Here is a 57,671-nt window from a genome sequence, read left to right as displayed (position 1 = left end):
CCATATGTACCAGGCTGGGATACACATGGTTTACCAATTGAGACAGCACTGACTAAAAATAAAAAAGTTAAGCGTAAAGAAATGAGTGTTGCTGATTTCCGTAAGCTTTGTGAAGAATATGCTTATCAACAAATTGATAATCAAAGAGAACAATTTAAACGCATAGGTGTACGAGGAGATTGGGATAACCCGTATATAACACTAAAACCTGAATATGAAGCACAGCAAATTAAAGTATTCGGTGAAATGGCTAAAAAAGGATATATATATAAAGGTCTAAAACCAGTATACTGGTCACCATCAAGTGAGTCTGCACTTGCTGAAGCAGAAATTGAATACCAAGATAAGCGTTCTGCATCAATCTATGTAGCATTTATAGTAAAGGATGGAAAAGATGTACTTGATGGTGATGAAAGAATCATTATCTGGACTACAACTCCATGGACGATTCCAGCAAATCTTGGAATTAGTGTTCATCCTGATCTTGAATATAGTGTTCTTGACGCTGATGGTGATAAATTTGTTGTTGCATCAGCATTAGTAGAAGCAGTTACCAAGGAAATTGGTTGGGAAAATGTTACGACGCTTAGAACAGTAAAAGGTCGTCAACTTGAAAATATTATTGCAACACATCCTTTATACGAAAGAGATTCCGTAGTTGTGCTTGGAGAACATGTAACAACAGATGCTGGAACCGGATGTGTTCACACTGCACCTGGTCACGGAGAAGATGACTTTATCGTCGGTCAAAAATATGGTCTTGGAGTACTTTGTCCTGTCGACGAGAAAGGCTATATGACTAGTGATGCCGAAGGATTTGAAGGATTATTTTATGATGAGGCCAACAAGCCAATTACAGAAAAATTATCTGAGGCAGGAGCTTTATTAAAGCTTTCATTTATTACACATTCATACCCACATGATTGGCGTACTAAGAAACCGACAATTTTTAGAGCAACAGCCCAATGGTTTGCTTCAATTAAGGATTTTAGAGGAGAATTAATGGAAGCTGTTAAAGAAACAAAATGGGTACCTGCATGGGGTGAAACGAGACTATTTAATATGGTTCGTGATCGTGGTGATTGGTGTATTTCACGTCAACGAGCATGGGGAGTGCCAATTCCTGTATTTTATGGTGAGAATGGTGAACCAATCATTACAGATGAAACGATTCAACATGTTTCAGACCTATTTAGAGAACATGGTTCAAACGTTTGGTTTGAACGTGATGCAAAGGATTTATTGCCTGAAGGTTTCACTCATGACTCGAGCCCGAATGGGGTCTTCACAAAAGAAACCGATATTATGGATGTATGGTTCGATTCGGGTTCTTCCCATCAAGCTGTTCTAGTTGAAAGGGATGACTTACAAAGACCTGCAGATCTTTATCTTGAAGGCTCTGATCAGTATCGAGGATGGTTTAATTCATCTCTATCTACAGCAGTAGCTGTTACCGGAAAAGCTCCATATAAAGGTGTACTAAGTCATGGATTTGCTCTTGATGGGGAAGGTAGAAAAATGAGTAAATCAATTGGTAATGTTGTTTTACCTTCGAAGGTAATGAATCAACTTGGTGCTGACATTTTACGTTTATGGGTAGCTTCAGTAGACTATCAAGCAGACGTAAGAGTGTCTGATAACATTTTAAAACAAGTTGCAGAGGTATATCGTAAAATTAGAAATACATTCAGATTCTTATTAGGAAACCTATCTGATTTCAACCCTGAAACTGATACAGTTGCATTAAATGAATTACGTGAAGTAGATCGTTATATGCTCGTAAAATTGAATAAATTAATTGATAAAGTGAAAACATCATATGATAATTATGAATTTGCTGTTGTTTATCATTCAGTTCATAACTTCTGCACAATTGAATTAAGTTCATTTTATCTTGATTTTGCAAAAGATATTCTATACATTGAAGCACCAAATCATAAGGACAGACGAGCAATCCAAACGGTCTTATATGAGACCTTATTAGCATTAACTAAGCTTGTTACACCAATTCTTCCACATACTGCTGATGAAGTATGGTCCCATATTGAATCAGTAAAAGAGGAAAGTGTTCAATTAGTAGATATGCCAGATTCTAAGGTAATTAATAATGCAGCAGCTATTGAAGAAAAATGGGATGCTTTTATGACTTTACGAGATGATGTTTTAAAAGCATTGGAAGTAGCTAGAAATGAAAAGGTAATTGGAAAATCATTATCAGCAAAAATTTTATTATATCCGAACAATAAAACAAAAGAGTTATTAAACTCAGTAGAAGAAAATATCCAACAATTATTTATTGTTTCAGGATTTTCGGTTGAAGGAACATTTGAAGATGCACCGGATACGGCACAGTCCTTTGAAAATGTAAAAATTGTAGTTAACCCTGCTGATGGTGAAACTTGTGAACGCTGTTGGGTTGTATCAACAACAATTGGAGAAAATCCAGACCACCCATCATTATGTGGCCGTTGTGCTTCAGTGGTTGATTCACATTATTCAGCTTAAAATAGTAAAAATGCCATGAGTTATTTCATGGCATTTTTTTTATGCTGTCATAAAACATTTATAAAAAACGAATTCTTTAATAAGTTGAATAGGAAAATCTTGTTGGCTTTAATGCATTCTTATTTTGGTAACACTATCTTTACTACCTTATAGGGGATGTTTGTTATGTATTTAATCAGGCATGACAAGGAGGCGTTCAAATGAACGATCAATATGCAGAGATTAAATCGGAGTTAGAGTTGACAAAACGCGAGCTTTTAACTAGGTTGGCACATTCAACACATTATGAGGTAAGTAGTGAACCACTTTATGAAAGCAATAAAATCCAAAAAGAAAAAATTGTAATTCATCATATTAGAGAAGATTTACGGGATGTAGAACTTGCCTTACAAAAAATGGACTATGGTGCTTATGGAATTTGTGAGGAAACAGGCGATCAAATTCCATTTGATAAATTAAGGATTCTACCAACGGCACGTTCAATTTTTGAGTTTTCCTTTAGTGAACTTTTTGAAACAACTTTTCCTCAAAAACCCAAAACGAATCTATATCTTCTCGAACAGAAGTGAATGATAAATTCGCTTCTGTTTTGTCTTACTAGGATAATTTCAGTGTACATTGCCTTCTAACATATGCTAAAATTCAAAAGAACATGATGTTAAAGGGTGGGAGCGGCTTAATGATTTATTATTTATATGCATTAGTTATAATTTTATTGGATCAAGCAACAAAATGGATGATTGTTACATACATGAATCAAGGAGAAAGTATTAAAGTAATTGAAAATTTTCTATACATAACCTCACATCGTAATCGTGGAGCAGCTTGGGGAATCCTACAAGGGAAAATGTGGTTCTTTTATATTATTACTGTTATCGTAATTGGAATCCTTGTAGTCTATATCCAAAAGTTGGAACATAATCAAAAAATGTTCGGTATCGCTCTTTCCTTAATGTTGGGCGGAGCAATTGGAAATTTTATTGACCGACTATTTCGTAAAGAAGTTGTTGATTTTATTGATACAATTATATTTACATATGATTTCCCAATTTTTAATGTTGCCGACTCGGCACTCGTAATTGGCGTCGGTCTTGTCATTATACTTACGCTATTTGAAGGTAAGGCAAATAAGGAGAAGAATGAATGAGTACGTTCGAACTAACAATTGAAGCACAACAAGAAAATGATCGTATAGATAAAGTAGTTTCTTCATTTAATCAAGAATGGTCTAGAACACAGGTTCAAATATGGATAAAAGATGGAGATGTAACTGTAAATGGACAAAAGGTAAAGCCGAACTATAAATGTGGTATTGGAGATTATATCCAAATTTCTATGCCAGAGCCTGTAGAATTAGATGTTATCGCAGAGGAAATGAGTTTAGATATATTTTACGAAGATCAAGATGTTCTTGTCGTTAATAAGCCAAAAGGGATGGTTGTCCATCCAGCCCCAGGTCATGTGAACGGAACTCTTGTAAATGGTTTGATGGCACATTGTAAAGACCTGTCAGGGATTAATGGAGTGATGCGGCCTGGTATTGTCCATCGGATTGATAAGGATACTTCAGGTCTATTAATGGTCGCAAAAAATGACTTCGCACATGAATCACTTGTTAATCAACTTGTAGCAAAAACAGTGACAAGGAAATATAAAGCTATTGTTCATGGCAATATTCCACATGATCACGGAACAGTTGATGCCCCAATTGGTCGTGATAAAAGAGATCGGCAAAGTATGACTGTTACAGATGAAAATAGTAAGGTTGCAGTTACTCACTTTAATGTTATTGACCGTTTTAAGGACTTTACCTTCATTGAATGTGAGCTAGAAACTGGAAGAACTCATCAAATCCGTGTCCATATGAAATATATTGGATATCCATTAGCAGGTGATCCAAAATATGGTCCCAAAAAAACACTTGAAATAAATGGACAAGCATTACATGCTGGATTACTTGGCTTTGTACATCCAAGAACGAAAGAATATATTGAATTTGAAGCACCATTACCAGAGGAATTCGAACAGCTTTTAGCCCATTTAAAAAATCGTTGACAAATTTCGCGAAACCAATTAAGATATAATTAATTTAATTAAGTCCCTTTAATACAGTCCCGTGAGGCTGAGAAGGTATCGGATTAGCAATCGGATTTATAACATCCATTGTGTAAAAAATCTATGTCTTCTCACACGGCTGAGAGGACTTTTTTTATGCCATGGGAAAGTTGAGGTGATCGAATGGGTGAGAAAGCTATCGTTTTAGATGATAAAGCAATCCAAAGAGCGCTTACAAGGGTTGCGCATGAAATAATAGAAAAAAATAAAGGAATTGAAGAATGTGTCATTGTAGGCATAAAAACGAGAGGAATTCATTTAGCAAAAAGAATTGCAAAAAGAATTGAGAAGATTGAAGGAAGTCAAGTTGAGGTTGGAGAACTAGATATCACCTTATATCGCGATGACTTAACAACTAAATCGGCTGATCGTGAGCCAATCGTAAAAGGCTCAGACATCCCAGTTGATATTACGAATAAAAAAGTAGTATTGGTTGATGATGTTTTGTTTACAGGCCGGACTGTACGAGCAGCATTAGATGCACTTATCGATATAGGTAGACCATCTCAAATTCAACTAGCTGTCCTTGTCGATAGAGGCCATCGAGAATTTCCAATTCGTGCAGATTTTGTAGGGAAAAATGTTCCTACAGCCAATTCAGAAATAATCGTCGTTGAATTAGAAGAAATAGATAAGATTGACCAAGTTAGTATACATGAAAAATAAATATAGTCCCTTTTAAATGTGGTCCAGAGAGGCCAACAAAGGGGTAACATTCCTTCTCATCTGTAGGAATTCGTCTACCTCTTTGTGTGAAAACACAAAGATTTTTTTGTATAGGGCATACTAGTCACGAGGAGGAAATAACATGAGTAACGAAAATTCAAAACCAATTTTGGGAATAAATGAAGCACCAACACCAGGGAAATTTTTTATCCTAAGCTTGCAGCACTTATTCGCAATGTTTGGAGCTACAATATTAGTACCGATTTTAGTTGGGATTAGTCCAGGAGTAGCACTTATTTCTAGCGGTTTAGGAACATTGGCATTTTTACTTATTACGAAGGGTCAAGTACCTGCATACTTAGGTTCATCATTTGCCTTTATCATTCCATTACAAACAGCTTTTGCTTCAGATGGCCCTGGTGGGGCAATGATGGGTGCTCTTATGGCGGGTATAGTTTATGGAATTGTGGCATTAATCATTAAGGCAACAGGGCATAAATGGTTAGTAAAGATATTACCACCGGTAGTAGTTGGTCCAGTAATAATCGTTATTGGGTTAAGCTTAGCAAGTACAGCGGTTAGTATGGCAATGAATAATCCAGTAACTGAAAAATATAGCTTATTACATTTTTCAGTAGCATTAGTAACGCTAGCAATCGTAATTATTAGTACAATCTTTTTTAAAGGGTTTCTTAATCTAATTCCGGTTCTCATTGGTATTATTGGCGGCTATATATATGCAGCAATTGTAGGAATTGTTGATTTTACAAAAGTTATCGATGCAAAAGTTTTCGTAATGCCCGATTTTATCATACCATTTGTGGATTATACACCAACATTTTCATGGGGAATGTTTATGCTAATGGTGCCAATCGCAGTCGTAACCTTGTCAGAGCATATCGGACATCAAATGGTATTAAGTAAGGTCGTCCATAAGGATTTAATTAAGCAACCAGGGTTACACCGCTCTATCATGGGGGACGGAGTTGCTACAATTATAGCTTCATTACTAGGCGGACCTCCAAATACAACCTATGGAGAAAATATTGGGGTATTAGCGATCACACGTATTTATAGCATCTATGTTATAGGTGGTGCGGCAGTATTCGCGATTATTTTCGGATTTGTTGGGAAAATTACTGCATTGATTGGTTCAATTCCAACTCCAGTAATGGGAGGAATTTCTATCCTGCTATTTGGGATTATTGCTTCTTCTGGTCTGCGCATGCTTGTAGATAGTAAAGTAGATTTAGGGATAAATCGAAACTTAATCATATCTTCAGTCATTCTTGTAATTGGAATTGGTGGAGCATTTATCCAAGTAACTAAAACAGTTCAAATTCCTGCAATGGCATTAGCAGCAATCGTTGGAGTATTGTTAAATATTATCCTTCCTGGGGGAGAAGTTCCAGAAGATGTAGATATTTATGAAGCACATATTGAAAATGATGATTCAGTTGCATAGATTCACCTTTTAATATAGTCCAGCGAGACTAAAAAGGGTGTGTACAATTATAGATAAGTGGGAGTAGGGTTATTTACGTGCACCCTTTATCTTTAATTGTACTGTTAAAAACACCCTTATCTATTTAGATAAGGGTGTTTTTATATCAAATTCTTGGGGGAGACCAAATGAATCACTTACTTACTTTGACAGAACTATCGAATGAAGAGATTAATCTTCTTCTTATGGATGCACAAGAATTCGTGGATGGAAAAGAGTGGAAGGTAGAAAAGCAAAGCTTTGTTGCGAACTTATTTTTCGAACCTAGTACGAGAACAAGATTTAGTTTTGAGGTTGCAGAAAAAAAGCTAGGAATTGATGTGTTGAATTTTGAGGCAATCACTTCCAGTGTTCAAAAAGGTGAAACATTATATGACACAGTACGAACGCTTCAAGCAATAGGTGCAAATGCAGTCGTTATTCGACATACTGATGATGAATATTTTAAGCAATTATCGTCGGGGATAAATATTCCAATCATTAATGCGGGTGACGGTTGTGGGCACCACCCAAGTCAATCTCTTTTAGATTTATTAACAATGAAACAAGAGTTCGGTAGTTTTAAAGATTTGAAGGTTTTAATTGTCGGGGATATTCGTCATAGTAGAGTAGCTCGTTCCAACGCTGAGATTTTAACAAGATTGGGAGCAAATGTTAAGTTTTCAGGTCCTTCTGAATGGCATGATGAAACAAATCCATTTGGTTCTTATATAAGCCTTGATGAAGGTATTGAGGAATCAGATGTAGTCATGTTATTGAGAATTCAACATGAACGACATGATCAATCAATAGGTTTAACGAAAGAAGAATATCATGAACAATATGGCCTTACGATAGAAAGAGGCAAGAAAATGAAACAAAATTCCATCATTATGCATCCTGCACCATTTAATCGAGATGTAGAAATAGCTAGCGAGTTGGTTGAAAGTATGAATTCTAGAATATTTAAGCAAATGGAGAACGGTGTTTTCGTGAGAATGGCCATTTTGAAAAGAGCTTTTCAACACGTAGAAGGGAGAGTTTTACTATGTCGATCGCTTTAATAAATGGGAAGATACTTAATCAACAAGGTGAATTGGTTGCAGCTGAGGTTAGAATCATAGATTCGAAGATAGAAGAAATAGGTGCGACTGTTAATAAAGATAATTGTGAAATTATCGACCTACAAGGTAATTTTGTTTCAGCTGGATTCATCGATTTACACGTGCACTTAAGAGAACCTGGTGGAGAACATAAGGAAACAATTGAAACGGGAACACTTGCGGCTGCTAAGGGTGGTTTTACGACAATTGCACCAATGCCTAATACAAGACCTGTCCCTGATACTGTAGAACAAATGAATTGGCTACAAAAAAGAATTGCTGAAACTGGCCATGTGAATGTTCTTCCGTATGCTTCAATAACAACTCGCCAAATTGGTGCAGAGCTCGTAGATATGGAAGGCTTAAAAAAAGCAGGTGCATTTGCTTTTACCGATGACGGAGTTGGAGTACAGTCTGCAGGAATGATGCTTCAAGCAATGAAAAATGCGGCAGCTATTAATATGCCGATTGTTGCGCATTGTGAAGAAAATACACTTATTAATAAAGGTTCAGTACATGAAGGTGAATTCTCCCAAAAAAACGGATTAAATGGAATTCCATCTGTATGTGAGTCTGTACATATTGCTAGAGATGTTCTCTTAGCGGAGGCAGCAGGCTGTCATTACCACGTATGTCATGTAAGCACGAAGGAATCAGTTCGAGTCATAAGGGATGCTAAGAGAGCGGGAATAAAAGTTACTGCTGAAGTAACGCCACACCATTTGCTTCTTTCTGAAGAAGATATACCAGAAGTCGATTCAAATTATAAAATGAACCCCCCATTACGTGGAAGTGATGATCGTGCAGCATTGATAGAGGGTTTACTTGATGGAACACTTGATTTCATCGCGACAGACCATGCGCCACATTCCAAGGAAGAAAAAGCGGAAGGAATGCAGGTAGCACCCTTTGGAATAGTTGGACTTGAGACAGCTTTCCCTCTTTTATATACACATTTTGTAGAAACAGAAAAAATGACATTACAACAACTAGTTGATTATTTAACAAGAAAACCAGCAGAAGCTTTCAAACTAGCATTTGGTAAATTAGCGGTTGGAACACAAGCCGATCTTACAGTAATAGATTTACAATCAGAAAATGAAATTAATCCAGATGAATTCGTTTCAAAAGGTAAAAATACCCCATTTGCAGGCTGGAAATGTAAAGGGTGGCCTGTATTGACTATCGTAAATGGTAAGGTCGTTTGGCAGAAAGGGAGTGTACTTGTATGAAAAGACAATTAATTTTAGAGGATGGAACAGTATTCATTGGTGAAGGTTTTGGATATGAAGAGGACACAATAGGTGAAGTCATCTTTAATACAGGGATGACAGGCTATCAAGAAGTATTATCAGATCCTTCAAATTGTGGGCAAATTGTAACTTTGACTTATCCATTGATTGGGAATTACGGGATCAATCGTGACGATTTTGAATCGATTACACCTGCAATTAATGGGCTTATTGTGAAAGAAGTATGTGACCATCCGTCAAATTTCCGAAGCCAATATAGTGTGGATGAGTACTTAAAAGCAAAAAAAATACCTGGGTTATCTGGAATAGATACGCGAAAGCTTACAAAAATTATCCGCAAATTTGGAACATTAAAAGGAGCATTTTGTCATATCGATGCAAATGTTAATGATGTCATTCAAAAATTACAAGAAACTCCGATATTAACCGACCAAGTAAAACAAGTTTCAACAAAGGGATCATACCCAAGCCCTGGAAGAGGTCATCGTGTTGTACTCGTTGATTTCGGAATGAAACATGGGATATTACGTGAACTTAATAATCGTGACTGTGATGTTGTCGTTGTTCCATACAATGTAACTGCTGAAGAAATACTAAGTCTTAGCCCTGATGGTGTAATGTTCAGTAACGGACCAGGGAATCCAAAGAATGTCCCTTCCGCTCTTGAAATGATCAAAGGTATCCTTGGAAAGGTTCCTATTTTCGGAATCTGCCTGGGGCATCAGTTATTTGCATTAGCCAATGGAGCAGATACAGTGAAGATGAAATTTGGCCATCGTGGTTCCAATCATCCTGTTAAGGATCTTATAACAGGTAAAGTTGCGATTACATCTCAAAATCATGGTTATACAGTTGATGAAGATTCATTAATATCAACAAGACTTGAGGTAACACATAGAGCATTGAATGACGGAACGATAGAAGGATTACGCCATCTTGATTATCCGGCATTTACAGTACAGTACCATCCAGAAGCTTCACCTGGTCCAGAGGATACCAATGGCTTATTCAATGAATTTTTACAGATGATTGAAAACTTCAAGAGAAAAGAGGAAGAATTATGCCAAAACGTCTAGATATAAACCGTATTTTAGTTATTGGGTCAGGACCTATTATTATTGGGCAAGCGGCAGAATTTGATTATGCAGGTACACAAGCATGCCTTTCATTAAAAGAAGAAGGTTATAAGGTAATTTTGGTAAATTCGAATCCAGCAACAATTATGACTGATGTCGAAATTGCAGACAAAGTTTATATAGAACCACTCACAGTAGAATTCGTAAGTAAAATTATCCGTAAAGAAAGACCAGATGCGATTCTACCGACTTTAGGTGGTCAAACAGGTTTGAATTTAGCAGTGGAGCTTTTTAAATCAGGTGTATTAGAGGAATGCGGTGTTGAAATTCTAGGAACGAAATTATCAGCGATTGAACAAGCCGAGGACCGCGATTTATTTAGAAGCTTAATGAACGAATTAAATGAGCCTGTACCACAAAGTGACATAATCCATACTCTTGAGGAAGCGTACTCGTTTGTGGAAGAAGTTGGCTATCCAGTCATCGTTCGACCAGCATATACGCTTGGCGGTACAGGTGGTGGAATATGTAGTAATGAGGAAGAATTGATTGAAATTGTAACAAGTGGATTGAAGAATAGCCCTGTTACACAGTGCTTACTTGAAAAAAGTATTGCTGGTTTCAAAGAAATTGAGTATGAAGTAATGCGTGATTCAGCCGATAATGCAATCGTTGTATGTAATATGGAAAATGTTGACCCAGTTGGGATACATACTGGTGATTCAATTGTTGTGGCACCAAGTCAAACAATGACTGATCGCGAGCATCAACTTTTACGTAATGCATCATTAAAAATAATCAGAGCACTTGGAATTGAAGGGGGCTGTAATGTTCAACTTGCACTCGACCCATTTAGCTTTAATTATTTCGTGATTGAAGTTAATCCAAGGGTTAGTCGTTCATCTGCACTTGCATCAAAGGCGACAGGGTACCCGATAGCAAAACTTGCTGCAAAAATTGCCGTAGGTCTTACACTTGATGAAATGATTAATCCTGTTACCGAAAAGACATATGCATGCTTCGAGCCAACGTTAGATTATGTTGTTACGAAAATTCCGAGATGGCCATTTGATAAATTTGAATCTGCTAATCGTAGACTTGGCACACAAATGAAGGCCACTGGAGAAGTCATGGCGATAGGAAGAAATTTCGAAGAGTCGATTTTAAAAGCTGTACGTTCACTTGAGGCAGGTGTACATCATTTGGATCTAGTAGAAGCGAAGGACGCTGATTTGGAAACAATTGAGAAGCGAATTCGCAGAGCTGGAGATGAACGATTATTTTACCTTGCAGAAGCAATGAGACGTGGAATCACAATCAATCAAATCCATGAGTGGAGTGAAATTGATTTATTTTTCCTACAGAAATTCGAAAATATTATCTCGATTGAAAAATCTTTGAAAAATAATATTGGTGACCTTAATGTATTAACGGTTGCGAAAAAGAATGGCTTTGTCGATTCAATTATTGCTGAGTACTGGAATTGGACTGAGAAAGAAGTATATGAAACTCGTAAAACAAAAGGAATTGTACCAGTATACAAAATGGTGGATACATGTGCAGCTGAATTTGAATCTTCAACACCTTATTATTACGGAACGTATGAAGAGGAGAATGAATCAATTGTTACTGATCGTCAAAGTGTGATTGTACTTGGATCAGGTCCAATTCGTATCGGCCAAGGAGTTGAATTTGACTATGCAACTGTCCATTCAGTCTGGGCAATTAAAGAAGCGGGATATGAGGCAATTATTATCAATAATAATCCCGAGACTGTATCAACTGATTTCAGTATTTCAGATAAGCTATACTTTGAACCATTAACAATTGAAGATGTCATGCATATTGTTGATTTAGAAAAACCACTAGGGGTTGTCGTACAATTCGGTGGTCAAACTGCGATAAATCTTGCAAGTGCATTGGCTGACCGGGGTGTCAAAATACTAGGTACTTCATTAGAAGATCTAGATCGGGCAGAAAATAGGGATAAATTCGAGCAAGCATTAACGGAATTAGCGATTCCTCAACCAAAAGGGAAAACAGCTACTTCAGTCGATGAAGCAATCGTAATAGCTGAAGAAATTGGTTACCCAGTACTAGTTCGACCTTCATATGTATTAGGTGGAAGAGCAATGGAAATTGTCTATCATACGGATGAATTATTATACTATATGGAAAATGCGGTCAAGATTAACCCGCAACACCCAGTATTAATTGACCGATATTTAACTGGAAAAGAAATTGAAGTGGATGCGATCTCAGATGGTGAAACGGTGTATATCCCTGGAATCATGGAGCATATTGAACGTGCTGGAGTCCATTCAGGAGATTCAATTGCTGTGTATCCACCACAAAGCATATCAGATCATATTAAACAACAAATAACTGATCATACAATTGCACTTGCAAAAGGTTTAAATATTATCGGACTGCTCAATATCCAATTTGTTGTGTATCAAGATGAGGTTTTTGTAATCGAGGTTAATCCACGTTCAAGTCGTACTGTACCATTCTTAAGTAAGATTACAGGTGTACCAATGGCAAACTTAGCTACGAAAGTTATTTTGGGTCAATCACTTAACGACTTAGGCTATGCAACTGGAGTACATCCTGAAAGTGATGGAGTGTATGTAAAAGTACCTGTCTTCTCTTTTGCAAAATTACGTAATGTGGATATTACACTAGGTCCTGAAATGAAATCTACCGGTGAAGTAATGGGGAAGGACTTCACACTAGAAAAGGCCTTATATAAAGGTTTAGTTGCCTCTGGTATTAATATTCCAAGATATGGATCTGTGTTATTAACAGTTGCAGATAAGGACAAGGAAGAGGCATTGGATATCGCAAAACGTTTTTATATGATTGGTTATCAAATATTAGCAACGAGTGGTACTGCAAGCTATTTACAGCAAGCAAATATTCCTGTTACGACCGTAAATAAAATCGGTTCTGAAACACCGAATCTAATTGATGTAATTCGTCAGGGTGGTGCTCAATTTGTTATCAACACATTAACAAAAGGGAAACAACCTGCAAGGGATGGATTTAGAATCCGTAGAGAAACCGTAGAGAATGGTGTCGCTTGTTTAACTTCATTAGATACAGCGAAAGCGATTTTAAGAGTGTTAGAGTCGATGAATTTTTCAAGTGAGGCGATGAAATCCCATACATTACCTCGTGAGGTGGTTAATGTATGATGAAAAAGGAATTAATGAAGGTTGTTAGTCATGAATGTATTGGAGAGAATATATTTGAACTGACGCTTGAAGGAATGTTAGTTAATGAAATGAAGGAACCTGGTCAATTTGTCCATTTGAAGGTAAGCGAAGGGTCAGAGCCTTTATTAAGACGCCCTATTAGTATAGCGAATATTAATAAGGCAGACGAGCAATTCACGGTGATATATAGAAGGGAAGGACTCGGAACACGAGTCCTTTCTGAAAAAATACTAGATCAATATGTAGATGTTCTCGGACCACTTGGAAATGGATTTCCTGTACAAGGGGTTAAACCTGGCGAAACAGCTTTATTAGTAGGAGGAGGAATTGGTGTACCACCTTTATATGAATTATCGAAGCAATTAGTCAAAAAAGGTGTACGAGTCATTCACGTTCTTGGTTTTCAGTCTAGCTCAGTTGTCTTTTATGAAGAGAAATTTGCTGAATTGGGGAACACATATATCGCTACCGTTGACGGTTCATATGGGCAAAAAGGCTTTGTAACGGATATTATTAAAAAGGAAGAAATTCACTTTGATACTTTGTATTCATGTGGTCCAACACCGATGTTAAAAGCACTTGAGAGTAGTTATCATCATAAAAATGCATATATCTCACTCGAGGAAAGAATGGGTTGTGGAATTGGAGCTTGTTTTGCTTGTGTTTGTCGTCTACAAGATGATCCAAATGGTTATTCTTATAAAAAAATTTGCAGCGACGGACCAGTATTTAAAGTTGGCGAGGTGATTCTATGAACAGATTACATGTTAAATTACCTGGCTTAGACTTAAAAAATCCAATTATGCCTGCTTCAGGTTGTTTTGGTTTTGGTAAGGAATATTCACAAGTATTTAATTTAAGTGAACTTGGAGCCATAATGATTAAGGCAACAACATTGGAGCCGAGGTTTGGTAATCCAACTCCTCGAGTTGCTGAAACTACATCTGGGATGTTGAATGCAATTGGCTTGCAAAACCCTGGATTACAGAAGGTTCTTTCAGAAGAATTACCATGGTTAGAGCAATTTATAGTGCCAATTATTGCAAATGTTGCAGGTTCTCAGGTTGATGATTATGTCGAGGTGGCAAAAGAAATTTCTAAAGCACGAAATGTTCATGCTCTTGAATTAAATATTTCTTGTCCAAATGTTAAAACAGGTGGAATTGCTTTTGGAACAATTCCGGAAATCGCAGCCGATCTAACGAAGCGAGTAAAGGAAGTATCAGAGGTACCTGTGTATGTAAAACTATCTCCGAATGTTTCGAATATCGTTGAAATGGCAAAGGCGATCGAACATGCTGGTGCAGATGGTTTAACGATGATTAATACATTAGTGGGAATGAGGCTAGACCTAAGAACTGGAAAACCAATATTAGCAAATAAAACAGGTGGTCTATCAGGTCCAGCAATTAAACCAGTCGCAATCCGAATGATTTATGAGGTGAGCCAAGCTGTTTCAATTCCAATCATTGGTATGGGTGGAGTACAATCAGCGGAGGATGTACTTGAGTATTTTTATGCTGGAGCTAGTGCAGTTGCTGTAGGAACAGCTAATTTTGTAGATCCATATATTTGCCCGACGATAATTAATAAATTACCAGCTTTACTAGATAAATACGGATTTGATCATATTTCAGAATGCCAAGGAAGGAGCTGGAAATAAGATGAAGAAAGAATTAATCGTTGCATTGGATTTCCCAAATCTTTTAGACACTAAAAAATTTCTGGAACAATTTGGTGATGAGCCAATCTTCGTAAAAGTTGGAATGGAACTATTTTATCAAGAAGGACCAGCTGTGATTTCATATTTAAAAGAACAAGGTCATTCGATCTTCCTAGATTTAAAGCTCCATGACATTCCTAACACAGTCAAATCAGCAATGAGAAGACTTGCCTCACTAGGTGTTGATATTGTCAACGTACATGCCGCAGGCGGGACAAAGATGATGGAATCAGCACTTGAAGGACTTGAAGCAGGAGCACCATCAGGGAAAAAAAGACCTGTTTGTATCGGCGTCACTCAGTTAACAAGTACTTCAGAGGAAGTAATGAGAAACGAAATTTGGATTAACCAATCACTTGATGAGGTAGTAGTTTATTATGCAAAACTTGCTAGTGCTAGCGGTTTAGATGGAGTGGTTTGCTCGTCCTTAGAGGTGCCTTTTATCCATAAAGCATGTGGAGAAGATTTCGTCACTGTAACTCCCGGAATCAGACTTCCTAATGATGAAAGCAGCGACCAAACTCGAATTGTCACGCCAGAAAAAGCGAGAGAACTAGGTTCAACAGCAATTGTAGTTGGAAGATCAATTACGAGAGCAAATGAGCCGCTTCAAATATATCAACAAATCAAGGCATTATGGGAAGGGGTAATTGCATGAAACATAAGATAGCAGAACATTTATTAGAGATTGGTGCTGTTTTTCTTCAACCGAATGATCCGTTTACATGGTCTTCAGGAATAAAATCGCCGATTTATTGTGATAATCGCCTAACTCTTTCCTATCCGAAAGTTCGAAAAGACATTGCTCAAGGACTTGCTAAAATAGTAAAAGAAAACTTTCCTGAAGCTGAAGTAATTGCAGGTACAGCGACAGCAGGAATCCCTCATGCAGCTTGGGTAAGTGATATAAGCGATTTACCAATGTGTTACGTACGGAGTAAAGCGAAGGCACATGGCAAAGGAAAGCAAATTGAAGGTAAAGTTGAAAAGGGACAAAAGGTTGTTGTTATTGAAGATTTAATTTCTACCGGAGGCAGTGCAATTACAGCTGTTGAAGCTTTAAAGGAAGCTGGATGTGATGTACTTGGAATCGTTGCAATCTTCTCTTATGGACTTTCTGCTGCAGACGAGAAAATAAATGCAACAAATGTAAAGGCGATTTCATTAACTGACTATCCAACACTTGTTGACGTTGCACTTGAAAAAGGTACAATAACAGAAGATGATATTCAAAAATTATCAAGTTGGAGAGAAAATCCATCAGAATGGTTAGTAACAAAATAGTTATAAAAAAGCGATATCAACTTTTACTTGATATCGCTTTTTCATTATTTATCAGGAAATTATAAAATTTAAACATGTGGATATCTTTTAATAAAGTATATCTACGTTCAGCTCCAGCGCCTAGGCCCTCGAGGTCAAATAACCTGATGCAAGAAAAGTCAAAGTGCGACTTTTTTGCATCAGAACATTTGCTTGTCGGGCCTGGACAAGGCGCTTGCGCTTTTGTTCTTATTTTCTTAACTTTAAGATCAAATCTTCATCAGGTGTAACATAAACAGTTTGTTGATTGTCATAAGTTACATAACCTGGTTTTGAGCCATTTGGTTTCTTTACATAACGAATTAATGTAAAGTCAACTGGAACTGAAGATGAATTTTTTGCTTTACTAAAATATGCTGCAATTGTTGCTGCCTCAATAATTGTTTCTTCTGTAGGTGTTTTACTTCGAATGACTACATGGGAACCAGGTATGTCTTTAGTATGTAGCCAAATATCATCTTTACCAGCAAATTTATTTGTTAAATACTCATTTTGTTTATTATTTTTACCGACAAGGATCTCTGTACCATCACTTGATTCATATTTCTCGATAATTGGCTTTGTAGGCTTGTTTTTCTTGTTTCCTTTTTGAAATTTACTACGTAAATAGCCTTCCTCCATTAGTTCTTCTCTTATTTCTTGGAGATCCTTTGGTGCTGCAGAATCAATTTGCTGCAACAATGCATCGAAATAAGAAATTTCTTCTACTGCTTTTCTAATTTCATTCTCTACAAAAGCGACAGACTTTTTCGCCTTTTGATATTTTAGAAAATAGCTTTGTGCATTTTCTGATGGTGTTTTTTGAGGATGGAGTTCAATCTTCATTACTTCATTATCAGGTGAGTAATAATTTTGAACTTCAACTACTTTATCTCCTCTTTTTATTACGTACATGTTCGCAGTTAATAATTCCCCAAATAACTTGAACCGTTCTGCTTTTTCGGACTCTTGTAGTGTTGTCTTAAGCTTCTTAATTTTCTTTTCATTTTTTGCCTTCTCATTTGAAATAAAACGCTCCAAATCATTTCCTTGTTGTTTGACGCGGTCTCGTTCTGCTTTGCCAAAATAAAAACGGTCAAGCATTTCACTTATAGTTGAAAATGTTTTTGTATTCCCTTCTAGATGGGATAGGGGCAAAATATAAAAATACTCTTTTCCGTTTTTAGTTATAATTTGCGCAGAAATCTCATTCGCTTTAACGATATCCATCATTGATAGGAATGAGATGGGTAATGATTTTCGATTTGCAATTCCGGTACGATAGACGACCTCCTTTGCAAATAATGGAGAGATTCCTGAGAACTTTGCAACAATTTGCTGATCAAGTTTGCCTGCATTAAAATCAATTTTTGAAAGGAATGTTTCTAAATCAATAAGAAATGGATTACTTTTCAGTTGTGCTGGTGGAGCAACGTAAGTATGTCCAGGTAAAATTGTTCGATGACGATTAACAGCAGGTGAGATGTGTTTAATACTGTCTAATATTGTTTGCTTATCCTTATCTAGAAGAATGATATTACTATGACGACCCATAATCTCTATTATTAATTGTTTATATGAGACATCACCAATTTCATTTCTACCTTTTATATCAAATACGATAATTCGATCAACATCAATCTGGCTGATCTTTTCAATAATACTTCCTTCAAGATGTTTACGTAACAGCATGCAAAACATCGGAGGTTCACTAGGATTATCGTAGCTTTCATTTGTAATATGAGCCCGTGCATAACTAGGGTGTGCTGAAAGTAATAGCTTATGGTTTTTACCATTTGCACGAATTTGAATTAATAATTCATTTTTAAATGGTTGATATATCTTAGAAATTCTCCCGTTTTCAAGTTCATTTGTAAATTCATTTGTTATTGCTCGAGTAAAAATTCCATCAAAGGTCATTCCATTATGCCTCATTTCTATATTTCATCTAAAAGGATATTCCCTCTATAAAAAAGTATAGCATTTTTTTGGACGAGTCTGAATAAGCTTTCATTGAGATGCAAAGATTTCATTCACGAGGGGTTGTGGTATGTACATGAAATGGTATGAACTTAGGTCCGAGGAGGTAGAAAAAAAGGTTAATACAAACCTTTCTCTAGGACTTTCAGAAAAAGAAATTACAATGAGACAAAAGCAATTTGGATACAATGAATTGAAGGAAGCTGACCGACCTTCAGCATTACTCCTGTTTTTAGAACAATTTAAGGATTTTATGGTGGTTGTATTACTTGCAGCGACACTAATATCTGGATTATTGGGAGAGTATATAGATGCGATTGCAATTATAGCAATTGTTTTACTTAATGGATTTTTAGGATTCTTTCAGGAACGGAAGGCTGAGAAATCTCTACATGCGTTAAAGGAGTTATCAGCCCCCCAAGTGACAGTACTTCGAAATAAGCAATGGTTAAGAATTCAATCAAAAGAACTTGTTGTCGGAGATATTATTAAATTTTCAAGTGGAGATAGAATTGGAGCCGATATTCGTTTAACAAAGGTGAAGAGTCTTGAAATTGAGGAATCAGCACTTACTGGTGAATCAGTTCCTGTACCAAAACATATTGAACCGATAAGGGATGATCATATTTCACTTGGGGATCAAGAGAATATGGCATTTATGGGTACGATGGTCACTAGAGGAAGTGGTGAAGGAATTGTTGTAGCAACAGGGATGAATACTGCTATGGGTCAAATTGCAGAGTTACTACAATCTGCAGAAACAATGATTACACCACTTCAGAGGAGATTGGAACAATTAGGTAAAATACTGATTTCAGTTGCATTAGTATTAACTTTTTTAGTTGTTGTAGTTGGAATATTGCGTGGGCACGAATTGTATGAAATGTTCTTAGCAGGTGTATCCTTAGCAGTTGCGGCGATTCCAGAAGGGCTGCCAGCAATTGTTACAGTTGCGCTTTCATTAGGTGTTCAAAGGATGATTAGAAAAAATGCAATTGTAAGAAGACTTCCTGCTGTTGAAACGTTAGGATGTGCTTCCGTTATTTGTTCAGATAAAACAGGGACACTTACACAAAATAAAATGACCGTAACCCATCTATGGTCAGGTGGAAAAACATGGAGTGTATCAGGGACAGGTTATGATTTGAAGGGAAGTTTTTTCGCTGGTGAAAAAGAAGTAGAAGTTCCTAATATAAAGACACTGCAACAATTATTGACATTTGGAGTTTTATGTAATAATGCTAGTTTAAAGGAAAAAAAAGATGAATATATCATTGATGGTGATCCTACAGAAGGAGCATTGATAGTTGCAGGAATGAAGGCTGGGCTACAAAGGGATTTATTATTGAACCAATTTGAGATTATCGAAGAATTTCCCTTTGACTCTGCTCGGAAAATGATGAGTGTTATTGTAAAAGATCATTCAGGAAATCAATTCGTAATTACGAAGGGTGCTCCTGATGTTTTATTAAATGTTAGTGAATCAATTTTATGGGAGAATAAGCAGCAGCATTTAACCGAGGAATATGGAAATTATGTTAAGAATGCAATTGAGGAGCTTGCGTCAGATGCCCTTAGGACAATTGCAGTGGCATTTAAACCAATCCGTCCAAATCAAAAAATAATGAATGAGCTAGAAGCTGAAAGGGATTTAGTTTTTATCGGAATTCAAGGGATGATCGATCCACCAAGACCAGAAGTTAAAGCAGCAGTACAAGAATGTAAGGATGCTGGAATTAAAACAATTATGATAACAGGTGATCATCTCATTACAGCGAAGGCAATTGCAGCACAGCTTGGTATTTTACCATCTGGAGGAAAAGTTCTAGATGGAAATGCGTTGTCAAAGATGGAAGTTGAGGATTTAGAGGAAATTGTTGAGGATGTGTATGTTTTTGCTAGAGTATCGCCAGAGCATAAGCTAAAAATTGTTAAAGCTCTTCAAAGAAAAGGACATATTGTCGCAATGACTGGTGATGGTGTTAATGATGCACCAGCAATTAAAGCAGCAGATATCGGAATTGCGATGGGAATAACTGGCACAGATGTTGCCAAGGAAGCATCTTCACTCGTCTTATTAGATGATAATTTTGCAACAATAAAAGCAGCGATAAATGAAGGTAGAAATATCTATGAAAATATTAGAAAATTTATCCGATATTTATTAGCTTCGAATGTTGGAGAAATACTAGTGATGTTATTTGCAATGTTGTTAGCTTTGCCACTGCCACTTGTACCTATTCAAATTCTTTGGGTGAACCTTGTAACTGATGGTCTTCCAGCAATGGCACTTGGTCTCGACCAAGCTGAAGATAATGTCATGAAAAGGGGGCCAAGACACCCTAATGAAGGTGTATTTGCTAGAAAGTTAGGGTGGAAGGTAGTTAGTCGAGGATTTCTAATTGGGATTGTAACATTAGCAGCATTTATGATTGTATATGGTAGAGATCCAAGTAATTTAGGATACGCACAAACAATTGCATTTGCAACACTGGTTTTAGCACAGCTTATTCATGTTTTTGACTGTCGAAGCGAACGATCTATTTTTCATCGCAACCCTTTCCAAAATATGTACCTAGTTTGGGCAGTTATTTCATCAATCGTATTAATGCTTATCGTAATTTATTATCCACCTTTACAACCAATATTCCATACAACAGCTATCGAAGCTAGAGACTGGTTACTAATTATTGGTTTATCTGCAGTTCCAACATTCCTATTGGCTGGTTCATTATTAACGCGATCTCGCTCAAAACCTAGAATGTTGTAAAAAGAAGTTCTTAATTTTAGTAATTATCAACAAAACTATGCTATACTTTTTTAGGTAATGGAGATTCTCTGTTACCTTTTTTATTTGACCAAACAATGATAAAATAATATTAGTTTTTTATATGGTGTTAAAGTGAAATGGACGTGATGAAAATGATTTTAAGTATGACAGGCTTCGGTCAGGCACGGAAGGAAATGGAAAGCTATTCCGTAACTGCAGAGATTAAGTCTATAAATCATCGTTTTTGCGAAATCAATATAAGAATGCCTAGACAATTACTAGTTATAGAGGATAAAATAAAAAAAGCCATCATGGAACACGTGAAAAGAGGGCGTGTGGAGGTTTTTTTGACAATTGAAGGAGAAGGGCTTGTAAAGAAGTCACTCAATATTGATTGGGAGCTAATGGATCATCTTTATCATTCCATTAAGGATATTCAAGAGAAATATAATCTTACTGATATGATAACTACTCAGCAATTATTATCTCTAGATGATATTCTCTCAATAGATGATGTAGAATTAGAAAATAACGAACTTGAACTCATCGTTATTGAAGTAATTCAAGTCGCGGTTGAAGAATTGAAAATGATGCGAGAAGTTGAAGGCAAAAAGCTATTAGAGGAAATAAATAATTATCTGAACCAAATTGAAAATAATGTGAATGCAGTCTATCAGTATGCTCCCCATGTTGTTAACCAATATCAAGAACGGTTAGCAAAAAGAATTAACGAGTACATAAATGGTGAAATTGATGATAATCGTATATTAACTGAGGTTGCCATCTTTGCTGAGAAAGCAGATGTTTCCGAAGAGCTAACACGACTACATAGTCATATCAGTCAATTTAAAGAAGCTACATATACGAATGATTCTATTGGCAGAAAGCTTGATTTTATTATCCAAGAAATGAACCGTGAAATAAATACAATCGGTTCAAAGGCGAATGATAGCAAAATTGCCAAACATGTTGTCGAAATGAAAAGTTTACTCGAAAAAATTAAGGAACAGGTGCAAAATATCGAATAACTTTTGTCGTACGTGATTATGTTATTGTTTTCACGGTAAAAATAGAGTGTGATATAGGGGGAGCTTTGGATGCACATTAAGTTAATAAATATTGGTTTTGGTAATATTGTTTCAGCTAACCGAATAATTTCGATTGTTAGCCCTGAGTCTGCTCCTATTAAAAGAATCGTTCAAGATGCTCGTGACCGAGGAATGTTAATCGATGCTACTTACGGTAGGAGAACACGTGCAGTCATGATCATGGATAGCGATCATATTATTTTATCAGCTGTTCAACCTGAGACCGTTGCACAAAGATTGACAAATAAAGATGAGCTAACTGATGAAGGGTAGGTTTGAATAATTAATGAGTGAAAGAGGTCTGTTAATCGTACTATCTGGACCATCGGGTGTTGGAAAAGGAACAGTTAGGAAAGCTATTTTTTCAAAGCCTAATACAAAATTTCAATATTCCATTTCGATGACAACAAGAAAACCGCGTGAAGGAGAAATAGATGGTGTTGATTATTTCTTCAAATCGAGAGAAGAATTTGAAGTATTAATTAAGAATAATAAATTACTTGAATGGGCTGAATATGTCGGGAATTACTATGGAACACCTGTTGATTACGTTGAGCAAACATTGCAGGATGGGAAAGATGTGTTCCTTGAAATAGAAGTTCAAGGTGCTCTTCAAGTGCGAAATGCTTTTCCAGAAGGTTTATTTATCTTTTTAGCACCGCCTAGTCTTAAAGAATTAAAAAACAGAATTGTGACAAGAGGTACTGAATCTGATGACTTAATTCTGAACAGGATGAGGGTTGCGAAAGAAGAAATTGAAATGATGGATGCCTATGATTATGTTGTAGAAAATGATCAAGTAGATCTTGCATGCGAGAGAATTAATGCGATTGTCATTGCAGAGCATTTAAAGCGTGAACGTGTTGCCGCACGTTATAAAAATATGTTGGAGGTTGATTTTTAAGATGTTATATCCGTCTATCGATTCATTGTTGGGAATATTAGATTCAAAATATACTTTAGTAACTGTTGCCGCAAAAAGAGCAAGAGTGATGCAGCAAAAAAATGATGGTAAAGTAGAGAAACCACATTCTTATAAATGTGTTGGAAAGGCATTAGAAGAAATCAATGCCGGTCTTTTGCATTTTACAACTGATAAAAATGTTGAAGTAGATACGAAACCAACTACTACTGCTGCAGAATGATAAAAATAACAACCTCCGAGTAGGTTGTTATTTTTATAAGGGGGATTAATCGAAATGCTTAACGGTAAAAGAATATTGCTTTGTGTTACAGGTGGTATAGCGGTTTATAAGGCTGCTGCTCTAACAAGTAAGTTAACGCAGGCTGGTGCTGAAGTTCGAGTTATAATGAGTGAATCAGCTATGAAGTTCGTTGACCCACTTACCTTTAAGGCACTGTCTCGTAATGAAGTTTATTTTGATACATTTGATGAGAAGGACCCATCAGTTATCGCTCATATTGATTTAGCAGATTGGGCTGATCTCATTATGATCGCCCCGGCAACTGCAAATACGATTGCAAAACTAGCAAATGGTATTGCAGATAATATGATAACGACCACATTACTTGCTTCAACTGCACCAGTTTGGATTGCTCCAGCAATGAATGTACATATGTATGACCACCCTGCAGTGAAGAAAAATATAAAAACCCTAGCAAGCTATGGCTACAAGTTTATTGAGCCTCAAGAAGGTTATTTGGCTTGTGGATACGTTGGCAAAGGAAGACTTGAAGAACCAGAAAAAATAGTTGATTTGCTGAATTCCTTTTTTATAAAACCTAGCCTTTTAGCAAATAAAAAAGTGTTGATAACAGCAGGACCAACGAGGGAGAAAATTGATCCAGTGCGCTTTTTCTCGAATCGTTCTACTGGCAAAATGGGATATGCATTAGCTGAGTCAGCAAGTAACGCTGGAGCAGAGGTAATACTTATTACAGGTCCAACTTCTCAATTAATTCCGTCTAATGTAAAGAAAATTATCCAAGTGGAATCTGCCAAAGAAATGTTCGAGCAAGTAATGGCACATTATCAAGAGAGTGACATTGTAATTAAAACTGCTGCGGTTGCAGATTATCGACCAATAATAACCTTCAATGAAAAAATGAAAAAACAAACCGGTAACTTGGTTTTCGAGCTAGAACGAACAACAGATATTTTAAAAACATTAGGTGAACAGAAAAAACATCAATTATTAGTTGGATTTGCTGCAGAAACAGAACAAATTGAAGAATATGCCAAAAAGAAACTGCAATCCAAAAATTTAGATATGATTATTGCGAATAATGTTTCTGAAGAAGGTGCAGGATTTGGTACTGATACAAATATCTGTACAATTTTTAAAAAAGATAATCAAAGGATTCAATTGCCACTTATGTCGAAAATTGAAGTAGCAAGAGCAATCCTTCTTGAAATTGAAAAACTACTACCATTTGGAGAAAATAAATGAGAGTAGCAAGTGTTATTGTTGATGTTCCAGCAATGCAAACTGATCGAACATTTGACTATTTAATACCAGAAAAGTGGAAGGAAATAATCCAGCCAGGAATGCGTGTTGCTGTTCCATTTGGTCCGAGAAAGGTTCAGGGATTTGTAATTAAACTTAAAAATGAGCCAGAGGTTGAAAGACTCAAGGAAATTCATTCACTATTGGATTTAACTCCTGTTTTAAATGAAGAATTATTACAAATCGGATATTGGTTAACTGAGAAGACTCTTTGTTTTATGATTTCTGCTTTACAAGCGATGCTACCAGCAGCAATGAGAGCAAAGTATGATAAAGAAATAAAATTACTACCAACTTCTCGACTAGATGAACTCGAACCGGCTGTACAAGCCTTAATGGATGAATCAACATCAATTCAATGGAATGAAATTGAGAAAAGGGATTTATTGCATGTCTTTCAAAAGGATATTAAAAAGGGGTTTCTAGAGGTTGTCTATCATGTAAAAAACAAAACGAATAAAAAAACGATGAAACAGGTTGAGCCTGCAATTTCGAGTAGTGAAATTGATGATGTAATAAAGACATTACCAGTACAAGCATCTAAGCAAAAGGAAGCTCTCGAATATTTTAAAACAAACCATGCGCCTATTTTGATAAGGGATTTACTAAATATTTTAGGCTCTACTGAAAGTACGATAAAATCTCTTGTAAAAAAAGGCCTTTTACTAGAAAAAAATATCGAAGTATATCGGGATCCATATAAAGATAAAACCTTTCAACGAACAGTACCATTACCACTTACGAATGAACAAGAAAAGGTAATTTCACCGATACTCGCTTCCATTGATGATGAAGTCCACAACGTGTATTTAATGTATGGTGTAACAGGTAGTGGAAAAACAGAGGTCTATATGCAAGCAATTGATGAAGTTTTAAAACGAGGAAAAGAAGCAATTGTTCTTGTACCTGAAATCTCACTTACACCACAAATGGTTAATCGGTTTAAAGGAAGGTTTGGTTCGCAGGTAGCTGTCCTTCATAGTGGTCTTGGTGCAGGAGAAAAATATGATGAATGGCGAAAGATTCATCGTAAGGAAGTTAGTGTCGTGGTTGGTGCAAGGTCTGCCATTTTTGCTCCATTTGAAAATATTGGAATCATTATCATTGATGAAGAACACGAATCTAGCTACAAACAAGAGGATAACCCACGTTATCATGCGAGGGATGTTGCTATTTTTCGTGGGGAAATACATGATTGTCCTGTGGTTTTAGGGAGTGCAACCCCGACATTAGAATCATTTGCGCGTGCATCTAAGAATGTGTACGAGCTTGTAACACTTAAGGAAAGGGTGAATAATCGACCGTTACCAACAGTAGAAATTATTGATATGAGAGAAGAATTAAGAAACGGTAACAGATCGATGTTTTCTGAAGCGTTATATGCAAAATTATTAGATCGTCTCGAAAAAAATGAACAATCCGTGTTATTTCTTAATCGTCGAGGTCATTCCTCATTTGTAATGTGTCGGGACTGTGGCTATGTCATGAATTGTCCGCATTGTGATATTTCATTAACCTATCATAAGTCAAGCCATCAATTGAAATGTCATTATTGTGCCTATGAAACTCAAATGCCGCATGTTTGTCCAGAATGTAATAGTGAACATATTCGCTTTTTTGGTACGGGTACACAAAAAGTAGAAGAAGAACTAGCAAAAATGATTCCGCAAGCTAGAGTTATTCGGATGGATGTTGACACGACAAGTAGAAAAGGAGCCCATGAAAAATTACTCCGTGAATTTGGGGAAGGACGTGCAGATATACTTCTTGGGACTCAAATGATAGCAAAGGGCCTTGATTTCCCAAATGTTACACTTGTTGGTGTATTAACAGCAGATACGATGCTTCATTTACCTGACTTTCGTTCTTCAGAAAAAACCTTTCAACTACTTACGCAGGTAAGTGGTAGAGCGGGACGACATGAATTATTAGGTGAAGTTGTTATACAGACGTATACTCCAGAACATTATAGTATTACCCTTGCCAGTCATCACGATTATGATGGTTTTTATCAGAATGAAATGATGATACGTAAGTTACATGCTTACCCACCATTTTATTATTTAGCATTAATAACAGTATCGCATCCAGAACTAACGAGAACGATCGATGTTGCTGAAAAAATTACAACATATTTGCGAAAGTCTTTATCGAACAAGACGATTATCCTTGGCCCTGTTGCTTCACCTATCCCTAGGATTAATGATAGATATCGGTATCAGTGCATGATAAAATACAAAAGTGAACAAAACCTGAATAAACTATTAAAGGGAATATTGGACCGATACCAAAAAGAGATTGCCCAACATTCTCTTTCACTATCAATTGATTTAAATCCTTATATAATGATGTGAACAATGGTTTAAACAAAGTTATAATTGTGAAAACTAGTTAAAATGTATAAGTTTTGGAGGAACTAGATTGGCTTTATTACAGATTATTAAACACCCAGACGATATTCTTGAAATGGAATGTGAAAAAGTAACAAATTTTGATCGTAAATTGACAAAATTGATTAATGATATGTATGATACCATGTTGGCAGAAGATGGTGTTGGATTGGCTGCTCCGCAAATTGGAATTGCAAAACAAATTGCAATCGTCGATGTGGAGGATGAGAACGGTTTACTAGAGCTAATAAATCCAGTCATACTTGAAGAGCATGGTGAACAAGTTGGTCCAGAAGGCTGCCTAAGTTTTCCGGGCCTTTTTGGTGAAGTTACAAGATCTGACTATGTGAAGGTACGTGCTCAAAATAGACGTGGTAAAACTTATATAATAGAAGCAAGAGGATTTTTAGCGCGTGCCATACAACATGAAATTGACCATTTGCATGGAGTATTATTTACCACTAAGGTAAATCGCTATTATGAAGAAGGAGAAATAGAAGGGTAGGTACTATCATGATTCGAATACTTTTTATGGGAACACCAGATTTTTCAGTTCCAGTTTTAGAACAATTAATTGAAGAAAACTATGAAGTTGTTGGAGTTGTCACTCAACCTGATCGACCTGTAGGAAGGAAGAGGGTATTAACTCCACCACCAGTGAAAGTTGCAGCATTAAAACATAATATTCCAGTTCTTCAACCTACTAAAATCAAGGAGAAAGAAGAAGTGGAAAAAGTTCTGGCTCTTAATCCAGATTTAATAATTACAGCAGCTTTTGGTCAAATCCTTCCTAAGGAAATATTAGAAACACCAAAGTATGGTTGTGTTAATGTTCACGCATCACTGCTACCGGAGCTGCGGGGTGGTGCACCGATTCATTATTCCATATTACAAGGAAAAGAAAAGACAGGAGTAACCATCATGTATATGGTGGAAAAACTAGATGCTGGGGATATATTAACACAAGTTGAAATTCCGATTTTAGAGCATGATCACGTTGGCAGCTTGCACGATAAATTAAGTGTTGCAGGGTCCAAACTATTATCAGAAACGATTCCATTACTTTTAGCTGGTAAAATTACACCGATTAAACAGGACGACACAAAAGCAACATTTGCTGCTAACATAAAAAGAGAACAAGAAAAAATAAACTGGTCGATGATTGGTGAAGATATCTACAATCATATACGTGGTCTTCATCCTTGGCCAGTTGCTTATACCATTCTAAATGGTGAGATTGTGAAAATTTGGTGGGGTGAGAAGCTTCGTAATACTACGAATTCAAACATGCCAGGGACGGTTATTGCTATCGAAAATGATGGTTTTGTTGTGTCAACGGGTAATGATATTTCAATAAAAATTACGCAAATACAACCAGCTGGTAAGAAAAGAATGAGTGCAGAGCAATTTTTACGGGGAACGAATCTTACAATCGGGACTATGTTAGGGGATACGAATGAAACGAAATAATGTAAGAGATGCAGCACTTGAAATCCTACTAATGATTGAAAAAAATCAAGCATATAGTAATTTACTATTAACTAAAATAATCAACAAGCGTGAAATAAATGGAAAAGATATTGGCTTACTAACAGAAATTGTTTATGGTACACTTCAACGAAGAGATACCATTGACTATTTTCTAACACCTTTCTTGAAAAATAAAAAAATAGATATATGGGTTCAAAATTTACTCAGATTGTCCTTATATCAAATTATTTATTTGGATCGAGTTCCAGAACGAGCGATTTTCTTTGAAGCTGTTGAAATTGCTAAAAAACGTGGTCATAAAGGAATTTCTTCATTTGTTAACGGTGTATTGAGATCGATTCAGCGTGAAGGTGTTCCTTCAATCGAACAAATTTCAGATCCGCTTAAACGACTTTCAATTGAAACAAGTCATCCATTATGGCTTGTAACAAATTGGGTCAATCAGTTTGGATTTGATGAAACAAAGAAAATGTGTGAAGTCAATATTACTCCGCCTGAACAAACAGCCCGAATAAACTCAAATATATCATCAGTAGAGAATGTTCTTCAATTACTCGAAGGAGAAGGTATAGAGGCTGTAAGAGGAGATCTGTCTGATGATTCCATTAAAGCTATAAAAGGTAATCTGGCCCATACAAAAGCATTCGCTGATGGTTATTTTACAATCCAGGATGAAAGTTCTATGCTTGTTGCAAGAGCTCTCGGAATAAAAAAAGGAGACGATGTCCTCGATAGTTGTGCTGCCCCTGGGGGCAAGACAACGCATATTGCTGAATTATTACAGAATACTGGTTCTGTACTATCTCTTGACCTACATGAACATAAAACGAAACTTATCAATGATCAAGTTTCTCGACTTAAATTGAATAATGTTAATACGAGAGCACTTGATAGTAGACAAATTAGAAAGTTTTATCAAGACGCTTCCTTTGATAAAATCCTCGTCGATGCACCATGCTCTGGTTATGGTGTAATTAGAAGGAAACCAGATATTAAGTATTCAAAGCAGGAAATCGATAGTAAAAAATTGGCATCAATCCAGCTTGAAATTCTATCTGAAGTTGCCACCCTCTTAAAAAAAGATGGTATACTAGTGTATAGCACATGTACGATTGGTTATGAGGAAAATCAAGGTGTAATTACCGAATTTTTACGTAATAATAGTGAATTTGAATTAGATAATGAATTAGCTGCATGTTTACCAAAAAAGATGGAATCTTACGTGAAAAATGGACAGGTTCAGTTATTACCACATTATTTTGGTACAGATGGGTTTTATATTGCAAGATTAAGAAAGCAGGTGTGATTTAATTGGAAGATGTACAAACAACAAGAGCGATTAAAACAACAGTAAAAGAGCAAGTGAGACCTTCGATATATTCTTTTCAAATAGAAGAATTAGAAAAATGGCTGGTTGAAAATGGTGAAAAGAAGTTTCGTGGTTTGCAGATTTTTGAATGGTTATATACAAAGCGTGTGACTTCATTTGCTGAAATGACAAATCTATCAAACACATTACGAACAAAACTATCTGAGAATTTCACGATTACAACTCTTAAAACACTTATACAACAAACATCAGCAGATGGTACGATGAAATTTCTATTTGAACTACATGACGGTTATTCGATTGAAACAGTACTAATGAGACATCAATATGGAAATTCAATATGTGTAACAACCCAAGTGGGTTGCCGAATTGGATGTACGTTTTGTGCTTCAACATTAGGTGGTTTGAAAAGGAATCTTGAAGCAGGTGAAATTGTTGCGCAAGTGGTTAAAGTACAAAAAGCTCTCGATGAGGTTGATGAACGAGTTAGTCATGTAGTAATAATGGGAATAGGGGAGCCTTTTGATAATTATGACCAAATGCTTGGGTTCTTAAAAATTATTAATCACGACAAGGCTTTAAACATCGGTGCAAGACATATTACGGTATCGACAAGTGGAATTATTCCAAAAATATACCAATTTGCAGATGAAGAATTACAAATTAATTTTGCAATTTCTTTACATGCTCCTAACACAGAGATCAGAAGTAAATTAATGCCAATCAATCGGGCGTACAAGTTGCCGGAATTAATGAAGGCAGTTCGGTATTATGTTGAAAAGACAGGTAGAAGAATAAGCTTTGAATATGGTCTTTTTGGTGGGGTCAATGACCAAGTTGAACATGCTGAGGAGTTGGCAAAGCTCGTAAAAGGAATTAAGTGCCATATTAATTTAATACCTGTTAACTATGTTCCTGAACGTGACTATGTTCGAACACCACGTGAACAAATTTTTGAATTTGAAAAGACATTAAAGAAACATGGTGTTAACGTAACAATTCGTCGTGAACAAGGTCATGATATTGATGCTGCCTGTGGTCAGTTACGTGCGAAGGAGCGTAAAGAAGAGACGAGGTGAAACGAATGAATTCAATTTATTTAACAAATCGGGGAAAAGTAAGACGGTTGAACGAAGATAGTTGTGGTGTGTTTTATAACAAATCAGGTCAAATGCTAGCTACTGTAGCAGATGGAATGGGAGGTCATGCTGCTGGTGATGTAGCTAGTAGTATGACCACCTCCTTACTACAAAAATTTTGGGAAGAGACAGATCGTATTGATACTTCAGAAGCAGCAGAGCAATGGTTAGAAAATCATATCACACAGGTGAATGAAAACTTGTACAATCATTCACAGGAAAATGTTGAATGCAAAGGGATGGGTACTACGGTTATTGCTGCTATATGTACTCCCCAATTTTCATCGCTAGCACATATTGGCGATAGTCGTTGTTATGTATTAAATATGAGCGGTTTTAAGCAAATAACAGAGGACCACTCACTTGTTAACGAACTTGTTCGTTCAGGTCATATTTCAAGAGAAGATGCTGAACATCATCCAAGAAAAAATGTAGTTATCCGTGCACTTGGTACAGAACCGAGTGTTAACATGGATCTTAAAACACTCATTCTAGAAGAAGGAGATTACCTCCTTATTTGTTCAGATGGTCTTTCTAATAAAGTTTCAGATAACGAGATGATAACTATTCTTGAAAATAATCTAAGTATCGAACAAAAGGGAGAACATCTAATACAATTAGCGAATGATTATGGTGGCGAAGATAATATTACATTAATTATTATTGATTTTTCATCTGAAAGTGAAGGTGAGTAGAGGGTATGCTCATCGGTAGACGATTAAGTGGACGATATAAAATAATTGAAGTAATTGGCGGAGGAGGAATGGCTAATGTATATCTTGCAAGAGATATTATCTTAGAACGAGATGTAGCCATAAAAGTTCTTCGCTTAGACTTCTCAAATGATGAAGAATTCATTAAACGCTTCCGTAGGGAAGCGCATTCTGCAACAAGTCTTGCCCATCCAAATATCGTAAGTATTTATGATGTGGGTGAAGAGGATGATATTTACTATATTGTAATGGAATATGTTGATGGTCAAACGTTAAAGCAGTATATTCAGAGGCATGCACCATTACATCCAAGAGAAGCATTAAATATTATGGAACAACTTGCTTCTGCAATATCACATGCTCATCATAATCAAATTGTTCATCGGGATATAAAACCGCAAAATATTCTAATCGACCGTAATGGAACGGTTAAAGTAACGGATTTCGGAATCGCAGTAGCACTTAGCTCGACAACAATCACGCAAACAAATTCTGTCTTAGGTTCTGTTCATTATTTATCTCCTGAACAAGCAAGAGGTGGAATGTCTACCAGAAAATCAGATATTTATTCGTTGGGTATCGTTATGTTTGAGCTTTTAACGGGGAGAGTTCCCTTTGAGGGTGAGTCCGCAGTATCGATTGCCTTAAAGCATTTACAATCTGAAACACCCTCGCCAAGAAGATGGAATTCTACAATACCGCAAAGCGTAGAAAATATCATTTTAAAATCAACTGCGAAAGATCCATTTTATCGTTATGATTCTGCAGATGAGATGGAAGCAGATTTACATACAGCATTATATCCAGACCGTATAAATGAAAAAAAGTTTGTGATCCCTTCAACGGATGATCAAATTACAAAGGCAATTCCAATTATTAAAGATGATGATCATCTACTAAAAACAAATGACACAATTGTAAGAGATTCACCCAAAAAAGCAAACAATATGGATGCTGATAGCAAAAAGCCGAAAAAAAAGAAAAGTAAAGTATTAATTACTTTAGCAGTCATTTTCTTTTTAATTATTGCAGCAGGGATTTCTGCTGTTACAATCATCCCTTCTTTATTTCTTCCTGAGGATGTAACTGTACCAAATGTAGAAAATAAAGAATATGATGAAGCTGTGAAAATCCTTCGTGAAGAGGGCTTTGAAATAGGTGAAGTAATTAAAAAAGTTGATGATGAGGTACCAGAAGGATATGTCATTCGTACAAATCCGAAGGCAGGCACTGAGACGAAAGAAAAAGCCGTAATTACGATATACGAAAGTACTGGTAAGAAGAAAGAGAAGTTCGAGAATTATGTAGATGAAAATATAGATGATGTAAAAGATAGGTTAGATCAATATTTAAATGTACATGAAGAATGGGTACATGATGAAAGCTCGTACGGTACCATCCTAGAGCAATCAATAAAAGAGGGTGAGGAGGTTGTTCCTGAGGAAACCGAGGTTATCTTCAAAGTAAGTAAAGGACCAGAAACGATAAAATTAAGAGATTTAAAGGGTTATAATGTAAAAGGAATTAATGACTATGCTAAGGAAGTCGGATTAAATATTGATTATACAGAACAAGTGTACGATGATAGCGTTGAAGCTGGATTAGTTATTAGTCAATCACCTGCACAGGGAACGGAAATGCAGAAGGGCGCCAGTGTAAAGGTAATCATGTCAAAAGGCAAAGAACCAAAAGAGCCAAAGAAAGTAGAAAGAAAAATCACCATACCATATAGTGGAGAAGAAGGTACGACTCAGAAAGTACAAATTAAGATACAAGATGCCGGACATCCGACACTAGAGGTAGCGGAAGAATTTGATATTGCAAGCACAACAACCATTACGTTACAGTTTGAAATCAATCCAGATGGGGTTGCGCAATATATGGTATTAATTGATGGGAGACTAGATCAGGAAGAAGTTATTCAATATTCTCAATAAGAGAACATTTAAAGCTGTAGTGGAGATTAAAAATCTCCACTAATTGTTTTCTTTGTATTATTGATAAAACAAACAAGGAGTGAAACTATGCCTGAAGGCAAAATTATTAAGGCGTTAAGCGGTTTTTATTATGTTCTAAGTGATGATGGTACAATTACACAGTGTCGAGGAAGAGGAGTATTTCGAAAAAATAAGATTACTCCTTTGGTTGGTGATAATGTCGTTTATCAAGCTGAAAATGAAACCGAAGGGTATATTTTGGAAGTTATTGAAAGGCATAATGAATTAATTCGCCCCCCGATTGCCAATGTTGATCAGGCAGTTCTCGTTTTTTCTGCTGTTGAACCCGAATTTAGTACATTATTATTAGATCGCTTCCTTGTTTTAGTTGAATCAAGTGAAATTAAACCAATTATTTGTATAAGTAAAACTGATTTAACAACAAGTGAAGAAATGCATGCTATACAAAATTATGCTTCTATTTATAGAAAAATTGGATACGAGGTCATTTTATCCTCTACAAAGGAAAAGGATAGCCTATATAACTTACAACCCCATTTGAATAACCAGATTTCTGTAATTGCAGGTCAATCAGGGGTTGGAAAATCTTCATTGTTAAATGTTTTGCGTCCAGACTTAGATTTGAAGACAGATGATATTTCAACATCTTTAGGAAGGGGAAAACATACGACAAGACATGTAGAGCTAATTCAAATAGGTGAAGGCTATGTTGCCGATACACCAGGATTTAGTTCACTTGAGTTTTTAAATATAGAGGCTGGTGAATTGTCTTATTGCTTCCCGGAGATTTATCGAATAGGGGCAAAATGCAAGTTTAGGGGATGCACTCACACCTCTGAACCAAAATGTGCAGTCATAGAAGCGCTTAGCACTAAAGAAATCGAACAATTTCGTTATAATCATTATCAAAGTTTTTTTGAAGAAATTAAAGATAGAAAGCCGAGGTACTAATGGAATGATTAAAATAGCACCCTCTATTCTTTCAGCAAATTTTTCAAAACTTGCTGAGGAGATCATCGATGTAGAAAATGGTGGAGCAGATTATATTCATATTGATGTTATGGATGGTCATTTTGTTCCAAATATTACAATTGGTCCCCTTATTGTTGAAGCGGTTCGCCCGATAACATCTCTACCATTAGATGTTCATTTGATGATAGAAAATCCAGATCAATATATTCCTGCATTTGCAAAGGCTGGTGCAGACTATATCTCTGTTCATGTTGAGGCGTGTCCTCATCTTCATCGAACAATTCAATTAATTAAGTCATTTGGTGTAAAAGCTGGGGTTGTATTGAATCCAGCTACTTCACTACAATCAATCTTACATATTATTGATGATATCGACCTTGTGTTATTGATGACAGTGAATCCAGGGTTTGGAGGACAAGCATTTATCAAATCTGTTCTTCCAAAAATTCAAGAAATTTCAGGGCTGGTAAAAGAGAGGAATTTATCCATTGAGATTGAGGTCGATGGTGGTGTTAATGAAGAAACGGCTAAATTATGTATATCAGCTGGAGCGAATGTTTTAGTAGCGGGTTCAGCAGTATATAATCAAACAGATCGAAAAAAAGCTATATCACTTATACGAGGATGCAGTAAGTGATTTTATGGAACAGTGCAGGCTGTTCTTTTTTATTTTTTAATTGTCATAATAAACAACCTTCCATACTATGTTTAAGTAAATGAACTTATATAAAAGTACTTTTTTCATGAAAAATGGCATATTAATGATGGTAAATAGAAATTTTCTTTATCCATAATTATTTTATATGCGATGGTACAATTTTTTCTTACCTGAATATTATGATATAGAAATGATTTTATTTACAAGGTACGTGGATATTGCATTTGAGGAGGGAAAGTATGAAATTCTATACGATTAAATTACCAAAGTTCTTGGGCGGTATCGTCCGTGCAATGTTAGGATCATTTAAAAAGGGATAATAAAAAAAGCACCGTCAGATAGGTGCTTTTTTTAATGGAATCCAGTTTCAATTTAATTTATTATACACGCTCAACTTTACCAGATTTAAGAGCTCTTGCTGAAACATAGACGCGTTTTGGTTTACCATCAACTAATATACGTACTTTTTGAAGGTTAGCTCCCCATGTGCGTCTATTTGCATTCATCGCATGAGAACGAGCGTTACCAGTAGTTGTTTTTCTTCCAGTGATTACACATTTACGTGCCATTCTATTTCCCTCCTTACTTACAATAACAACATTCATGAATTTAAATGTTCATAGAAATACTTTTATAATTTACCATACCTAAAGTGATAATGCAATAGCAAAACGTGTTGCTTTCAAGAAAAAATACTTGACATAGAAAATTTATAACGATGTATAATAATACCGAATAATACATATTCGGTCATTATACAGTAATTACTTTTAAAAACTGTTATCTTATAGTAAAATGACTATAGCCAAGAGGTACAATTTTCTAGAGGGGGAACTGATATGTCCATCGAATTAAAAACGAAATTTGGTCAAATTGATATATCTAACGAGGTAATTGCAACAATTGCTGGAGGAGCTGCAATCGACTGTTATGGAATCGTTGGGATGGCATCAAAAAAGCAATTAAAAGATGGAATTTCTGAGCTTTTACGTAAAGAAAACTTTACCCGTGGAATTATTGTCCGTCAAGAAAATGATGAGGTACATATTGATATGTATATTATTGTAAGTTATGGAACGAAAATTTCAGAGATTGCCCATAATGTACAAACAAAGGTGAAATATACATTAGACCAAACGGCAGGACTAGTCGTTGACTCGGTTAATATTTACGTGCAAGGAGTTCGTGTAACGAACCCGTAAAGAGGAGGAAATTTTAGTGTCAATTACTACATTAGATGGAAAACGTTTTGCAGAGATGGTGATATTAGGTGCTAGTCATTTATCTAATAATGCCAAAATGGTTGATGCACTTAACGTTTTCCCTGTTCCAGATGGAGATACAGGAACAAATATGAATTTATCAATGACATCTGGTGCAAAAGAAGTAAAGAACAATGTTTCAGTTCACATAGGAAAGGTAGGATCTTCATTAGCAAGAGGATTACTTATGGGAGCAAGAGGCAATTCTGGAGTAATTTTATCACAGCTTTTCAGAGGTTTCTCCAAAGCAATTGAACAAAAGGAAATAATAAATACTATTGATTTTGCCCAAGCACTACAAAATGGCGTGGAAACTGCATATAAGGCAGTGATGAAGCCTGTAGAAGGAACTATTTTAACTGTTGCTAAGGATGCTGCGAAACACGCTACTGAAGTAGCAACTAAAGAAAAAGATTTCGTTGCTTTAATGACTGAAGTGGTTAAAGAGGCACAAGCATCCCTTAATCGTACGCCTGATTTATTACCAGTTTTAAAAGAGGTAGGGGTTGTTGATAGTGGTGGTCAAGGGCTTCTTCTCGTATATGAAGGCTTCTTAGCAGAATTAAAAGGTGAAAAGATTTCAGAGATGCAAATTTCTTCTCCTTCCATGAATGAATTGGTAAATGCTGAACATCATAAAAGTGTTCAAAGTCATATGAGTACCGAAGATATTGTGTTTGGTTATTGTACGGAATTCATGGTGAAATTTGAGGATGAAAAAACAAATAAAAATCCGTTTGCAGAAGAAAAATTCCGTAATGATTTAAGTCATTTAGGTGATTCTTTATTGGTTATTTCCGATGATGATATTGTAAAAGTACATATTCATTCAGAGCGACCTGGTGATGTATTAACATATGGGCAACGTTATGGAAGTCTAATAAATATGAAGATCGAGAATATGCGTGAGCAACACACTACAATCCTTAATGAAGATAAAGGGCTTCAGGCCCCTACTCAAAATTTTAGCAAGGAAAAAGAGAAATATGGTATAATAACTGTTGCAATGGGTTCAGGAATTACAGAGCTTTTTAAAAGTATTGGTGCACACGCTGTAATCGAAGGTGGACAAACCATGAATCCTAGCACCGAAGATATTGTGAAGGCAATAAAATCTGTAAATGCTGAGAAATATATTGTTCTTCCAAATAATAAAAATATTATTATGGCTGCAGAGCAAGCTGCAACAGTTGTAGATGAACAGGTTATAGTGGTACCTTCAAAAACTGTTCCACAAGGGATGGCTGCATTACTAGCATTCAATCCTGCAGGTGATTTGGAGGTCATTGAATCTGCAATGAAAGATTCCTTATCACATGTGAAAACCGGTCAAATCACATATGCAGTTCGTGATACAAATATTGATGGTATTGATATCGAAAAAGATGATTTTATGGGACTAGCAGATGGTAAAATTGTCATTACCGATAAGGATAAACTCCATGCAGCAAAAGAATTATTAACAAATTTAATTGCTGAAGATGACGAAATTATTACTGTGATATATGGAGAAGATGCTAGTAAGAATGAAGTCGATTCTCTAGTAGCATTTCTGGAAGAAAAATATGAGGATGTAGAGGTTGAGGTTCATGATGGAAAGCAACCACTATATGCATTTATTTTCTCAATTGAATAAAAGTAAAGAAATAGAAGGGTGAACCCCTTCTATTTCGCCGTATACGGTTGAATTAAGGATTTTTTAGGATTTTTAAGAAATATTTGTAACAAAGTCCAAACTTTCACCATAGACCATAATATGTAGGAGGGAGATAATATGAAATATAGAAGTGTGTTTGATATAATAGGTCCGGTTATGATTGGCCCTTCAAGTTCCCATACTGCTGGAGCAGCAAGAATTGGACGGGTTGCAAGGAGTCTATTTAATCGTGAGCCAAAGTGGGCAAAAATTTCTTTTTATGGTTCTTTCGCAGAAACGTATAAGGGTCATGGTACTGACGTAGCGATCGTGGGTGGATTGCTGGATTACGATACATTTGATGAAAGAATTAAAACCTCTTTAGACATCGCAGAAAAAGCAGGTATGGAAATAACGTTTGTTGAAGAAACTGCAGTTACTGAACATCCTAACACTGCTAGGGTTCATATTGGAGACGATAATGGGGAATTAGAACTTGTCGGTATTTCGATTGGCGGAGGTAAAATTGAAATAACTGAATTAAATGGTTTCGAATTAAAACTTTCTGGCAATCATCCAGCAATTCTCGTCGTCCATAATGATCGATATGGTGCAATAGCAGGTGTTGCTAATATATTGGCAAAGTATGCGATTAATATAGGGCATATGGAAGTGGCTAGAAAAGAAAAGGGCATGCAAGCTTTAATGACAATTGAAGTGGATCAAAATATTGATCAAGATGTCATTGATGAATTATCAACCCTTCCAAATATTATTAAGGTAACAAAGATTGTCGATTAGTTGTTTTTGAAACGCTTTCATACGTTTTAATGACAAGGAGGATTACTATGTTTCGTAATGTTGCAGAATTAGTAGAAATGGCTACAAGTAAAAATATGAAAATATCAGAAATAATGATAGCTCAAGAAGTTGAGGTTACTGGTAAATCACGTGAAGAAATTATTCTTCAAATGGAAAAAAATTTGGAGGTAATGGAACAAGCGGTTGAAAGAGGATTATCAGGAGTTAGCTCGCACTCTGGATTAACAGGTGGAGATGCTGTGCTTTTGCAGGAATATATGAAAAAGGGAAATTTTTTGTCAGGAGAAATACTTTTAGATGCTGTGAGCAAGGCTGTTGCAACTAATGAGGTTAATGCTGCAATGGGAACAATTTGTGCAACACCAACCGCTGGATCAGCCGGAGTAGTGCCAGGAACCCTTTTTGCAGTAAAGAAAAAATTAAATCCAACAAAAGAACAAATGGTGCAATTTTTGTTTACAGCAGGTGCCTTTGGTTTTGTTGTGGCGAATAATGCGTCCATTTCTGGAGCGGCAGGTGGATGTCAAGCTGAAGTTGGTTCAGCTGCAGGTATGGCAGCAGGTGCTATCGTTGAAATGGCTGGTGGTACTCCACAACAATCTGCTGAAGCAATGGCGATTACCTTAAAAAATATGCTCGGTCTTGTTTGCGACCCTGTTGCTGGCCTAGTTGAGGTGCCTTGTGTTAAAAGAAATGCGATGGGTGCAGCTAATGCGATGGTTGCTGCAGATATGGCCCTTGCAGGGATAAAAAGTAGAATACCTTGTGATGAAGTAATAGAAGCAATGTATAAAATTGGTCAATCAATGCCAACAGCATTAAAGGAAACTGCTCAAGGAGGTTTAGCGGCAACTCCAACAGCTCGTGCGCTTGAGGCTAAGATCTTTGGAATTTCGCTGAAAAAAGGTGAATAACGAATTACTGCTTCCGATTGATCATATTAAAGGTATTGGTGAAGAAACAGCACTTCAGCTAAATGAAATGAATGTTTTTACGATTGAAGACCTGATTTTATACTTCCCATATAGATTTGAAGATTATAGTATGCGAGACCTCGCGGATGTTAAGCATGAAGAAAAAATTACAATAGAAGGTAAGGTTCATAGTGAACCGGTGCTTACTTATTATGGACGAAAACGTTCCCGATTAACCTTTCGAGTTCTAGTAGGACGATATTTAATAACTGCGACTTGCTTTAATCGACCATACTATAAAAATAAAATTACTTTACATGACACAGTTACAATTACTGGTAAATGGGATCAGCATCGGCAAACGATAACAGTAAATGAGCTAGTTTTTGCTCCTATCACAAAAAAAGATCGAATAGAACCTATATATTCTATAAAAGGCAAGATAACGGTAAAAGGAATGAGACGTTTTATTACAATTGCACTACAGCAATATGGTGATAAAATTGGGGAGAACATCCCAGAGCTTTTTTTAAGGAAATATAAGTTATTACAAAAAAAAGATGCAATTCGTATCATGCACCACCCAATAACCCAAGAAGAACTTAAACAGGCAAGAAGACGTTTTGTTTACGAAGAATTTTTATTATTCCAGTTGAAAATGCAAGCATTTAGAAAATTTGAGCGCGAACAAACGAAAGGTTCATCACTGCAATTTTCTGGAGAAGAATTATCAAATTTCATTAAGAGTCTCCCTTTTCCACTAACAAATGCACAAGATCGTGTTGTTTCAGAAATAATCAAAGATCTTCAATCTCCTTATAGAATGAATCGTCTTCTACAAGGCGATGTTGGTTCTGGAAAAACAGTTGTTGCAGCCATTGCCTTATATGCTTCATTTTTAGCGGGATATCAAGGTGCTCTAATGGTACCAACAGAAATATTAGCTGAACAACATGCTGTCTCTTTGGTAGAGTTATTTTCAAACTTTGGATTGAATATCCAACTCTTATCTAGCTCAGTAAAAGGGAAAAAGCGTAAAGAAATTTTACTGCAGTTAGAAAATGGTGATGTTGATATAATTGTTGGTACACATGCACTCATTCAAAATGAAGTTAATTTCAAAAAGCTTGGACTTGTTATAACTGATGAACAACATCGATTTGGTGTTGATCAACGTAGAGTGTTGAGAGAAAAAGGCGAAAACCCCGACGTTCTATTCATGACGGCTACCCCAATACCTAGAACATTGGCCATTACGGTTTTTGGTGAAATGGATGTTTCGATTATTGATGAGATGCCTGCAGGTCGGAAGGCGATTGAAACATATTGGGCAAAACATGAGATGCTTGATAGAATTCTTGCATTTGTTGAGAAAGAACTTATAAAAGGAAGACAAGCTTATGTGATTTGTCCACTAATAGAGGAATCCGAAAAACTTGATGTTCAGAATGCGATAGATGTTCATACGATGCTTTCTCTCCATTTTCAAAATAAATGGAAGGTTGGGCTAATGCATGGGCGCTTAACATCAGATGAAAAAGAGTTTGTAATGAAAGAATTTAGTGATAATGAAGTTCAATTACTTGTTTCAACAACAGTTGTTGAGGTAGGTGTGAATGTACCGAATGCAACTATGATGGTAATCTATGATGCTGAACGGTTTGGTTTATCACAACTTCATCAGCTAAGGGGTCGAGTAGGCAGAGGAAGTGAGCAATCCTATTGTATTCTTCTCGCAGATCCAAAGTCAGAGATTGGAAAAGAAAGAATGCGAATTATGACCGAAACAAATGATGGATTTGTATTATCAGAGAAAGACTTGGAATTACGTGGACCAGGAGATTTTTTTGGAAGAAAACAAAGTGGCATGCCAGAGTTTAAAGTTGCTGATATGGTTCATGATTATCGGGCGTTAGAGGTAGCTCGTAATGATGCTATAGAACTTATAAATTCAAAACAATTTTGGAAGGATTATAGCTTCAAATCATTAAGAGAGCATCTTACCTCATCTGGTGTGTTAGAGGGAGAAAAGCTTGATTAATTTTTTGGGATATGAATTAATGTATAAAAGCAGACTGTAGGAGGATCAAGTAAATCTTCTTGCAATCTGCTTTTTTAAATTATATACTACTATTAGTACCTAGTCTTAAGAGCGCGGACGGTGTATTTGATGAAGCGAAATAAAAAGGAACGGCAAATATTATTGCAAGAAACAATTAAGCTTAATCCATTTATTACTGATGAAGATTTAGCTGAAAAATTTACTGTAAGTGTACAAACAATTCGTTTAGATCGATTAGAATTATCAATCCCTGAGTTACGTGAAAGAATAAAACATGTAGCTGAAAAAAACTTGGAAAATCAAGTGAAATCCCTCCCGATGGATGAGGTTATTGGTGAAGTGATTGATCTTGAATTAGACCAAAGTGCAATCTCGATCTTCGATGTAATGAATGAACATGTTTTTAAAAGAAATCAAATTGCAAGAGGACATCACCTATTTGCCCAAGCAAATTCTCTAGCGGTAGCTGTTATTAATGATGAACTTGCACTAACTGCGAAGGCGAATATTCTGTTTACAAGACAAGTTAAAGAAGGTGAACGAATTATTGCAAAAGCAAAAGTTAAAAGCTTAGAACAGGAAAAAGGGAGAACACTAGTAGAAGTAATGAGTTATGTGGGGAATGAGTTGGTGTTCTCGGGTGAATTTATGATGTATCGTTCTAAGAAGCTAAAAAAGGATGTTGATTAACAAATGAAAATCGCTATAGATGCAATGGGTGGAGATTATGCACCAAAGGAAATTGTTGAAGGTGCAATAAAAGCAATCACGCATTATCAAAATTTACATATTACCCTTATTGGGGATGAGGCTAAAATACGTCCTTATTTATCAAATGATGAAAGGATAACAATTTTACATACTGATGAAGTTATTGAAGCAACCGACGAGCCTGTAAGAGCTGTTCGAAGGAAGAAGAATGCCTCAATGGTATTAATGGCTAATGAGGTTAAAGAAGGAAGGGCCGATGCTTGTATTTCAGCTGGAAATACAGGAGCTTTAATGACAGCAGGCCTTTTTATTGTGGGAAGAATTGATGGGATTGAACGCCCTGCTTTATCTCCAACACTTCCTACTTTAGATGGAAAAGGATTTTTGATGTTAGATGTGGGAGCAAATGTAGATGCAAAACCAGAGCATCTTCTCCAATATGCGGTGATGGGGTCTATATATGCTGAAAAAGTAAGAGGAATTTCCTCTCCAAGAGTAGGCCTATTAAACGTTGGGACTGAGGATAAAAAAGGAAATGATTTAACAAAGCATGCCTTCCAGTTGATAAAAGACTCGAACCTCCATTTTATTGGAAATGTTGAAGCTAGAGATTTATTAGATGGTGTTGCAGATGTCGTTGTAACGGATGGGTTTACAGGTAATGTAGCTTTAAAAACAATTGAGGGAACAGCTCTATCAATGTTTACAATGCTAAAAACTGCTTTTACAAGTAATTTAAAGAGTAAGGTTGCTGCTGGTTTATTAATGCCGCAATTAAAAGTGATCAAAAAAACAATGGACTACTCTGAGTATGGAGGCGCAGGTCTGTTTGGCTTAAAGGCACCAGTTATAAAGGCGCACGGTTCATCTGATGCAAATGGGGTATTCAGTGCAGTTCGTCAAACCGTTGAAATGGTTGAACAAGATGTTTCGGGGTTGATCCAATCTACAGTTGAGGAAATAAATCATAAGGTTAACTAGGTAGAAAGGAGTCGATAGAAAATGGGGAAAATTGCATTTGTATTTCCTGGTCAAGGATCACAAATCGTAGGTATGGGTAAAGAATTAGCTGATGCTAATAAAAGAGTACAAGAAATTTTTGCCAAAGCTGATGAGAGTTTGCATGAGGACTTGACTGAAATAATTTTTAATGGTCCACAAGAAAAGCTGACCTTAACTGTGAATGCACAACCAGCGTTATTAACGACTAGTATTGCAATCTTAGAGATATTTAAGGAGGCAAATATTACACCTGATTTTGTTGCTGGGCATAGCCTTGGAGAATATACAGCACTAGTAGCTGCAGGGGCGATTAGCTTTGAGGATGCTGTAACAACTGTTCGAAAACGCGGAGAGCTGATGGAAGAAGCTGTACCTGCTGGACTTGGGACAATGGCAGCAATCCTTGGAATGGAAAGTGATGAATTACGGTTGGTAACCGAGCAAGTTTCCATGAATGGGGAGGCTGTTCAGCTAGCAAATATTAATTGTCCCGGCCAAATTGTGATTTCTGGAACCACCGGGGGCGTAGAGGCTGCTTGTGGGCTTGCAAAAGAAAAAGGTGCAAAGCGAGCTATTCCTCTAGAGGTAAGTGGTCCATTTCATTCCGTATTAATGGAACCAGCTTCCGGAAAGCTTCGTGATGCACTTGACAGCATTGAAATCAAGGATGCTCGTATTCCGGTAATTGCTAATGTTAATGCGAAGGAGATGATTTCTTCAGATATTATTAAAGAAAACCTGATAAATCAACTCTTCTCGCCAGTATTATGGCAAACATCTGTTGAATATATGTTGGACCAAGGTGTCGATACATTCATAGAAATTGGACCAGGAAAGGTATTATCCGGCTTAGTTAAAAAAGTCAATAGAAGAGTAAATACGTACGCAATAAGTGATTTGGAAACATTACAAAATACAATAAATGCACTAAAGGAGGTAGATTAAGTTGTTAGATGGAAAAGTTGTACTTGTAACAGGTGCTTCACGTGGAATTGGACGATCAATCGCAATAGAACTTGCAAGAGCAGGTGCGAAAGTCGCAGTTAATTATTCAGGAAGTGAAGCGAGAGCCAATGAGGTTGTTGATGAAATTAAAGCACTAGGGAAAGAGGCATTTGCAATACAAGCCAATGTTGCGAACTCAGAATCAGTTGCAACAATGGTTAAAGAGGTCATCGCTACTTATGGCAGTCTTGATATTTTAGTAAATAATGCTGGCATCACGAGGGATAATTTACTAATGAGAATGAAAGAAGACGAGTGGGATGATGTTATAAATACTAATTTAAAAGGTGTATTCCTTTGCACGAAGGCAGTTACTCGTCAAATGATGAAACAAAGATCAGGTAGAATAATCAATATTGCGTCGATTGTTGGAGTTAGTGGCAATCCTGGGCAGGCAAATTACGTTGCAGCTAAAGCAGGGGTAATTGGCTTAACAAAAACAACTGCAAAAGAACTTTCTAGTCGAAATATTACAGTGAATGCAGTAGCTCCAGGTTTTATTACAACTGAAATGACCGATAAATTACCAGAAGACGTGAAAAACGAAATGCTTAAGCAAATTCCACTTGGTAGATTTGGTGATACTAAGGACATCGCAGGAGTCGTATTATTTCTAGCTTCTGAAAATAGCAGTTATATGACAGGTCAAACTCTACATGTTGATGGTGGTATGGTGATGTAATTAGAAAATCGTATCAAATGAAAACTAGTTTTTCTATTAAAAATCAAATATAATATTGAAGGGAGGTGAGTGAAATGGCAGATGTATTAGAAAGAGTAACAAAGATCGTAGTTGACCGCTTAGGTGTCGAAGAATCAGCGGTAAAACTTGAAGCTTCTTTTAAGGATGATCTTGGAGCAGATTCACTAGATGTTGTAGAACTAGTTATGGAACTTGAAGATGAGTTCGACATGGAAATCTCTGATGATGAAGCAGAGAAAATTTCTACAGTTGGTGATGCTGTAAATTACATAAAGAGCCAGCTATAATATTTGTTTTTAGAAAAAAGTCCCGTATTATACGGGGCTTTCTCCTTGGAGGTACGTTAAGGTGAAAAGAATGACGAATAAAGAAAAAGGAATAAAGATAGGTGCGAAATTTAAGGCATTTCAAGAAAGGGTTGGTATTCATTTTGTAAATGAAAAATTACTAATCCAAGCATTTACCCATTCATCCTATGTGAATGAGCATCGAAAAAAGCCGTATGAAGATAATGAGAGGCTAGAATTTTTAGGAGACGCGGTTTTGGAACTGACAATATCACAGTTTCTTTTCAAAAAATTCCCTATTATGAGTGAGGGTGAATTAACAAAAATGCGTGCAGCGATTGTTTGTGAACCATCCTTAGTAACATTTGCCAATGATTTATCATTTGGGGAGATTGTACTACTTGGAAAAGGAGAGGAACTGACAGGTGGAAGGGAACGTCCTGCATTATTAGCGGATGTTTTTGAGGCTTTTATTGGAGCGTTATATCTAGATCAAGGTCTTGATATCGTATGTCAGTTTTTAAATAATACCGTAATACCTAAAATTAATGCGGGTGCTTTTTCTCATGTGATGGATTATAAAAGTCAACTCCAAGAACTGGTCCAACGTACTGGAAATGGAGTAATTGAATATAAAGTACTTCAAGAAAAAGGTCCTGCACATAGTCGTGAATTCGTTTCAAGAGTTGCCTTAAATGGTGAAGAATTAGGTATTGGATCAGGAAAATCAAAAAAAGAAGCGGAACAGCATGCTGCTGAATTAGCACTTAAAAAACTGAAAAATAAGTAATTATACTCCCCTTTACAAAAGGGGCTTTTTTTACATCAAAAAATAATTCATACCTACTTGTGTGTTTATGTTAAAATATGTAGGGATTATTTAATATTTAATATTATTGTGAGGGGGAAATATATGTTCCTCAAACGTTTAGATATAGTAGGATTTAAATCGTTTGCAGAAAGAATAGCGGTAGATTTTGTTCCTGGAGTGACAGCGGTTGTAGGTCCTAATGGAAGTGGAAAAAGTAATATTACTGATGGTATCCGTTGGGTGCTTGGAGAACAATCGGCTAAATCCTTACGTGGTACAAAGATGGAAGATATAATATTTGTTGGTAGTGATAGTCGCAAGGCATTGAATGTAGCTGAAGTTACATTAACTTTAGATAATGATGATCATTTTTTACCAATTGACTATAATGAAGTAAGTGTAACCCGCCGTGTGTATCGGTCAGGTGAAAGTGAATTTTTAATTAATAAACAATCTTGTCGATTAAAAGATATTGTTGATTTATTTATGGATTCTGGCCTCGGTCGTGAAGCGTTTTCAATTATTAGCCAAGGGAAGGTAGAAGAAATCCTAAGCAGTAAATCTGAAGAACGTAGAAGTATTTTTGAGGAAGCAGCAGGTGTTTTAAAATATAAAAGCCGTAAGAAAAAAGCAGAATACAAGCTAGCTGAGACCCAAGAAAATTTAAATCGTGTTAATGATATCCTACATGAGCTAGAAATTCAAAAGGAACCATTGCAAATTCAGGCATCAATAGCAAAGGATTATTTGGAAAAAAAGGAAGAGTTAGAGCAAATTGAAGTTGGTTTAACCGTATATGAGATAGAAGACCTCCACGAGAAATGGGAGCAACTTTCTAAATTGGTTGAACAACATAAAGAAAAGGAACTTGGTCTAAACACCATTTTACAAAAAAAAGAAGCCCAAATAGAAGAAATACGTGGTCAAATGGATGCTGCAGATGAGGCAGTTAATGAACTTCAACAAGTTTTATTACGCACAAGTGAAGAGCTTGAAAAACTAGAGGGACGAAAAGAAGTATTAAAGGAACGCAAAAAAAATGCAGTTCAAAATAGAAGCCTTCTTGAAAGCTCTATAAAAGAACTAAATGTAAAAATATCTTCACTATCAGAAACAAAAACACAAGAGCTTGAGAAATTGAAATCACTGATTAATGAAGTGCAACAGTTAAAGGATGAATTAACGAATAAACAAACATTGCTTGAGTCATTTGATCAAAATATTGAAGAAAAGATTGAAAATATTAAAAGTGACTATATCGAATTGTTAAACAAACAGGCCACCTATCGAAATGAGATAGTATATCTGAAAGACCAGGAACAACAACAAGAACGTAAAGCAAGTCGTTTAGATGAATCGAATCAAAAATATGTACTTGAAAGAACAGCTATTCAGGATGAAAAATTGAGTCTTCAAACAAAGCTCTCTGTTATTGAAGAAGAAATTAATAAGCAGATTATTAGCTTTAGGGATGTACAAAAGAAGCTTGAGAATAGTAAAACAAACTATCAAAAGAAGGAAAGTACACTGTATCAAGCTTATCAATATTTACAGCAAACGAAGTCTCGAAAAGAAATGCTTGAAGAAATGCAGGATGATTATGCTGGCTTTTTTCAAGGTGTTAAAGAAGTATTAAAAGCACGAAATGAAAGCCTCTCAGGAATTGAAGGGGCAATAGCTGAACTTATACATGTGCCAAAGGAGTATGAAACTGCTATTGAAATAGCTCTAGGTGGAGCCACACAGCATATAGTAGTCGATAATGAGAAAAGTGCAAGAGATGCAATTAAATATCTTAAACAGAATTCTTTTGGTAGAGCAACATTTTTACCATTGAATATTATTAAAGAGCGCATAATCTCCTCTGGATTATTAGATTCTGTTAAGGCACATCCGTCATTTATTGGCGTTGCTGCTGATTTAATCTCGTATAAGACGGAGTATCAGTCCGTGATTAATAATTTATTAGGTACTGTTATCATTACTTCAGATTTAAAGGGAGCGAATGAGTTAGCGAAAATCATCCAGCATCGATATCGACTTGTTACATTAGATGGTGATGTTGTAAACCCCGGTGGTTCAATGACCGGAGGGGCTGTAAAGCAGAAGTCAAATTCCTTGTTAAGTAGAGGGCGTGAGTTGGAAACCGTCACTGAAAAGTTAGCTGAAATGGAGGAAAAAACGAACGATCTAGAACAACATATTAAAAAGTTAAAAAGTTCTATATCAGAAAATGAAGATATTCTTGAGAGATTGCGTGAAGTTGGAGAGCAATTGCGACTAAAGGAGCAATCGGTCAAGAGTGAGTATCGTGAAGTCGTACTAAAAGAACAAAATGTAAATGAACATTTAGCATTATATGATCAAGAAAAGCAATTGTTTGGTTCAGATCAAGAAAAGATAATAGTACGATTAACTGAGTTAGAGAAAGAGTTGGCAAATATTGAGGAACAACTGAATCGTATGGATGATACTCTTAATCAATTGCAATTACAAAAAAATGATCAACAATCTTCTCGTGAATCTATACTAACTGAAATTACTGATCGTAAGGTTATTTTAGCGGGTAAGAAACAATCGGTTGAAAATCAGCAAGAGAAGGTTCATCGATTAGAAGAAGAATACTTACAATTGACATCAAAATATACTGAAGCGAATGATGATTTATCATTATTAAATAATGAAATGACTTCAAATCATTCTGGTGAACAAGAGTTAGAAGAAGCAGCAAGGAAAAAGGCCGATGACAAAGATGAAACCATTCAATTAATAAGTAGTCGTAGAGAAAAGCGCCTTCAATTACAAATAACGCTTGAAGATATTGAACGGGAATTAAAAGAGGATAAAAGGCAATACAAGCAGCTTGTTGATATTTTGAAGGATGAAGAGGTTCAGGTAAACCGTCTAGATGTAGAGCTAGAAAACCGCTTGAATCATCTACGTGAAGAGTATTTATTAACATACGAAGCGGCAAAGCAAAAATATCCACTGCAAATGGAGATTACTGATGCTAGGAAAAAAGTGAAATTGATTAAGCTTGCGATCGAGGAATTGGGTACTGTTAATATAGGGGCAATTGATGAATTTGATCGGATTTTTGATCGGTTTACTTTTTTAACTGAGCAAAAGGATGATCTCCAGGTCGCAAAAGATACTTTATACAAAGTAATTGGTGAAATGGATGTAGAAATGAAAAAAAGGTTTGAAACTACCTTTACTAGTATCAGATCTCATTTTGAATCTGTATTCCAAGCGTTATTTGGTGGAGGTCGTGCTGATTTACTCCTTACTGATCCTAACGATTTATTAAATACGGGTGTTGATATTGTAGCTCAACCACCAGGTAAGAAACTTCAAAATTTAAGTCTTTTATCAGGTGGGGAAAGAGCACTTACTGCAATAGCACTTTTATTCTCAATTTTAAAAGTAAGACCAGTCCCATTTTGTGTTCTTGATGAAGTAGAAGCTGCACTTGATGAAGCGAATGTATATCGTTTTGCGAAATATTTGAAACAATTTAGCAAGGAGACTCAATTCATCGTTATCACACATCGTAAAGGTACGATGGAAGAAGCGGATGTTTTATATGGGGTAACCATGCAAGAATCAGGTGTTTCGAAACTTGTTTCAGTCAGGTTAGAAGAGTCCAAGGATTTTGTTACAAGTAATTAATATTTTTGAAAGGGGATTTCAATGAGTTTTTTTAAAAAATTAAAAGAGAAAATTTCAAACCAAGCTGATACAGTATCAGAAAAGTTTAAAGAAGGTTTAATGAAGACGAGGAGTTCTTTTTCAGAACGGGTAAACGACCTTGTTGCACGTTATCGTAAGGTTGATGAGGACTTTTTTGAAGAACTTGAAGAAATTCTTATTGCTGCAGATGTTGGTGTGTCAACTGTCATGGAATTAATTGATGAATTAAAAACAGAAGTAAAGAAAAGAAATATTCAAGATACAAAAGAAGTACAAGCAGTCATATCTGAGAAGCTTGTTGAAATATATAATGGTGGAGAAGAGCAAAAGAATACCCTAAATATTCAAGAGAGCGGGTTAACGATTATCCTTGTCGTTGGTGTAAATGGTGTCGGTAAGACAACATCAATTGGTAAAATAGCGAATAAACTTAATAATGAAGGCAAATCTGTTCTTTTAGCTGCGGGTGATACCTTCCGTGCGGGTGCGATTCAACAACTAGAAGTTTGGGGAGAGCGTGTCGGTGTTGAAGTAATAAAACAATCTGAAGGCTCTGATCCAGCGGCTGTAATGTATGATGCGGTGCAAGCTGCAAAATCCCGAAATGTTGATGTTTTACTATGTGATACTGCAGGTAGACTCCAAAATAAAGTGAATTTAATGAAAGAACTTGAAAAGGTAAAAAGGGTTATTGAACGTGAGCTCCCAGGCGCCCCACATGAAGTACTGTTAGTTCTTGATGCAACAACAGGACAAAATGCACTAACCCAAGCGAAAACCTTTTCTGATGCAACGAATGTCACAGGCATCGTGTTAACAAAGCTTGATGGTACTGCAAAGGGCGGTATCGTTCTAGCGATTCGGAATGAACTAAATATTCCTGTGAAATTTGTAGGTCTTGGTGAAAAAGTAGATGATCTACAGGAATTTAATGCTGAGCAATATGTGTATGGCTTATTTGCGGATCTTGTAGACAATAACGAGGAATGACAAAGCCGAGGCTGTAAAGAAAAAAACTTGACAACATTTCTATGAATCGGTAAACTAGTGAATTGTAAAGGTATTTCACTTAACAAGGGGGAGATACTATGCTTGAAAAGACAACGAGGATGAACTATTTGTTTGATTTTTATCAGTCGTTGCTAACTCCTAAGCAAAAAAGCTATATGTCTTATTATTACTTAGATGATTTTTCCCTTGGTGAAATAGCAGAAGAATATCATATTAGTCGTCAAGCTGTTTATGACAATATTAAACGTACAGAAACGATGCTTGAAGAATATGAAGAAAAACTGTTACTATTTCATAAATTTCTAGAGCGACAAAAACTTATTGCAAAGCTTAAGGAACTTTCTCTGGTTAGTAATGAGAAAGAGGAGCTTCAAGAAGTCATCCAGTTGCTTGAGAAATTAGAATAGGGGGCGGAAACAATGGCATTTGAGGGATTGTCCGACCGACTGCAGAGTACCATACAGAAAATTCGCGGTAAAGGAAAAGTAACAGAAACAGATGTAAAAGAGATGATGCGAGAAGTTCGTCTTGCTTTATTAGAAGCAGACGTTAACTTCAAAGTTGTTAAAGACTTTGTGAAACGTGTTAGTGAACGAGCAGTAGGTCAAGAAGTAATGAAAAGTTTAACTCCTGGCCAACAGGTTATTAAAGTAGTTCAGGAAGAACTCACTGCATTAATGGGTGGGGAACAGAGTAAAATTGCTGTTTCTAAAAGACCGCCAACTGTTATTATGATGGTCGGGCTTCAAGGTGCAGGTAAAACGACGACAACCGGAAAGCTCGCAAATCTATTACGTAAAAAGCACAACCGGAAGCCAATGCTAGTAGCTGCGGATATATACCGTCCAGCAGCCATTGATCAACTCGAGACATTAGGTAAGCAATTAAATTTACCGGTGTTTTCCTTAGGCGATAAAGTAAGCCCTGTTGAGATTGCAAAGCAAGCAATCGAGAAAGCAAAAGAAGAACATCATGATTATGTATTGATTGATACAGCTGGTCGATTACACATTGATGAAGCTTTGATGGAAGAATTAAAGCAAGTTAAGGAAATTGCCAACCCTGATGAAATTTTCTTAGTTGTTGATGCTATGACTGGTCAAGATGCGGTCAATGTAGCACAAAGCTTTAATGATTTATTAGGCTTAACTGGTGTAGTGTTAACAAAGCTTGATGGTGACACTCGTGGTGGTGCAGCATTATCTGTAAAATCTGTTACAAATACGCCGATTAAATTTGTCGGACTTGGTGAAAAGCTTGATGCACTTGAACCTTTTCATCCTGAAAGAATGGCATCCCGTATTTTAGGTATGGGTGATGTCCTGACATTGATTGAAAAAGCACAGTCCTCTGTTGATGAAGAAAAGGCAAAAGAGCTTGAAAAAAAGTTTCGCTCAGCGTCTTTTACATTTGATGACTTTCTTGATCAATTGTCACAGGTTCGTAAAATGGGACCACTTGATGAAATACTTGGAATGCTACCAGGTGCAAACAAAATGAAAGGCTTGAAGAATGTTCAAGTCGATGATAAGCAAATTGGTCATGTTGAAGCTATTATCCGTTCAATGACTAAGAAAGAAAAAGAAAACCCAGAAATCATTAATTCAAGTCGAAGAAAGCGAATTGCAAAAGGGAGCGGAAGAACTGTTCAAGAAGTTAACCGTTTACTTAAGCAATTTGAGGACATGAAAAAAATGATGAAACAAATGACAAATATGGGTAAAAGTAAGAAAAAAGGATTCAAATTTCCTTTCATGTAACGTTGTAAAGAAAACTCACCGATTGGCGAAGCCAGAGGTGTTAGTTACACTTATAAGGTTCGGAAAGTTCCACTTTCTGAACGTTGTAAAGAAAAAACACTTTACAAACATAATAGTAATTGCTATTATAATATCTTGTTGAAATAATTTCGGAGGTGCTATTTAAAATGGCAGTAAAAATTCGTTTAAAACGTATGGGAGCAAAAAAATCTCCTTTCTATCGTATTGTTGTAGCTGATTCTCGTTCACCACGTGATGGACGTCAAATTGAAACAATTGGAACTTATAATCCAGTTGTTCAACCAGCAGAGGTAAAAATTGATGAATCATTAGCATTAAAATGGTTACAAGATGGAGCAAAACCATCTGATACAGTTCGTAACTTGTTCTCAAAGCAAGGCATTATGGAAAAATTCCACAACGCTAAAAACGGCAAGTAATAGGAGCGAATTAGATGAAAGAGTTAATTAAAACCATCGTACAGCCACTTGTTGACCATCCTGAAGATGTTGTGATAGATGAAACTTCTGACGATCGCAACATGACATACCTTCTTACAGTTAATAAAGAAGATATGGGTAAGGTAATTGGTAAACAGGGACGCGTTATAAAAGCGATTCGAACTGTTGTCTATGCAGCAGGAACTGGACATAATAAACGAATTCATCTAGAGATTAACGAATGAAATAAAATAGTAAAAAAAGGGTGAGGGAAACCTCCTCTTTTTTTATAACTAAAAAGTAGGTGAATTCTATGAAAATTCTTCAAACAGTTGTAGTCAAACAAGTTTTGACTGAAAATAGTAAGAAAACACTTCTAGATTCAATTCTACAAAGCAAGAATCAATTACATAAAGAATGTGAACAGCTACAATTTGAATTAAAAAAAATGGAAAAGACAAAGAAATATAACCCCGCAAAATTACAACCCCACTTTTTGAAAGAAATAAATAATAGACAGGAAAAAATAAAACTTCTTGACTTCCAAATTGAGCAAATACATATGCTACCATTAGGTAGTGAATTGAAAGAAAAGGAAGTTCAATCAATCATTGAGGTAAATAAAGGCGATGATTGGGCAGAGATAACAAGTTTAAGAACAATCGTTATTAAAGAAGGTATTGTTGAAGATATACGGTAGAGGTGATTTTATACATGGAGAAATGGTTTAATGTCGGAAAAATTGTGAATACACATGGAATCAGAGGTGAGGTTCGAATTATCTCAAGAACTGACTTTCCAGAGGAACGATATCAGATTGGTAATCGTTTATTTGTCTTTATCCCAGAAAAGGATCCAATAGAGGTAGTCGTGAAATCTCATCGATTACATAAGCAGTTTGATTTACTTACTTTTGAGGGTTATGAAAATGTGAATGATGTAGAGCCTCTTAAAGGTGCACTTTTGAAAGTACCTGAGAGTCAATTAACTGAATTAGGTGAGGACGAATTTTATTTTCATGAAATAATAGGCTGCCAAGTAATAAGTGAATCAGGGGAAGAAATAGGAGTTATTAAAGAAATTTTAACACCTGGAGCGAATGATGTGTGGGTTGTTAAAGGAACAAGAGCAAAGGAAATTTTAATCCCATACATTGATGATATTGTTAAAGAAATTAACATTAAGGAGAAGAAGATCAAAATTCATCTTATGGAAGGACTTTTATAATAATGAAAATTGATATTTTAACTCTATTTCCTGATATGTTCTCAGGTGTATTAGGTGAATCAATCATGAAAAAAGCACAGGAGAAGGTTAAAGTTACCTTTAATGTAATTGATTTTCGTAAATACGCTGATAACAAGCATCTTAAGGTCGATGATTACCCATACGGTGGCGGAGCAGGAATGGTGCTTATGCCACAACCAATTTTTGCTGCAGTCGATGATCTTACCAAAGAAAAAATAAAAAAGCCAAGAATTATCCTTATGTGTCCACAAGGTGCCACGTTTACACAAGAAAAAGCCGAGGAATTAGCTGCTGAGGATCATCTTATTTTTATTTGTGGTCATTATGAAGGGTATGACGAGCGGATAAGGGAACATCTAATCACCGATGAAATTTCGATTGGAGATTACGTATTAACAGGTGGAGAATTAGCAGCAATGGTTATTACAGACAGTGTCGTAAGGCTTTTGCCAGGGGTATTGGGAAATGAAGATTCGCCTGTGAAAGATTCACATAGCAGTGGGCTGCTTGAACATCCACATTATACAAGACCTGCCAATTTTAATGGCTTGGATGTACCAGAGGTGCTTCTATCTGGAAATCACAAAAATATTGATCTATGGCGGGAAAAGGAATCCCTAAGAAGAACTCTTAAGCGTAGGCCTGATATGTTAGATAAAATAAAACTATCAGATCAACAAAAAAAGTGGATAAAAGAATTTGAAGCAGAAAATATATAGCTATTGCAACTGCTAGTAATTTATGATAATATACTTTTTGTGACTTATGCATTATTCTATGTCGTATGTCAGTATTAAGATGTTCCGCTGCAATTAAGATTGATAAGAGCATCTGTTGGAAGGAGTTGAAAAGACGATGCAACAATTAATTGAAGAAATCACAAAAGAACAATTAAAAACTGACCTTCCTAGTTTCCGTCCTGGTGACACTGTACGTGTACATGTTAAAGTTATCGAGGGAACTCGTGAACGTATCCAGGTTTATGAAGGTGTTGTGATTAAGCGTCGTGGTGGCGGAATTAGTGAAACATTCACAGTAAGAAAAGTTTCTTACGGTGTTGGTGTTGAGCGTACATTCCCTGTGCATACACCTAAAATTGCGAAGTTAGAAGTAGTACGTCGCGGTAAAGTTCGCCGTGCAAAATTATACTACCTACGTGAACTTCGTGGTAAAAAAGCACGTATTAAAGAAATTCGATAATAAAAGTAGAGGAGCTTGTATTCGTAACAAGCTCCTTTTACATTATTGGAAATAAATAAATATAATATGGAAAAATACATAATATATTAAGAGTGTAAATAATAGAGTAGGACCAAATGCTTATATAGTTAGAGTCGGGTGGAGGAGAAAAGATGGCTAAAAGAAAAAATGAAGTTTGGGAATGGTTAAAAGCATTAGCAATAGCAGTTATTTTAGCAGCAGTTATCCGTTACTTTTTCTTTGCACCGATTGTAGTAGATGGACAATCTATGATGCCTACCTTGCATCATCAAGACCGTATGATCGTTAATAAAATTGGATATAAGATAGGGAAACCGAAGCGGTTTGATATTGTTGTATTCCATGCAACGGTAGAAAAGGATTATATTAAACGGATAATTGGACTACCGGGTGACAGAATTGAATATAAGGATGATATTTTATATGTAAATGGTAAGCAATATGAAGAATCATATCTTGATGAATATAAGAAAGGGTTAATAGATGGGCCTCTAACAGACTCATTTGTTTTTGAAGAAGTTCCAGAGGGGTATTTATTTGTAATGGGGGATAATCGCCGCAATAGTAAAGATAGCCGTCATATCGGTCCTGTTCCTATTGATGAGGTGTTAGGAGAAACAAATCTAATCTATTGGCCGTTATCTGATTTTGGATTAGTAGAATAAAGTAATGTAAACGAAAAGTAAGTTGGTGAAAATTTTGACTATTCAATGGTTTCCTGGCCATATGGCAAAAGCAAGAAGGCAAGTAACTGAAAAACTAAAATTAATTGATATTGTATTTGAGCTTGTTGATGCGAGAATTCCATTATCTTCAAGAAATCCTATGATTGACGAGATTATTAAAAATAAACCAAGGCTAGTACTACTTAATAAAGCAGATATGGCAGATCCAAAACGTACAAAAGAATGGATTTCATATTTTGCAGAAAATGACATACCTGCATTAGCAATCGATTCTCACGCAGGGGTAGGTATGAAGCAAATAGTAGCTGAAGCAAACCTCATTTTAAAAGATAAATTTGATAAAATGACCGCTAGAGGAATACGTCCACGTGCGATTCGAGCATTAATTGTTGGGATTCCCAATGTTGGAAAATCTACTTTGATTAATCGACTTGCAAAGAAAAAAATTGCTCAAACAGGGGATCGGCCAGGGGTTACAAAAGCACAGCAATGGATAAAAGTTGGTAAGGAATTAGAGCTTCTTGATACGCCAGGAATTTTATGGCCAAAATTTGAGGATCAATCAGTTGGACTTAAATTAGCTACAACGGGCGCAATTAAGGATACAATCTTAAATTTGCAAGACATTGCAGTATATGCTTTATCCTTTTTAAAAGAAAATTATCCTTTAAGTTTGAAGGAACGATATCAACTTGAAGAGATTCCATCCGAAATAGTACCACTATTTGATGAAATCGGGAAGAGAAGAGGTTGTATGATGCCCGGTGGAATGACAGACTATGATAAGGTTGCAGAACTAGTCATACGAGACATTCGTTCTGAAAATCTTGGGAAAATTACATTTGAAAGACCTTAAAAACTTTATTTATCAAATATAACTAGGCTCGCTAAATGCGGGCCTTTAATTTTTGGTGAAAATGTCGATAAAAAAGATATATACATTTTGAGGGTGAGAAATTATGTCGCAATTACCAATTAATGAAATTGAAAAAATAA

At 36.1% G+C, this 57,671-nt stretch carries 56 protein-coding genes (2 of these 56 cut by a window edge); 54 read left to right on the top strand and 2 right to left on the bottom strand.

Annotated elements, in window-relative coordinates; genetic code table 11:
* The 14 genes from ileS to pyrE all read left to right on the top strand — a co-directional run.
* A protein-coding gene (ileS, locus tag MJG50_RS00840; RefSeq protein ID WP_240251913.1) for an isoleucine--tRNA ligase crosses the window boundary here: on the top strand, window positions 1-2,505 show its 3' portion. It extends 264 nt beyond the left edge of the window; the window shows 2,505 of its 2,769 coding nt (coding positions 265-2,769); its start codon lies beyond the left edge, outside the window; the stop codon is at window positions 2,503-2,505.
* 200 nt (window positions 2,506-2,705) lie between these two features.
* Window positions 2,706-3,074 (top strand): TraR/DksA C4-type zinc finger protein, encoded by a 369-nt coding sequence (locus MJG50_RS00835; protein WP_240251911.1) that lies wholly within the window; start codon window positions 2,706-2,708, stop codon window positions 3,072-3,074.
* A 110-nt stretch (window positions 3,075-3,184) separates the two neighbouring features.
* The gene (gene lspA / locus MJG50_RS00830) at window positions 3,185-3,652 is read left to right on the top strand and encodes a signal peptidase II (protein ID WP_240251909.1); all 468 of its coding nucleotides are present in this window, start codon (window positions 3,185-3,187) and stop codon (window positions 3,650-3,652) included.
* Entirely contained in the window at window positions 3,649-4,560 is a 912-nt protein-coding gene (locus MJG50_RS00825; protein ID WP_240251907.1) for an RluA family pseudouridine synthase, read from the top strand. The genes lspA and MJG50_RS00825 overlap by 4 nt, the downstream gene beginning before the upstream one ends.
* Before the next feature lie 183 nt (window positions 4,561-4,743).
* The gene (pyrR, locus tag MJG50_RS00820; RefSeq protein WP_240251905.1) at window positions 4,744-5,286 is read left to right on the top strand and encodes a bifunctional pyr operon transcriptional regulator/uracil phosphoribosyltransferase PyrR; all 543 of its coding nucleotides are present in this window, start codon (window positions 4,744-4,746) and stop codon (window positions 5,284-5,286) included.
* 142 nt (window positions 5,287-5,428) lie between these two features.
* Entirely contained in the window at window positions 5,429-6,751 is a 1,323-nt protein-coding gene (locus tag MJG50_RS00815) for a solute carrier family 23 protein (RefSeq protein WP_240251903.1), read from the top strand.
* 167 nt (window positions 6,752-6,918) lie between these two features.
* Entirely contained in the window at window positions 6,919-7,833 is a 915-nt protein-coding gene (locus MJG50_RS00810; protein WP_240251901.1) for an aspartate carbamoyltransferase catalytic subunit, read from the top strand.
* Window positions 7,818-9,104, top strand: coding sequence for a dihydroorotase (gene pyrC / locus MJG50_RS00805; RefSeq protein ID WP_240251899.1), 1,287 nt, complete (start codon window positions 7,818-7,820; stop codon window positions 9,102-9,104). Before MJG50_RS00810 ends, pyrC begins: the two co-directional genes overlap by 16 nt.
* On the top strand, window positions 9,101-10,201 hold the full coding sequence (locus tag MJG50_RS00800; protein WP_240251897.1) for a carbamoyl phosphate synthase small subunit: 1,101 nt from the start codon (window positions 9,101-9,103) through the stop codon (window positions 10,199-10,201). Before pyrC ends, MJG50_RS00800 begins: the two co-directional genes overlap by 4 nt.
* Window positions 10,186-13,398 (top strand): carbamoyl-phosphate synthase large subunit, encoded by a 3,213-nt coding sequence (gene carB, locus MJG50_RS00795; protein ID WP_240251895.1) that lies wholly within the window; start codon window positions 10,186-10,188, stop codon window positions 13,396-13,398. The genes MJG50_RS00800 and carB overlap by 16 nt, the downstream gene beginning before the upstream one ends.
* A complete protein-coding gene (locus MJG50_RS00790) occupies window positions 13,395-14,174 on the top strand; it encodes a dihydroorotate dehydrogenase electron transfer subunit (protein WP_240251893.1) in 780 nt (259 codons plus the stop codon). Before carB ends, MJG50_RS00790 begins: the two co-directional genes overlap by 4 nt.
* Window positions 14,171-15,082 (top strand): dihydroorotate dehydrogenase, encoded by a 912-nt coding sequence (locus MJG50_RS00785; RefSeq protein WP_240251891.1) that lies wholly within the window; start codon window positions 14,171-14,173, stop codon window positions 15,080-15,082. The genes MJG50_RS00790 and MJG50_RS00785 overlap by 4 nt, the downstream gene beginning before the upstream one ends.
* Before the next feature lies 1 nt (window position 15,083).
* Window positions 15,084-15,800: an orotidine-5'-phosphate decarboxylase gene (pyrF, locus tag MJG50_RS00780; RefSeq protein WP_240251889.1), complete on the top strand. Its 717-nt coding sequence runs from the start codon at window positions 15,084-15,086 to the stop codon at window positions 15,798-15,800.
* A complete protein-coding gene (pyrE, locus tag MJG50_RS00775; RefSeq protein WP_240251887.1) occupies window positions 15,797-16,426 on the top strand; it encodes an orotate phosphoribosyltransferase in 630 nt (209 codons plus the stop codon). Before pyrF ends, pyrE begins: the two co-directional genes overlap by 4 nt.
* A 228-nt stretch (window positions 16,427-16,654) precedes the next feature.
* Here pyrE and MJG50_RS00770 read toward each other — a convergent pair whose 3' ends face one another.
* Complete coding sequence (locus MJG50_RS00770; RefSeq protein WP_240251885.1) at window positions 16,655-18,364, bottom strand: Rqc2 family fibronectin-binding protein; 1,710 nt, start codon at window positions 18,362-18,364, stop codon at window positions 16,655-16,657.
* 136 nt (window positions 18,365-18,500) lie between these two features.
* Here MJG50_RS00770 and MJG50_RS00765 point away from each other — a divergent pair, with 136 nt between their 5' ends.
* The 16 genes from MJG50_RS00765 (at window position 18,501) to spoVM (ending at window position 35,721) form a co-directional block, all read left to right on the top strand.
* Window positions 18,501-21,194: a calcium-translocating P-type ATPase, SERCA-type gene (locus MJG50_RS00765; protein WP_240252315.1), complete on the top strand. Its 2,694-nt coding sequence runs from the start codon at window positions 18,501-18,503 to the stop codon at window positions 21,192-21,194.
* A gap of 152 nt (window positions 21,195-21,346) precedes the next feature.
* The gene (locus MJG50_RS00760; protein ID WP_240252314.1) at window positions 21,347-22,222 is read left to right on the top strand and encodes a YicC/YloC family endoribonuclease; all 876 of its coding nucleotides are present in this window, start codon (window positions 21,347-21,349) and stop codon (window positions 22,220-22,222) included.
* Between the two features lie 69 nt (window positions 22,223-22,291).
* Window positions 22,292-22,555, top strand: coding sequence for an extracellular matrix/biofilm regulator RemA (gene remA / locus MJG50_RS00755; protein WP_240251883.1), 264 nt, complete (start codon window positions 22,292-22,294; stop codon window positions 22,553-22,555).
* 13 nt (window positions 22,556-22,568) lie between these two features.
* A complete protein-coding gene (gmk, locus tag MJG50_RS00750; RefSeq protein WP_240251881.1) occupies window positions 22,569-23,186 on the top strand; it encodes a guanylate kinase in 618 nt (205 codons plus the stop codon).
* A 1-nt stretch (window position 23,187) separates the two neighbouring features.
* A complete protein-coding gene (gene rpoZ, locus MJG50_RS00745; RefSeq protein WP_240251879.1) occupies window positions 23,188-23,427 on the top strand; it encodes a DNA-directed RNA polymerase subunit omega in 240 nt (79 codons plus the stop codon).
* 54 nt (window positions 23,428-23,481) lie between these two features.
* Window positions 23,482-24,693 carry a bifunctional phosphopantothenoylcysteine decarboxylase/phosphopantothenate--cysteine ligase CoaBC gene (gene coaBC, locus MJG50_RS00740; protein WP_240251877.1) on the top strand — a complete coding sequence of 404 codons (1,212 nt, stop codon included), beginning with the start codon at window positions 23,482-23,484 and terminating at the stop codon, window positions 24,691-24,693.
* On the top strand, window positions 24,690-27,104 hold the full coding sequence (gene priA, locus MJG50_RS00735) for a primosomal protein N' (RefSeq protein ID WP_240251875.1): 2,415 nt from the start codon (window positions 24,690-24,692) through the stop codon (window positions 27,102-27,104). Before coaBC ends, priA begins: the two co-directional genes overlap by 4 nt.
* A 67-nt stretch (window positions 27,105-27,171) precedes the next feature.
* Entirely contained in the window at window positions 27,172-27,645 is a 474-nt protein-coding gene (def, locus tag MJG50_RS00730; protein WP_240251873.1) for a peptide deformylase, read from the top strand.
* 8 nt (window positions 27,646-27,653) lie between these two features.
* Window positions 27,654-28,610, top strand: a complete 957-nt coding sequence (fmt, locus tag MJG50_RS00725; protein ID WP_240251871.1) for a methionyl-tRNA formyltransferase — start codon at window positions 27,654-27,656, stop codon at window positions 28,608-28,610.
* The gene (rsmB, locus tag MJG50_RS00720; RefSeq protein WP_240251869.1) at window positions 28,597-29,937 is read left to right on the top strand and encodes a 16S rRNA (cytosine(967)-C(5))-methyltransferase RsmB; all 1,341 of its coding nucleotides are present in this window, start codon (window positions 28,597-28,599) and stop codon (window positions 29,935-29,937) included. The genes fmt and rsmB overlap by 14 nt, the downstream gene beginning before the upstream one ends.
* A gap of 32 nt (window positions 29,938-29,969) precedes the next feature.
* A complete protein-coding gene (gene rlmN, locus MJG50_RS00715; RefSeq protein WP_240252313.1) occupies window positions 29,970-31,040 on the top strand; it encodes a dual-specificity RNA methyltransferase RlmN in 1,071 nt (356 codons plus the stop codon).
* Between the two features lie 5 nt (window positions 31,041-31,045).
* Window positions 31,046-31,795 carry a Stp1/IreP family PP2C-type Ser/Thr phosphatase gene (locus MJG50_RS00710; RefSeq protein ID WP_240251867.1) on the top strand — a complete coding sequence of 250 codons (750 nt, stop codon included), beginning with the start codon at window positions 31,046-31,048 and terminating at the stop codon, window positions 31,793-31,795.
* Between the two features lie 5 nt (window positions 31,796-31,800).
* On the top strand, window positions 31,801-33,750 hold the full coding sequence (gene pknB / locus MJG50_RS00705) for a Stk1 family PASTA domain-containing Ser/Thr kinase (RefSeq protein ID WP_240251865.1): 1,950 nt from the start codon (window positions 31,801-31,803) through the stop codon (window positions 33,748-33,750).
* Window positions 33,751-33,837: 87 nt separating this feature from the next.
* Window positions 33,838-34,722, top strand: coding sequence for a ribosome small subunit-dependent GTPase A (rsgA, locus tag MJG50_RS00700; protein ID WP_240251863.1), 885 nt, complete (start codon window positions 33,838-33,840; stop codon window positions 34,720-34,722).
* Window positions 34,723-34,726: 4 nt separating this feature from the next.
* Entirely contained in the window at window positions 34,727-35,380 is a 654-nt protein-coding gene (gene rpe, locus MJG50_RS00695) for a ribulose-phosphate 3-epimerase (RefSeq protein ID WP_240251861.1), read from the top strand.
* Between the two features lie 260 nt (window positions 35,381-35,640).
* A complete protein-coding gene (gene spoVM / locus MJG50_RS00690) occupies window positions 35,641-35,721 on the top strand; it encodes a stage V sporulation protein SpoVM (protein ID WP_010282530.1) in 81 nt (26 codons plus the stop codon).
* Window positions 35,722-35,781: 60 nt separating this feature from the next.
* Here spoVM and rpmB read toward each other — a convergent pair whose 3' ends face one another.
* Window positions 35,782-35,970, bottom strand: coding sequence for a 50S ribosomal protein L28 (gene rpmB, locus MJG50_RS00685; RefSeq protein ID WP_240251859.1), 189 nt, complete (start codon window positions 35,968-35,970; stop codon window positions 35,782-35,784).
* A gap of 270 nt (window positions 35,971-36,240) precedes the next feature.
* On the opposite strand from rpmB, the gene MJG50_RS00680 reads away from it, so the two are divergent.
* From MJG50_RS00680 to rnhB, 24 genes are all read left to right on the top strand, one after another.
* Window positions 36,241-36,603 carry an Asp23/Gls24 family envelope stress response protein gene (locus tag MJG50_RS00680; protein ID WP_240251857.1) on the top strand — a complete coding sequence of 121 codons (363 nt, stop codon included), beginning with the start codon at window positions 36,241-36,243 and terminating at the stop codon, window positions 36,601-36,603.
* 16 nt (window positions 36,604-36,619) lie between these two features.
* Window positions 36,620-38,299 carry a DAK2 domain-containing protein gene (locus tag MJG50_RS00675; RefSeq protein ID WP_240251855.1) on the top strand — a complete coding sequence of 560 codons (1,680 nt, stop codon included), beginning with the start codon at window positions 36,620-36,622 and terminating at the stop codon, window positions 38,297-38,299.
* Window positions 38,300-38,437: 138 nt separating this feature from the next.
* Entirely contained in the window at window positions 38,438-39,100 is a 663-nt protein-coding gene (sdaAB, locus tag MJG50_RS00670; RefSeq protein ID WP_240251853.1) for an L-serine ammonia-lyase, iron-sulfur-dependent subunit beta, read from the top strand.
* A gap of 47 nt (window positions 39,101-39,147) precedes the next feature.
* Window positions 39,148-40,035, top strand: a complete 888-nt coding sequence (gene sdaAA, locus MJG50_RS00665; protein WP_240251851.1) for an L-serine ammonia-lyase, iron-sulfur-dependent, subunit alpha — start codon at window positions 39,148-39,150, stop codon at window positions 40,033-40,035.
* A complete protein-coding gene (gene recG, locus MJG50_RS00660) occupies window positions 40,028-42,076 on the top strand; it encodes an ATP-dependent DNA helicase RecG (RefSeq protein WP_240251849.1) in 2,049 nt (682 codons plus the stop codon). Before sdaAA ends, recG begins: the two co-directional genes overlap by 8 nt.
* A 129-nt stretch (window positions 42,077-42,205) precedes the next feature.
* The gene (gene fapR / locus MJG50_RS00655) at window positions 42,206-42,787 is read left to right on the top strand and encodes a transcription factor FapR (RefSeq protein WP_240251847.1); all 582 of its coding nucleotides are present in this window, start codon (window positions 42,206-42,208) and stop codon (window positions 42,785-42,787) included.
* A gap of 3 nt (window positions 42,788-42,790) precedes the next feature.
* Complete coding sequence (gene plsX / locus MJG50_RS00650; RefSeq protein ID WP_240251845.1) at window positions 42,791-43,789, top strand: phosphate acyltransferase PlsX; 999 nt, start codon at window positions 42,791-42,793, stop codon at window positions 43,787-43,789.
* A 21-nt stretch (window positions 43,790-43,810) separates the two neighbouring features.
* Window positions 43,811-44,755 carry an ACP S-malonyltransferase gene (gene fabD, locus MJG50_RS00645; RefSeq protein WP_240251843.1) on the top strand — a complete coding sequence of 315 codons (945 nt, stop codon included), beginning with the start codon at window positions 43,811-43,813 and terminating at the stop codon, window positions 44,753-44,755.
* Window position 44,756: 1 nt separating this feature from the next.
* Window positions 44,757-45,497, top strand: a complete 741-nt coding sequence (gene fabG, locus MJG50_RS00640) for a 3-oxoacyl-[acyl-carrier-protein] reductase (RefSeq protein ID WP_240251842.1) — start codon at window positions 44,757-44,759, stop codon at window positions 45,495-45,497.
* 74 nt (window positions 45,498-45,571) lie between these two features.
* Window positions 45,572-45,805 (top strand): acyl carrier protein, encoded by a 234-nt coding sequence (locus tag MJG50_RS00635; protein ID WP_240251840.1) that lies wholly within the window; start codon window positions 45,572-45,574, stop codon window positions 45,803-45,805.
* Between the two features lie 70 nt (window positions 45,806-45,875).
* A complete protein-coding gene (rnc, locus tag MJG50_RS00630; RefSeq protein ID WP_240252312.1) occupies window positions 45,876-46,595 on the top strand; it encodes a ribonuclease III in 720 nt (239 codons plus the stop codon).
* A 123-nt stretch (window positions 46,596-46,718) separates the two neighbouring features.
* The gene (gene smc / locus MJG50_RS00625; protein ID WP_240251838.1) at window positions 46,719-50,288 is read left to right on the top strand and encodes a chromosome segregation protein SMC; all 3,570 of its coding nucleotides are present in this window, start codon (window positions 46,719-46,721) and stop codon (window positions 50,286-50,288) included.
* A gap of 21 nt (window positions 50,289-50,309) precedes the next feature.
* Window positions 50,310-51,299: a signal recognition particle-docking protein FtsY gene (gene ftsY, locus MJG50_RS00620; protein ID WP_240251836.1), complete on the top strand. Its 990-nt coding sequence runs from the start codon at window positions 50,310-50,312 to the stop codon at window positions 51,297-51,299.
* Window positions 51,300-51,397: 98 nt separating this feature from the next.
* Window positions 51,398-51,727: a putative DNA-binding protein gene (locus MJG50_RS00615; protein ID WP_240251834.1), complete on the top strand. Its 330-nt coding sequence runs from the start codon at window positions 51,398-51,400 to the stop codon at window positions 51,725-51,727.
* Window positions 51,728-51,739: 12 nt separating this feature from the next.
* The gene (gene ffh / locus MJG50_RS00610) at window positions 51,740-53,080 is read left to right on the top strand and encodes a signal recognition particle protein (protein WP_240251832.1); all 1,341 of its coding nucleotides are present in this window, start codon (window positions 51,740-51,742) and stop codon (window positions 53,078-53,080) included.
* Between the two features lie 167 nt (window positions 53,081-53,247).
* Entirely contained in the window at window positions 53,248-53,520 is a 273-nt protein-coding gene (rpsP, locus tag MJG50_RS00605) for a 30S ribosomal protein S16 (RefSeq protein WP_240251830.1), read from the top strand.
* Between the two features lie 14 nt (window positions 53,521-53,534).
* A complete protein-coding gene (locus tag MJG50_RS00600; RefSeq protein WP_240251828.1) occupies window positions 53,535-53,765 on the top strand; it encodes a KH domain-containing protein in 231 nt (76 codons plus the stop codon).
* Between the two features lie 68 nt (window positions 53,766-53,833).
* Window positions 53,834-54,220, top strand: a complete 387-nt coding sequence (locus tag MJG50_RS00595; protein WP_240251825.1) for a YlqD family protein — start codon at window positions 53,834-53,836, stop codon at window positions 54,218-54,220.
* A gap of 14 nt (window positions 54,221-54,234) precedes the next feature.
* Window positions 54,235-54,747, top strand: a complete 513-nt coding sequence (gene rimM, locus MJG50_RS00590; protein ID WP_240251823.1) for a ribosome maturation factor RimM — start codon at window positions 54,235-54,237, stop codon at window positions 54,745-54,747.
* Between the two features lie 2 nt (window positions 54,748-54,749).
* Window positions 54,750-55,487, top strand: a complete 738-nt coding sequence (gene trmD, locus MJG50_RS00585) for a tRNA (guanosine(37)-N1)-methyltransferase TrmD (RefSeq protein ID WP_240251821.1) — start codon at window positions 54,750-54,752, stop codon at window positions 55,485-55,487.
* A 136-nt stretch (window positions 55,488-55,623) separates the two neighbouring features.
* Complete coding sequence (gene rplS / locus MJG50_RS00580; protein WP_240251819.1) at window positions 55,624-55,968, top strand: 50S ribosomal protein L19; 345 nt, start codon at window positions 55,624-55,626, stop codon at window positions 55,966-55,968.
* Window positions 55,969-56,120: 152 nt separating this feature from the next.
* Window positions 56,121-56,654 (top strand): signal peptidase I, encoded by a 534-nt coding sequence (gene lepB, locus MJG50_RS00575; RefSeq protein WP_240251817.1) that lies wholly within the window; start codon window positions 56,121-56,123, stop codon window positions 56,652-56,654.
* Window positions 56,655-56,688: 34 nt separating this feature from the next.
* Entirely contained in the window at window positions 56,689-57,531 is an 843-nt protein-coding gene (ylqF, locus tag MJG50_RS00570; RefSeq protein ID WP_240252311.1) for a ribosome biogenesis GTPase YlqF, read from the top strand.
* 103 nt (window positions 57,532-57,634) lie between these two features.
* On the top strand, window positions 57,635-57,671 hold the beginning of the coding sequence (gene rnhB / locus MJG50_RS00565) for a ribonuclease HII (protein WP_240251815.1). 746 nt of this gene lie beyond the right edge of the window; only the first 37 of its 783 coding nucleotides appear in the window; its start codon is at window positions 57,635-57,637; the stop codon falls past the right edge of the window.

Source organism: Fredinandcohnia quinoae (genome assembly GCF_022427965.1).
Lineage (GTDB): Bacteria > Bacillota > Bacilli > Bacillales > Bacillaceae_L > Ferdinandcohnia > Ferdinandcohnia quinoae.
The sequence above is the reverse complement of the archived record's forward strand: the minus strand, read 5'-3'. Positions and strand labels throughout refer to the sequence as shown.

Coding starts and splice junctions, on each gene's coding strand:
- remA (WP_240251883.1), top strand. CDS start 22,292: ATGCACATTAAGTTAATAAATATTGGTTTTGGTAATATTGTTTCAGCT.
- lspA (WP_240251909.1), top strand. CDS start 3,185: ATGATTTATTATTTATATGCATTAGTTATAATTTTATTGGATCAAGCA.
- MJG50_RS00680 (WP_240251857.1), top strand. CDS start 36,241: ATGTCCATCGAATTAAAAACGAAATTTGGTCAAATTGATATATCTAAC.
- rimM (WP_240251823.1), top strand. CDS start 54,235: ATGGAGAAATGGTTTAATGTCGGAAAAATTGTGAATACACATGGAATC.
- rpe (WP_240251861.1), top strand. CDS start 34,727: ATGATTAAAATAGCACCCTCTATTCTTTCAGCAAATTTTTCAAAACTT.
- smc (WP_240251838.1), top strand. CDS start 46,719: ATGTTCCTCAAACGTTTAGATATAGTAGGATTTAAATCGTTTGCAGAA.
- rpoZ (WP_240251879.1), top strand. CDS start 23,188: ATGTTATATCCGTCTATCGATTCATTGTTGGGAATATTAGATTCAAAA.
- ffh (WP_240251832.1), top strand. CDS start 51,740: ATGGCATTTGAGGGATTGTCCGACCGACTGCAGAGTACCATACAGAAA.
- rpmB (WP_240251859.1), bottom strand. CDS start 35,970: ATGGCACGTAAATGTGTAATCACTGGAAGAAAAACAACTACTGGTAAC.
- pyrR (WP_240251905.1), top strand. CDS start 4,744: ATGGGTGAGAAAGCTATCGTTTTAGATGATAAAGCAATCCAAAGAGCG.
- sdaAB (WP_240251853.1), top strand. CDS start 38,438: ATGAAATATAGAAGTGTGTTTGATATAATAGGTCCGGTTATGATTGGC.
- plsX (WP_240251845.1), top strand. CDS start 42,791: ATGAAAATCGCTATAGATGCAATGGGTGGAGATTATGCACCAAAGGAA.
- pyrC (WP_240251899.1), top strand. CDS start 7,818: ATGTCGATCGCTTTAATAAATGGGAAGATACTTAATCAACAAGGTGAA.
- rnc (WP_240252312.1), top strand. CDS start 45,876: ATGACGAATAAAGAAAAAGGAATAAAGATAGGTGCGAAATTTAAGGCA.
- MJG50_RS00760 (WP_240252314.1), top strand. CDS start 21,347: ATGATTTTAAGTATGACAGGCTTCGGTCAGGCACGGAAGGAAATGGAA.
- trmD (WP_240251821.1), top strand. CDS start 54,750: ATGAAAATTGATATTTTAACTCTATTTCCTGATATGTTCTCAGGTGTA.
- ftsY (WP_240251836.1), top strand. CDS start 50,310: ATGAGTTTTTTTAAAAAATTAAAAGAGAAAATTTCAAACCAAGCTGAT.
- lepB (WP_240251817.1), top strand. CDS start 56,121: ATGGCTAAAAGAAAAAATGAAGTTTGGGAATGGTTAAAAGCATTAGCA.
- MJG50_RS00810 (WP_240251901.1), top strand. CDS start 6,919: ATGAATCACTTACTTACTTTGACAGAACTATCGAATGAAGAGATTAAT.
- MJG50_RS00790 (WP_240251893.1), top strand. CDS start 13,395: ATGATGAAAAAGGAATTAATGAAGGTTGTTAGTCATGAATGTATTGGA.
- gmk (WP_240251881.1), top strand. CDS start 22,569: ATGAGTGAAAGAGGTCTGTTAATCGTACTATCTGGACCATCGGGTGTT.
- priA (WP_240251875.1), top strand. CDS start 24,690: ATGAGAGTAGCAAGTGTTATTGTTGATGTTCCAGCAATGCAAACTGAT.
- pyrE (WP_240251887.1), top strand. CDS start 15,797: ATGAAACATAAGATAGCAGAACATTTATTAGAGATTGGTGCTGTTTTT.
- MJG50_RS00770 (WP_240251885.1), bottom strand. CDS start 18,364: ATGACCTTTGATGGAATTTTTACTCGAGCAATAACAAATGAATTTACA.
- pknB (WP_240251865.1), top strand. CDS start 31,801: ATGCTCATCGGTAGACGATTAAGTGGACGATATAAAATAATTGAAGTA.
- MJG50_RS00595 (WP_240251825.1), top strand. CDS start 53,834: ATGAAAATTCTTCAAACAGTTGTAGTCAAACAAGTTTTGACTGAAAAT.
- MJG50_RS00615 (WP_240251834.1), top strand. CDS start 51,398: ATGCTTGAAAAGACAACGAGGATGAACTATTTGTTTGATTTTTATCAG.
- fabD (WP_240251843.1), top strand. CDS start 43,811: ATGGGGAAAATTGCATTTGTATTTCCTGGTCAAGGATCACAAATCGTA.
- sdaAA (WP_240251851.1), top strand. CDS start 39,148: ATGTTTCGTAATGTTGCAGAATTAGTAGAAATGGCTACAAGTAAAAAT.
- coaBC (WP_240251877.1), top strand. CDS start 23,482: ATGCTTAACGGTAAAAGAATATTGCTTTGTGTTACAGGTGGTATAGCG.
- rsmB (WP_240251869.1), top strand. CDS start 28,597: ATGAAACGAAATAATGTAAGAGATGCAGCACTTGAAATCCTACTAATG.
- MJG50_RS00835 (WP_240251911.1), top strand. CDS start 2,706: ATGAACGATCAATATGCAGAGATTAAATCGGAGTTAGAGTTGACAAAA.
- MJG50_RS00710 (WP_240251867.1), top strand. CDS start 31,046: ATGAATTCAATTTATTTAACAAATCGGGGAAAAGTAAGACGGTTGAAC.
- fmt (WP_240251871.1), top strand. CDS start 27,654: ATGATTCGAATACTTTTTATGGGAACACCAGATTTTTCAGTTCCAGTT.
- MJG50_RS00815 (WP_240251903.1), top strand. CDS start 5,429: ATGAGTAACGAAAATTCAAAACCAATTTTGGGAATAAATGAAGCACCA.
- spoVM (WP_010282530.1), top strand. CDS start 35,641: ATGAAATTCTATACGATTAAATTACCAAAGTTCTTGGGCGGTATCGTC.
- rpsP (WP_240251830.1), top strand. CDS start 53,248: ATGGCAGTAAAAATTCGTTTAAAACGTATGGGAGCAAAAAAATCTCCT.
- pyrF (WP_240251889.1), top strand. CDS start 15,084: ATGAAGAAAGAATTAATCGTTGCATTGGATTTCCCAAATCTTTTAGAC.
- MJG50_RS00765 (WP_240252315.1), top strand. CDS start 18,501: ATGAAATGGTATGAACTTAGGTCCGAGGAGGTAGAAAAAAAGGTTAAT.
- MJG50_RS00800 (WP_240251897.1), top strand. CDS start 9,101: ATGAAAAGACAATTAATTTTAGAGGATGGAACAGTATTCATTGGTGAA.
- MJG50_RS00825 (WP_240251907.1), top strand. CDS start 3,649: ATGAGTACGTTCGAACTAACAATTGAAGCACAACAAGAAAATGATCGT.
- MJG50_RS00785 (WP_240251891.1), top strand. CDS start 14,171: ATGAACAGATTACATGTTAAATTACCTGGCTTAGACTTAAAAAATCCA.
- rplS (WP_240251819.1), top strand. CDS start 55,624: ATGCAACAATTAATTGAAGAAATCACAAAAGAACAATTAAAAACTGAC.
- MJG50_RS00600 (WP_240251828.1), top strand. CDS start 53,535: ATGAAAGAGTTAATTAAAACCATCGTACAGCCACTTGTTGACCATCCT.
- rsgA (WP_240251863.1), top strand. CDS start 33,838: ATGCCTGAAGGCAAAATTATTAAGGCGTTAAGCGGTTTTTATTATGTT.
- carB (WP_240251895.1), top strand. CDS start 10,186: ATGCCAAAACGTCTAGATATAAACCGTATTTTAGTTATTGGGTCAGGA.
- MJG50_RS00635 (WP_240251840.1), top strand. CDS start 45,572: ATGGCAGATGTATTAGAAAGAGTAACAAAGATCGTAGTTGACCGCTTA.
- fapR (WP_240251847.1), top strand. CDS start 42,206: ATGAAGCGAAATAAAAAGGAACGGCAAATATTATTGCAAGAAACAATT.